Origin of the sequence: Micromonospora noduli (assembly GCF_003264365.1) — a bacterium.
GTDB lineage: Bacteria > Actinomycetota > Actinomycetes > Mycobacteriales > Micromonosporaceae > Micromonospora > Micromonospora noduli.
In genome coordinates this window covers 1-45,071 of sequence record NZ_PYAK01000050.1, presented here as the reverse complement: position 1 = coordinate 45,071, position 45,071 = coordinate 1, and the positions used below count along the sequence as shown (strand labels likewise).

General features: G+C 72.6%; 40 protein-coding genes, 2 pseudogenes and 1 riboswitch. Of the genes and pseudogenes, 15 read left to right on the top strand and 27 right to left on the bottom strand.

The annotated features are described in order from the left end of the window. Nucleotides 1-184: 184 nt before the first annotated feature. Nucleotides 185-3,099: pseudogene (locus GUI43_RS26600) on the top strand (winged helix-turn-helix domain-containing protein). Nucleotides 3,100-3,104: 5 nt separating this feature from the next. On the opposite strand, the gene GUI43_RS26595 reads toward GUI43_RS26600, so the two are convergent. The 3 genes from GUI43_RS26595 to GUI43_RS26585 form a co-directional block, all read right to left on the bottom strand. After that, nucleotides 3,105-3,653 carry a DsbA family protein gene (locus tag GUI43_RS26595; RefSeq protein WP_091409221.1) on the bottom strand — a complete coding sequence of 183 codons (549 nt, stop codon included), beginning with the start codon at nucleotides 3,651-3,653 and terminating at the stop codon, nucleotides 3,105-3,107. Beyond that, on the bottom strand, nucleotides 3,650-4,147 hold the full coding sequence (locus GUI43_RS26590; RefSeq protein WP_112582567.1) for a redoxin domain-containing protein: 498 nt from the start codon (nucleotides 4,145-4,147) through the stop codon (nucleotides 3,650-3,652). Before GUI43_RS26590 ends, GUI43_RS26595 begins: the two co-directional genes overlap by 4 nt. 96 nt (nucleotides 4,148-4,243) lie before the next feature. Further along, nucleotides 4,244-4,930, bottom strand: coding sequence for a BON domain-containing protein (locus GUI43_RS26585; protein WP_112582568.1), 687 nt, complete (start codon nucleotides 4,928-4,930; stop codon nucleotides 4,244-4,246). A 358-nt stretch (nucleotides 4,931-5,288) separates the two neighbouring features. On the opposite strand from GUI43_RS26585, the gene GUI43_RS26580 reads away from it, so the two are divergent. Continuing rightward, the gene (locus tag GUI43_RS26580) at nucleotides 5,289-7,985 is read left to right on the top strand and encodes a cellulose binding domain-containing protein (protein ID WP_112700030.1); all 2,697 of its coding nucleotides are present in this window, start codon (nucleotides 5,289-5,291) and stop codon (nucleotides 7,983-7,985) included. Nucleotides 7,986-8,138: 153 nt separating this feature from the next. On the opposite strand, the gene GUI43_RS26575 is transcribed toward GUI43_RS26580, so the two are convergent. Together GUI43_RS26575 and GUI43_RS34010 are read right to left on the bottom strand one after the other, a co-directional pair. Next, a complete protein-coding gene (locus GUI43_RS26575) occupies nucleotides 8,139-8,537 on the bottom strand; it encodes a hypothetical protein (protein WP_091409235.1) in 399 nt (132 codons plus the stop codon). A 169-nt stretch (nucleotides 8,538-8,706) separates the two neighbouring features. Beyond that, nucleotides 8,707-8,847 (bottom strand): hypothetical protein, encoded by a 141-nt coding sequence (locus GUI43_RS34010; protein WP_167457621.1) that lies wholly within the window; start codon nucleotides 8,845-8,847, stop codon nucleotides 8,707-8,709. A gap of 386 nt (nucleotides 8,848-9,233) precedes the next feature. Between GUI43_RS34010 and GUI43_RS26570 the strand changes: the two genes are divergently transcribed. Then, nucleotides 9,234-9,596, top strand: coding sequence for an STAS domain-containing protein (locus GUI43_RS26570; RefSeq protein WP_030330302.1), 363 nt, complete (start codon nucleotides 9,234-9,236; stop codon nucleotides 9,594-9,596). 18 nt (nucleotides 9,597-9,614) lie between these two features. On the opposite strand, the gene surE is transcribed toward GUI43_RS26570, so the two are convergent. Together surE and GUI43_RS26560 are read right to left on the bottom strand one after the other, a co-directional pair. Next, nucleotides 9,615-10,442 (bottom strand): 5'/3'-nucleotidase SurE, encoded by an 828-nt coding sequence (gene surE, locus GUI43_RS26565; protein WP_112700029.1) that lies wholly within the window; start codon nucleotides 10,440-10,442, stop codon nucleotides 9,615-9,617. Continuing rightward, complete coding sequence (locus GUI43_RS26560; protein ID WP_181518436.1) at nucleotides 10,439-11,416, bottom strand: 1-phosphofructokinase family hexose kinase; 978 nt, start codon at nucleotides 11,414-11,416, stop codon at nucleotides 10,439-10,441. Before GUI43_RS26560 ends, surE begins: the two co-directional genes overlap by 4 nt. A 188-nt stretch (nucleotides 11,417-11,604) precedes the next feature. Between GUI43_RS26560 and GUI43_RS26555 the strand changes: the two genes are divergently transcribed. Beyond that, nucleotides 11,605-12,069, top strand: a complete 465-nt coding sequence (locus tag GUI43_RS26555) for an SRPBCC family protein (protein ID WP_112582573.1) — start codon at nucleotides 11,605-11,607, stop codon at nucleotides 12,067-12,069. Between the two features lie 266 nt (nucleotides 12,070-12,335). Here the strand turns inward: GUI43_RS26555 and GUI43_RS26550 are convergent, their stop codons facing one another. From GUI43_RS26550 to GUI43_RS26530, 5 genes are all read right to left on the bottom strand, one after another. Further along, on the bottom strand, nucleotides 12,336-12,845 hold the full coding sequence (locus tag GUI43_RS26550; RefSeq protein ID WP_112601485.1) for a DUF2269 domain-containing protein: 510 nt from the start codon (nucleotides 12,843-12,845) through the stop codon (nucleotides 12,336-12,338). Between the two features lie 142 nt (nucleotides 12,846-12,987). Then, complete coding sequence (locus tag GUI43_RS26545) at nucleotides 12,988-14,052, bottom strand: coiled-coil domain-containing protein (RefSeq protein WP_373861033.1); 1,065 nt, start codon at nucleotides 14,050-14,052, stop codon at nucleotides 12,988-12,990. Nucleotides 14,053-14,057: 5 nt separating this feature from the next. Continuing rightward, a riboswitch (cyclic di-AMP (ydaO/yuaA leader) is annotated at nucleotides 14,058-14,189 on the bottom strand. 118 nt (nucleotides 14,190-14,307) lie between these two features. Beyond that, entirely contained in the window at nucleotides 14,308-15,225 is a 918-nt protein-coding gene (locus GUI43_RS26540) for a cation diffusion facilitator family transporter (protein WP_112700028.1), read from the bottom strand. A gap of 106 nt (nucleotides 15,226-15,331) precedes the next feature. Next, entirely contained in the window at nucleotides 15,332-17,449 is a 2,118-nt protein-coding gene (locus tag GUI43_RS26535) for a HelD family protein (protein WP_112582576.1), read from the bottom strand. Between the two features lie 107 nt (nucleotides 17,450-17,556). After that, nucleotides 17,557-18,528, bottom strand: coding sequence for an alpha/beta fold hydrolase (locus tag GUI43_RS26530; protein ID WP_112700034.1), 972 nt, complete (start codon nucleotides 18,526-18,528; stop codon nucleotides 17,557-17,559). Between the two features lie 169 nt (nucleotides 18,529-18,697). On the opposite strand from GUI43_RS26530, the gene GUI43_RS26525 reads away from it, so the two are divergent. After that, nucleotides 18,698-19,321: a carbonic anhydrase gene (locus tag GUI43_RS26525; protein ID WP_112700033.1), complete on the top strand. Its 624-nt coding sequence runs from the start codon at nucleotides 18,698-18,700 to the stop codon at nucleotides 19,319-19,321. Nucleotides 19,322-19,395: 74 nt separating this feature from the next. Here GUI43_RS26525 and GUI43_RS26520 read toward each other — a convergent pair whose 3' ends face one another. Beyond that, nucleotides 19,396-19,725 carry a hypothetical protein gene (locus GUI43_RS26520; RefSeq protein WP_030330285.1) on the bottom strand — a complete coding sequence of 110 codons (330 nt, stop codon included), beginning with the start codon at nucleotides 19,723-19,725 and terminating at the stop codon, nucleotides 19,396-19,398. 308 nt (nucleotides 19,726-20,033) lie between these two features. On the opposite strand from GUI43_RS26520, the gene GUI43_RS26515 reads away from it, so the two are divergent. Together GUI43_RS26515 and GUI43_RS26510 are read left to right on the top strand one after the other, a co-directional pair. Next, nucleotides 20,034-20,525 (top strand): DUF3145 domain-containing protein, encoded by a 492-nt coding sequence (locus GUI43_RS26515; RefSeq protein WP_112700027.1) that lies wholly within the window; start codon nucleotides 20,034-20,036, stop codon nucleotides 20,523-20,525. 87 nt (nucleotides 20,526-20,612) lie between these two features. After that, a complete protein-coding gene (locus tag GUI43_RS26510) occupies nucleotides 20,613-22,346 on the top strand; it encodes a glycoside hydrolase family 3 protein (RefSeq protein WP_112700026.1) in 1,734 nt (577 codons plus the stop codon). A gap of 30 nt (nucleotides 22,347-22,376) precedes the next feature. Here the strand turns inward: GUI43_RS26510 and GUI43_RS26505 are convergent, their stop codons facing one another. Continuing rightward, nucleotides 22,377-23,051 (bottom strand): lipoprotein, encoded by a 675-nt coding sequence (locus GUI43_RS26505; RefSeq protein ID WP_112700025.1) that lies wholly within the window; start codon nucleotides 23,049-23,051, stop codon nucleotides 22,377-22,379. A gap of 134 nt (nucleotides 23,052-23,185) precedes the next feature. On the opposite strand from GUI43_RS26505, the gene GUI43_RS26500 reads away from it, so the two are divergent. Further along, nucleotides 23,186-23,404, top strand: coding sequence for a hypothetical protein (locus GUI43_RS26500; protein WP_112582579.1), 219 nt, complete (start codon nucleotides 23,186-23,188; stop codon nucleotides 23,402-23,404). A gap of 49 nt (nucleotides 23,405-23,453) precedes the next feature. Here GUI43_RS26500 and fabF read toward each other — a convergent pair whose 3' ends face one another. The 7 genes and pseudogenes from fabF to GUI43_RS34975 all read right to left on the bottom strand — a co-directional run bounded on the left by fabF (nucleotide 23,454) and on the right by GUI43_RS34975 (nucleotide 30,186). Continuing rightward, nucleotides 23,454-24,680: a beta-ketoacyl-ACP synthase II gene (gene fabF / locus GUI43_RS26495; RefSeq protein WP_112582580.1), complete on the bottom strand. Its 1,227-nt coding sequence runs from the start codon at nucleotides 24,678-24,680 to the stop codon at nucleotides 23,454-23,456. Between the two features lie 2 nt (nucleotides 24,681-24,682). After that, the gene (locus tag GUI43_RS26490) at nucleotides 24,683-24,922 is read right to left on the bottom strand and encodes an acyl carrier protein (RefSeq protein WP_030330276.1); all 240 of its coding nucleotides are present in this window, start codon (nucleotides 24,920-24,922) and stop codon (nucleotides 24,683-24,685) included. An 85-nt stretch (nucleotides 24,923-25,007) separates the two neighbouring features. Beyond that, entirely contained in the window at nucleotides 25,008-25,952 is a 945-nt protein-coding gene (locus tag GUI43_RS26485; RefSeq protein WP_112582581.1) for a beta-ketoacyl-ACP synthase III, read from the bottom strand. A gap of 5 nt (nucleotides 25,953-25,957) precedes the next feature. Continuing rightward, nucleotides 25,958-26,875, bottom strand: a pseudogene (locus GUI43_RS26480) (ACP S-malonyltransferase); the annotation flags it as partial. Nucleotides 26,876-26,953: 78 nt separating this feature from the next. Beyond that, nucleotides 26,954-28,255 carry a PucR family transcriptional regulator gene (locus GUI43_RS26475; RefSeq protein ID WP_283016243.1) on the bottom strand — a complete coding sequence of 434 codons (1,302 nt, stop codon included), beginning with the start codon at nucleotides 28,253-28,255 and terminating at the stop codon, nucleotides 26,954-26,956. 48 nt (nucleotides 28,256-28,303) lie between these two features. Continuing rightward, nucleotides 28,304-29,005, bottom strand: a complete 702-nt coding sequence (locus GUI43_RS26470) for a response regulator (RefSeq protein WP_112700023.1) — start codon at nucleotides 29,003-29,005, stop codon at nucleotides 28,304-28,306. Beyond that, nucleotides 29,002-30,186, bottom strand: a complete 1,185-nt coding sequence (locus GUI43_RS34975; RefSeq protein WP_112582585.1) for a sensor histidine kinase — start codon at nucleotides 30,184-30,186, stop codon at nucleotides 29,002-29,004. Before GUI43_RS34975 ends, GUI43_RS26470 begins: the two co-directional genes overlap by 4 nt. Before the next feature lie 314 nt (nucleotides 30,187-30,500). On the opposite strand from GUI43_RS34975, the gene GUI43_RS26460 reads away from it, so the two are divergent. Then, on the top strand, nucleotides 30,501-30,830 hold the full coding sequence (locus GUI43_RS26460) for a hypothetical protein (protein WP_112582586.1): 330 nt from the start codon (nucleotides 30,501-30,503) through the stop codon (nucleotides 30,828-30,830). 40 nt (nucleotides 30,831-30,870) lie between these two features. On the opposite strand, the gene GUI43_RS26455 is transcribed toward GUI43_RS26460, so the two are convergent. Beyond that, on the bottom strand, nucleotides 30,871-31,521 hold the full coding sequence (locus GUI43_RS26455; RefSeq protein ID WP_112601478.1) for a hypothetical protein: 651 nt from the start codon (nucleotides 31,519-31,521) through the stop codon (nucleotides 30,871-30,873). 252 nt (nucleotides 31,522-31,773) lie between these two features. Between GUI43_RS26455 and GUI43_RS26450 the strand changes: the two genes are divergently transcribed. Beyond that, on the top strand, nucleotides 31,774-32,391 hold the full coding sequence (locus GUI43_RS26450; protein WP_249037854.1) for a copper resistance CopC family protein: 618 nt from the start codon (nucleotides 31,774-31,776) through the stop codon (nucleotides 32,389-32,391). 35 nt (nucleotides 32,392-32,426) lie between these two features. Here the strand turns inward: GUI43_RS26450 and gltX are convergent, their stop codons facing one another. Genes gltX through GUI43_RS26435 form a run of 3 tightly spaced genes read right to left on the bottom strand, consistent with a single transcriptional unit; the run spans nucleotide 32,427 to nucleotide 36,511 of the window. Further along, nucleotides 32,427-33,836: a glutamate--tRNA ligase gene (gene gltX / locus GUI43_RS26445; RefSeq protein WP_112582589.1), complete on the bottom strand. Its 1,410-nt coding sequence runs from the start codon at nucleotides 33,834-33,836 to the stop codon at nucleotides 32,427-32,429. A gap of 51 nt (nucleotides 33,837-33,887) precedes the next feature. Further along, nucleotides 33,888-35,165: an MFS transporter gene (locus GUI43_RS26440; protein ID WP_112582590.1), complete on the bottom strand. Its 1,278-nt coding sequence runs from the start codon at nucleotides 35,163-35,165 to the stop codon at nucleotides 33,888-33,890. Further along, nucleotides 35,162-36,511, bottom strand: a complete 1,350-nt coding sequence (locus GUI43_RS26435) for a GH1 family beta-glucosidase (protein ID WP_112700021.1) — start codon at nucleotides 36,509-36,511, stop codon at nucleotides 35,162-35,164. Before GUI43_RS26435 ends, GUI43_RS26440 begins: the two co-directional genes overlap by 4 nt. Nucleotides 36,512-36,699: 188 nt before the next feature. On the opposite strand from GUI43_RS26435, the gene GUI43_RS26430 reads away from it, so the two are divergent. Next, the gene (locus GUI43_RS26430) at nucleotides 36,700-37,146 is read left to right on the top strand and encodes an SRPBCC family protein (protein WP_112582592.1); all 447 of its coding nucleotides are present in this window, start codon (nucleotides 36,700-36,702) and stop codon (nucleotides 37,144-37,146) included. A gap of 134 nt (nucleotides 37,147-37,280) precedes the next feature. On the opposite strand, the gene aceE is transcribed toward GUI43_RS26430, so the two are convergent. Next, on the bottom strand, nucleotides 37,281-40,019 hold the full coding sequence (aceE, locus tag GUI43_RS26425) for a pyruvate dehydrogenase (acetyl-transferring), homodimeric type (protein ID WP_112700020.1): 2,739 nt from the start codon (nucleotides 40,017-40,019) through the stop codon (nucleotides 37,281-37,283). Between the two features lie 178 nt (nucleotides 40,020-40,197). On the opposite strand from aceE, the gene GUI43_RS26420 reads away from it, so the two are divergent. Together GUI43_RS26420 and GUI43_RS26415 are read left to right on the top strand one after the other, a co-directional pair. Beyond that, nucleotides 40,198-40,668 carry a hypothetical protein gene (locus GUI43_RS26420; protein ID WP_112700019.1) on the top strand — a complete coding sequence of 157 codons (471 nt, stop codon included), beginning with the start codon at nucleotides 40,198-40,200 and terminating at the stop codon, nucleotides 40,666-40,668. Between the two features lie 26 nt (nucleotides 40,669-40,694). Then, nucleotides 40,695-41,099 carry a YjbQ family protein gene (locus GUI43_RS26415; protein ID WP_167457620.1) on the top strand — a complete coding sequence of 135 codons (405 nt, stop codon included), beginning with the start codon at nucleotides 40,695-40,697 and terminating at the stop codon, nucleotides 41,097-41,099. Nucleotides 41,100-41,234: 135 nt separating this feature from the next. On the opposite strand, the gene GUI43_RS26410 is transcribed toward GUI43_RS26415, so the two are convergent. After that, nucleotides 41,235-42,881 carry an alkaline phosphatase D family protein gene (locus tag GUI43_RS26410; protein WP_112700018.1) on the bottom strand — a complete coding sequence of 549 codons (1,647 nt, stop codon included), beginning with the start codon at nucleotides 42,879-42,881 and terminating at the stop codon, nucleotides 41,235-41,237. 274 nt (nucleotides 42,882-43,155) lie between these two features. Here GUI43_RS26410 and GUI43_RS26405 point away from each other — a divergent pair, with 274 nt between their 5' ends. Together GUI43_RS26405 and GUI43_RS26400 are read left to right on the top strand one after the other, a co-directional pair. Then, a complete protein-coding gene (locus GUI43_RS26405; protein WP_211326763.1) occupies nucleotides 43,156-43,560 on the top strand; it encodes a MarR family winged helix-turn-helix transcriptional regulator in 405 nt (134 codons plus the stop codon). 51 nt (nucleotides 43,561-43,611) lie between these two features. Beyond that, on the top strand, nucleotides 43,612-45,071 hold a 1,460-nt coding region (locus GUI43_RS26400; RefSeq protein WP_249037853.1), incomplete at its 3' end, for a thiamine pyrophosphate-dependent enzyme.

Below are 45,071 nucleotides of genomic sequence, written 5' to 3'. Positions count from 1 at the left end.
GCCGTCCGCGCCGGGCCGGGCACCCCGACGGGGTACGCGCAGCAGCCGCGCCACCCCGGCCAGCGCCGCGCCGCCCAGGGCGGGTCCCGCCCGCGCCAGCCGTCCCATGGGTACCACCCGTCCTCCCGGTTCACGTCCCCCGATCGTCGGTCGCCCCCGGGTGAAGCGCGCTCGCCCGGAAGGGGTGAACCGGCCCGTGTCGGGTAACCGCTCGCCGACCGGGGGCGGAGCGCGTGGTGGGGGTGGGGCTGGGTGCCGGAACAGGATCACGTACGCGTCGAATCGGCACCGGGGCCACCGCTGTTGGCGTCCCGGCTGACGCCGGCCGTGCCGCCGGAGCCGGTGGTCGCCCGGCCCCGCCTGCTGCGCCGGCTGGACGAGGGCAGCGCGGGACCGGTCACCCTGGTGGCCGCCCCCGCCGGCTGGGGCAAGACCACACTGCTCGCCTCCTGGATGCGGCTGGGCGGCGCGCCACCCGACGTGGAGCCGGGCGCGATCGTGCCCGACTCGGGCGACCTGTCGGTCTCGTCGGCTGACGACCCGGTGTCGGCGTGGATGTCGGTGGAGTCCGGCGACGACTCCGACCGGCTCTGGGCGTACCTCGCCGCGGCGCTGCGCTCGGCGACCGGGGCGACGGAGGGCGGCCCGGTGCCCGACCGGCCGCCGCGCCCCGACCAGTTGGAGGCGCTGGCCGCCACGCTCGCCGCCGCCGACCGGCCGGTGCTGCTGATCCTGGACGACCTGCACCGGGTCGCCGACCCGGCGGCGTTGACCGGCCTGGAGTTCCTGCTGCGGCATGCCGGGCGGCGGCTCCGCCTGGTGATCGGCGCGCGGGCCGGACTGCACCTGCCACTGCACCGGCTCCGCCTCGCCGGCGAGCTGACCGAGATCGGCCCGGACGAGCTGGCGTTCACCGACGACGAGGTGGCCGACCTGCTCACCGCCCATGGCGCCGCGCTGCCGGCGACCGCCGTGCACCGGCTGCGGGAGCGCACCGGCGGCTGGCCGGCCGCGCTGCGCATCGCCGCCCTGGCGGTACGCGGACAGCCCGACCCGGAGCGCTGGGTGGGGCAGTTCGGCGGAGACCAACCGGAGATCGCCGGCTACCTGCACGAGGAGGTGCTGGCGGCGCTCGACCCGGCCGAGGAGGATCTGCTGCGACGTACCGCCGTCGTCGACACCGTCTGCGCCGACCTGGCCGAGGCGCTGACCGGCCGCGCCGACGCCGGGCAGGTGCTGGCCGACCTGGCCGGGGCCGGTGGTCTGCTGCACCGGCAGGACACCCGGCCGCCCTGGTACCGGTACGAGTCCCTGCTCGCCGACCTGCTCCGCGCCGACCTCGCCCGGTTGCCCGCCGAGGAGCTACGCGAGCTGCACGTTCGCGCCGCCGACTGGTACGCGGGCGACGGCCGGCCCGCCGACGCTCTGCGGCACGCCCTGGCCGCCGGCCGCTGGGACCTGGCCGGTGACCTGTTCGTGGCGCACTGGCCGGAGCTGACCCGCTACGACCGGGACCCGGTGCACGTCCCAGCACCCACGCCGCCGCCAGCGGAGGTGATCCGCGCCGACCCGGAGGTGGCGTTGGCCTGCGCCGCCGAGCGCGCGTACGCCGGTGACCTGCCGGCCGCCACCGGTCACCTGCGGGCCGCCGCCGGGCACGCCGCTGGTCTGCCGGTGCCGCGCCGGGACCGGTTCCTGCGGTTGGTCACCGGGCTGGAGCTGACAGTGGCCCGGCTCGCCGACGACCGCACCGAGGTCCGGGCCGCCGCCGCTCGCCTACTGCGCACCCGCCCGGCGGAAGCCACGCCGACCCGGCTGCCGACCGGGGTGACCAGTTCCGCCCCGACGGCCGGTGGTGGTGGCGCCGCCGACGACCTGGACCTGCGGGCGTTCACCGGCACCGCGTTGGGGCTGGTCGAGTTGGCCGACGCGGCGCTGCCCACCGCCCGGTTCGTCCGGGCCCGGGCGGCGGCTCGGGAAGCCGGTCGGCCGCGTACCGAGCTGGTCGCTGCGAGCCGCGCCGCGCTGCTGCTCGCGGTGCGCGGCGAGCTGCGGGCAGCCGACCAGGCGGCCAGGGACGCGCTCGGCATGCCGCAGTGTCGGGGCTGGTCCTGTCGGCTCGACTGCGGCCACGCGTACCTGGCTCTCGCCGTGGTGGCGCTGCTGCGCGACCAGCCCGAGGAGGCCAGCGCGAATCTCGCCCTCGCCCTCCCGGCGCTCGACGTGACCGGCAGCTGGGCCGGCGACCCCGAGGTGGGTGACGACTGGCTGACCGCCGCCTTCGACGAACCGGTGGCGGTGACGGTGGCCGCCCTGTGCCGGGCGCAGCTGCACCGCGACTCCGGCGACCCGGCGACCGGCCAGCGGCTGCTCGTCCGGGCCCGGGAGGCGCTGGCCGGCCGGCCGTCCGCTGACGAGCTGAACGGTCTGCTGCGGGCCGCCGAGGCGGAACTGCGGGCCACGCGGGGCGACCTGGACTCCGCCCGCGACCTGCTGGCCGACGCCGCCGACGAGGGGGCCGACCCGGTGCTCGCGGTGACATTGGCGAAGGTGCAGCTGCTGGCCGGCGACGCCGCCACCGCCGAGCGGACCCTCCCGGACTGGCAGGCACCGGCCGCCACGGCCTGGCCGCTACCGGTACGCCTGGACGCCGGTCTGCTCGACGCGGTGCTGGCCCAGCGCGCCGGGGACGGGCGTCGGGCGGGTCGGATCCTGGAGCAGACGCTGGACCTGGCCGGCCCGCAGGGCTGCCGCCGGGTCTTCACCCGCGCCGAACCACCCGTGCGGGACCTGCTGGCCGCACACCTGGATGCGGGCACCGCGCACTTCACGCTGGTCAGTGACCTGGTGCGAGGCGCGGAACAGGGTGCCGCCGGGCCGGCCGCCAGGCCGAGGGGCGCGCTCGACGAGCCGCTCACCGAACGGGAGCTGACCATCCTGCGCTACCTGCAGAGCATCCTGTCCAACGTGGAGATCGCCAGCGAGTTGTCCCTCTCGGTCAACACCGTGAAGACCCACGTCCGCAACATCTACCGCAAACTCGACGCGACCCGCCGGCGTGAGGCGGTCCGGCGGGCGCGCGAGTTGCGGCTGATCTGAGCGGGTCAGGCGTTGGCGGCGGCATCCGCGGCCGTCAGCAGGTCGGGCAGGTCGTACCCGCCGTCGTGCCTGATGCCGTTGACGAACAGGGTCGGGGTGCCGTTCACCCCGCTGCGGATGCCCCCCACGAAGTCCCGGCGCACCCGGTCCGCGTGCGCGCGGTTCTCCACCTCGGCGTTCAACTCGTCCGGCGGCAACCCGACCTGCTCGACGCCGAGCGAGAGGTGCACCGGGTCGAGCTGGTCCTGATGCTCGTAGAGCCAGTCGTGCATCTCCCAGAACCGGCCCCGAACCCCGGCGGCCTCGGCCGTCTCGGCGGCCCGTTCGGCGTACGGGTGCACGTTGGCGATCGGGAAGTAGCGGTAGACCAGCCGTACGGTGTCGGCCCGCTGCCGCAGCAACTCGTGCAGGTTCGGGTACGCGGCACCGCAGAACTGGCACTGGAAGTCGCCGTACTCGACGATGGTCACCGCCGCGTCGGCCGGCCCCCGGATGTGGTCGTCGGTGGTCACCGGGTCGCGAAGTCGGGCGGTGACCTGCAGTGGCGTGCTCATCCGGCCATCACCTTCCGATCGGCGGCGAGTTGGTCCAACGCGTCGAAGATGCCGTCGGCGCCGGGGTTGACGTCGGGCGGCGACAGATAGCTCCAGGTCACCTTCCCCGCCGGGTCCAGCACCACCAGCGCGCGGGCGGCCTCACCGTTCGCCATGTACGCGCCGTAGCTGCGGGCCACCTCGCCCTTGGGCTCGAAGTCGGCCAGCAGGGGGAACTCGATGCCCCGGCTCTCCGCGAACGCCCGGTGTGACCAGATGCTGTCCACCGACACGCCCAGCACCACCGCCTGGTACTGGGCGAAGACGGGAGCCGCCGACTGGTAGAGCGACATCTGGTCACCGCAGACCGGGCTCCAGTCGGCGGGGTAGAAGGCGAGCACGACCGGCCGGCCACGGAACTGCTCGGGCCCCACCAGAGCCCCGTCCGGGGTGGCCGGCAGGGTGAAGCCGGGCGCGGTGCGCCCCGGTTGGATCAGCCCGTTCGGATCACTCATGCCACCAGCCTGCTCCCGGGGTGGGTGAGGCCGGCTCACCCACCCCGGGTGGTTCCGCGCCCGTTCAGCGCCCGCTGGGCGGGCGCCCGCGCCCGCTCAGCGCAGCACCGGGGCGACCGCGATGTGGTTCTGCACCTCCCGGATGCCCGGCGCGGACCAGGCCACCTGCTCAACCTCGGCCCGTTCGGGCATCGAGTGCACCAACCCGGCGAGTATCGCGGTGTCGCCGTGCACCCGGACGCTGATCCGTTCGGCCTCGGTCGCTCCGGCCCGGGCGAGGGCGTCGACGATCTGGTCGGCCAGGTTGCGGCCGTCCGGCGCGGTGGCCGGGCGGACGGTGATGCCGTTGCTCACCCCGCGTACGCCGGTCAGCCGGGCCACCGCGCGTTCGGCGGCTCGGCGCTGGTACTCCCACTCGACGTCGCCGTGCAGCGTCACCCAGCCGGCCGAGACGGTGACCTGGAGCTTCTCGATGGGCACGAACGCGTCCCACTCCAGCCCGTGGCTGGCCGCCGCGGCCAGGTCGCTGTCGGCGCGCTCGGTGTCGTTGGTGAGCTGCACGGCCACGTCGTTGGCGACCGCCCGGACCGAGGCGACCCGGTGGGCGGCCCGCTCGGCGGCCCACTTCTTGGCGTAGCTGTCCACGCGGCCGGTCAGGGTGACGACGCCCTCGGCGACGGTCACGCCGATCTCGTGCGGCTGTACCCGCGGCTCCCAGGTCAGCTCGTCGAGCACGGCGGACTGGATGTCCTGGTCGGTGCGGTTGATCTCCGCGATGGCCATCTGTCCCTCCTCCGCTGTTGCGATGGCGGACCGGGTGCTGGCCGCGGCCGGAGGTCCGCCGTGCTGCGATCCTGCCGCCGCCCCGGGTGAGCCGCCCTCGCCCGGACCGGGTGACGGCGCGGCCCGACCTGGGCGGCACGGATGGGAAGTGGGGACGAACATCGATGATGGGAGCGCTTCCAAAGCGAGCCGCTTTCGGTTACGGTAATCGCGTTCCTCGATCGCGGGAGCCGTCGCGTCGGGTGGTGGAGCCAGGGCAGCTCTGCCCGTCCCCGTCGTCGTGCTCGTCCCCCGGGCCACGGCGTCACCCAGGCGATCGACCCCGTCCCCCGGGGCTCCATCCCGAGAGGAACCGCAGATGCGGAGAAGTCTCGCCGGCACGGTCGTGTCCGTGTTGGCCGCCGCCACAGCCGTCGTGGTGGTCCCGTTCACCGCCGCTGGGTCGGCCCCCACCCCGGCCGCAGCGGAGGCGTACACCTGGCGGAACGTCCCGGTGGGCGGTGGCGGCTTCGTACCCGGCATCGTCTTCAACCCCACCGAGAAGAACCTCATCTACGCGCGCACCGACATCGGCGGGGCGTACCGCTGGGAACAGGCCAGCCAGTCCTGGACGCCGCTGCTCGACTGGGTCGGCGCCGACCGGTGGGGCTACAACGGCGTGGTCAGCATCGCCACCGACCCGGTGCAGACCAACCGGGTGTACGCCGCGGTCGGCATGTACACAAACGGCTGGGACCCGAACAACGGCGCGATCCTGCGCTCGGCCGACAAGGGCGCCACCTGGCAGGCCACCGAGCTGCCGTTCAAGAACGGCGGCAACATGCCGGGCCGGGGCATGGGGGAGCGGCTCGCCGTCGACCCCAACCGGAACAGCATCGTGTACTACGGCGCCGAGGGTGGCAACGGGCTGTGGCGCAGCACCGACCACGGCGTGACCTGGGCCCGCGTCGCCGCCTTCCCCAACGTCGGCAACTACCGGGCGGACCCCAGCGACCCGAACGGCTACAACGGGCAGAACCAGGGCCTGACCTGGGTCAGTTTCGACAAGAACACCGGCACCGCCGGCTCCACCACGCAGACCATCTACGTCGGCGTGGCCGACAAGGAGAACCCGGTCTACCGCAGCACCGACGGCGGCGTCACCTGGGCGCGCATCCCCGGTCAGCCAACCGGCTACCTGGCCCACAAGGGGGTCGTCGACCCGGTCGGTGGTCACCTCTACATCGCCACCAGCGACACCGGCGGCCCGTACGACGGCGGCAAGGGCGACGTCTGGAAGTTCACCCGGTCGACCGGGGCCTGGACGCGGATCAGCCCGGTGCCCTCCACCAGCGCCGACGCCTACTTCGGCTACAGCGGGCTGACCATCGATCGGCTTCGCCCGAACACCCTGCTGGTGGCCACCCAGGTCTCCTGGTGGCCGGACGCCATCTTCTTCCGCAGCACCGACGGCGGGGCGAGCTGGACGCGGATCTGGGAGTTCAGCAACTACCCGGAGAGGTCCCGCCGCTACACGATGGACATCAGCTCGGTGCCCTGGTTGACCTTCGGCCTCAACCCGGCGCCTCCGGAGGACGCGCCCAAGCTCGGCTGGATGAACGAGTCGGTGGAGATCGACCCGCACGACTCCAACCGCATGATGTACGGCACCGGCGCCACCATCTACGGCACCACCGACCTGACCAAGTGGGACACCGGCGGTCAGTTCACCCTCCGGCCCATGGTCCGGGGGCTGGAGGAGACCGCCGTCCTCGACCTGATCAGCCCGCCCAGCGGTGCACCCCTGATCAGCGCGCTCGGCGACGTCGGCGGCTTCCGACACACCGACCTGGACGCGATTCCGTCGATGCTGTTCACCCAGCCGGTGTTCACGTCCACCACCAGCCTGGACCACGCTGAGAGCAAGCCCGCGGTGCTGGTGCGCGCCGGCAACTTCACCGACGCCGACCGACCCAATGACAGTCACGTCGCCTTCTCCACCGACGGCGGCGCCACCTGGTTCCAGGGCACTGAACCGTCCGGGGTCAACCTCGGCGGCACGGTGGCCGCCGCCGCCGACGGCAGCCGCTTCGTCTGGGCGCCCGGTGACGCGGGCCAACGCGTCGTCCACTCGGTCGGTTTCGGCAACTCCTGGGCAGCGTCAACCGGCATTCCGGCGAACGCCACTGTCGAGTCCGACCGGGTCGACCCCACCCGGTTCTACGGCTTCAGCGGCGGGCGTTTCTACCTGAGCACCGACGGCGGGGCCAGCTTCACCCCGACCGCGGCGACCGGGCTGCCCACCGCCGACGTGCGGTTCAAGGCCCTGCCGGGCCGGGCCGGCGAACTGTGGCTGGCGGGGCCGGGTGGTCTGTGGCGCTCCACCGACGCGGGCGCCAGCTTCACCAGGCTGGACGGCGTCAGCGCCTCCGGCAACGTCGGGTTCGGCAAGGCGGCACCCGGGCGGACCAACCCCGCCGTGTTCCTCTACGGCACTGTGAACGGTCAACCGGGCGTGCACCGCTCCGACGACACCGGCGCGACATGGGTACGCGTCAACGACGACCGCCACCAGTACGGCAATCCGACCGAGGCGCTGACCGGCGATCCGCGCGTCTACGGTCGGGTCTACCTCGGCACCAACGGTCGCGGCATCCTGGTCGCCGACCGCACGGGAGGCGAGCCCCCGACCACACCACCGCCGACCACGCCACCGCCGACGACGCCACCGCCGACGACGCCGCCCCCGACCACTCCGCCGCCGCCGTCCGCCGGCTGCACGGCGACGTACCGGGTGACCGGCTCCTGGTCCGGCGGTTTCCAGGCCGAGCTGCTGGTCCGCAACGCCGGAAGCGCCCCCATCGCCGGCTGGACGCTGGGCTGGACCTTCGCCGACGGCCAGCGGATCGACCAGCTCTGGGGCGGTACCCACACCCAGACCGGAGCCGCCGTGTCGGTCCGGGACACGGGCTGGAACGGCACGCTCGCCGCCGGGGCCAGCACCACGGCCGGTTTCCTCGGCTCGTGGACCGGTCGCAACACGTCCCCGGCCGCCATCACCTGCACGAGTCGATGAGCCGGTGATCCGGGTCGGGACCCCGGATCACCACCAGACACCGGTCCGCCGGGCCGCCTGAGGGGTCCGGCACCCGGCGGACCGGGTCCACCCCAGCACCACCACGGGCCCCGCTCGACCTGAGTCGATCGGGGCCCGTGATGGTGCTGTCGTTCAGATGGCGGGGGAGTTGGGGCGGTCGACGTCGACGAACTCCACGTCGTCGACGGCACGGTCGTCCCGGCTGCCGGCGGCCCGCGCGGCGGAGCCGACGGCCCAGCCGACAGCCGCGCCGACGAGCGCGGCGCCGATCAGGAGCGTCCAGGGCAGTGCCGGCTGGCGCCCGGCGAGCGCGTCGAAGGCCAGCGAGGCTCGGCGTCGCGCCTCCTCGGCCGCGGATCCCACCAGGTCACCCGCCCCGTCGGCGAGGTCGCTGCTGTTCTGGCGGGCCGAACGGGCGGTGTCCCGCACACTGTCTCCGGCATAGCTGACGGCCGAGAGCAGGTGCTCCCAGGCCTGGTCCGCGATCCGCTCCGGCTTGCTGCGGCGGTCCAGCAGGTTGGTTCCGAACATCGTGGTTACCTCCTCGGGTGCCGAAGCCGCCGGCCACTTCGGACTTCGGCGTCTTTCCAGCGCGTCACGGTGTCGCCTACCCCGCAGTGCCCCGCGTCAGCCGGACGCAAACCCCGACCTCCGCGGAGCACCGGTAGCTCGGCGCGCCGGAACCCGGCGCGCCACCGACTCAGCGCACCGCTGACACGGCGACCCCGCGGGCGAAGTCGTCGTCATCGTCGTCATCGTCGCCCCCGCCACCGAAACCGCAGGCCAAGACGAGGGCGAGCAGAACACCGACGCCGGCCAGCCCGGCAAGTCGCTTGATCATCGAAGATCCTCTCCGTCGCGGTGGTGTCCCGGCCGATGCTAGGGCGCATCGGCAACCGGGGACGCGGATCGCGCCGGCCGGCGACGGGCGACACGCCGACGGCACACGGGGCAGGCGTACGTCATGGGCCGGTTGTCGGGCGCGCCGGGTCCGGACCGCTACCCTGGTTCGGCGGCGCGTCGGTCACGACCGATCGTCGATGGTCAGATAACGAAAAGTCTTGAGTAATCAGATACTGAAAAGTGCGGATATGGGTGGTTTTGTGGGCCCGGATCCGCGAATTGCTCATCCCGAGGGGTGGCGACCGAGGCCGTCGGAGGAATACTCTCGGTCGCGGCCCGCGTACTGATGAGGCGCCCGGGGGACGGGCGGGTGGAGGTGCTCGCGTGAGCCTGTCGATCGTGAAGTCGGTTCTGTCCGGTGGTGTCGTGGAAATCGCCCCAAGGGGTGAGATCGACGTCGACACAGCGTACGAGGTGCGTGAAGCGATCGCAGAGGTGCTGGCCAAGGGCCGCCCCCTGCGCATCGAACTCAACATGAGGTTGGTCACCTTCATCGACTCGGTCGGCATCAGCGCCATGGTCGCCGGCTTCCAGACAGCCGAGGTCAGCGACGTCAAGCTGGTGGTCACCGAGCCGAGCCGGTTCGTGCACCGGCAGCTCTGGGTGACCGGCCTGCTCGGCCTCTTCGGCGCCCCGGAGCCCTACTTCGCCGGTGCCGCCACCCCCGAGGTGCTGCCCGGCGCCTGAGCGCGCCGGGCGTCCCCGTCAGGGCTGTTCGTCCAGGCCGGTCAGGTCGATGTCGGTCGCCTCGGTGACCGCTCGGATGGCCGTCACCGACGCGTACCCGGCGGCCAGCAACGCCACGTCCGTGCCCGGCTGTGCGGCCTGCCCCGGCTCCTCCAGCGAGGTACGGACGAACCCGTGGCCGGATTCGGCCACCGTCATCTGCACCTGGCCGAAGCTGGCCAGGGTGCCGCGCCGCACCCCGCGCAACTGCCCGTGCGGCAGGTCCGGGGTGTTCACGTTGAGCACGCTCTCCATGGGCGCGGAGGTCAAGCGGGGGAGCAGGTCCAGGGCGACCCGCGCGGCGGTGCCCCAGTGCCGCTCGGCGTCGCGTACCCGGGCGGCGGCGTCCACGGCGGCGCCACCGCTCGCGGCCGTCGCCTCGCCAGCGGAGAGCACGTCGAGGGAGACCGCCATCGCCCGGCAGCCGTTGGTGGCGGCGGTGAACGCGGCGCCCACGGTCCCGGAGTGCAGCACCGCCCGGCCGGCGTTGGCGCCCCGGTTGACGCCGGAGAGCACCACCGACGGCGGTGGGCCGAACGCCCCGTGCAGGGCGATCAGCGTGATGAAGCCCGGGGACCCGGCGACCCCGTACGCCGGCACACCCGCCAGGTCCGGCAGCGGGTGGTCGTTCACGACGACCCGCCCGTCGCGCTCCATGGCGCTCATCGCGGCGCTGGTGCCGCTCGCCTCCTCCATCGGTGCGGCCACCACGACGTCCAGGCCCCGCTGCCGGGCAGCCCAGGCCAGCGCCTGGATGCCCGGCGCGGCGATCCCGTCGTCGTTGGTGATCAACACCCGCACTGTCATCGCTCGACCACCCGGCCGGCCAACTCGTCCGGGGTGGTCCGCTCCTGTTGCCGGCTGTCCGCCGGCACCAGCCGGACCCGGTCCACCAGGCCGGTAATCGAGTCCAGCCGCCCGGTGCCCAGGCCGTGCCGGGTCACGTTCAGCGCGCCAGCGGCGGCGCCGGTGCGGATGGCGGTCCGAATGTCCCCGCCCCTGGCCACGACGGCCGCCACGCCGGCCGTCATCGAGTCGCCCGCGCCGCGCGGGTCGGCGGCCTCCAGCCGGGGCATCTCGACCTGGAACAGCTCCCCGTCGATGAGCGCCAACGCCGGCTGGTCGGCGCGGCTCACCACCACCGTCTCGGCGCCGCCCGCGTGCAGCTCGTACATGGCCCGGGTCAGCTCCTCGGTGTCGTCGCTGCGGGCGCGGCCGTCGCGGATCAACTCCTCGTGACTCACCTTGAGGAAGAACACCCCGCTCTCCAGCACCGAACCGAGGTGATCGCCGGAGAGGTCGACCACCACCCGTCCGCCGTTCGCGCCGAGGTCGGCGGCGAAGCGTCGGTACAGGTCGGCCGGTACGAGCCACGGTTCGTTCGGCCCACTGAGGATGCTCACCGAGGCCCGCAGGCCCTCGCCGAGGGCGAGGTTGTACAGCTCGTCGATCTCGTGCCGGCTCAGCGGCTGCCCGGGCACGTCGGCGATCTCCTGCCGGGAGCCCTCGCGGCGATCGTGCACGTACCCGCCGCTGCCGGAGTCACGGACCACCACCTTGAGGTCCACGCCCTCGCTGACCAGCAGCGGCTCCAGCACCTGGCCGATCTCACCGCCGAGGGCGGCGCAGAGCACCACGTCGACTCCGAGGGAGATCACCATCCGGGCCTGCCAGACGCCCTGCCCACCAGGGTGCAGGTGCAGCTCGGGGTGGTCGTTGGGCTGGTCCACCGTCACCGTCAGCTGTGGAGTGGGCGCGAAGACCATCACGTGCCCACTCATCGCTCGTCGCCGTTCATGCTGGCCGCCCTCCGGCACCTTCGGAAGATTTTGTACTAACCGACCTTAATGGCGCAGGTGGTGACAGGTCGTCGCATCGGCCCGGTCCGCAGCGGCGCTGAGGGCCCGGGGCGTTGCCAGCCAGACATCGGTACGGGACGATCGGGCGACCAACGACGGCGGGAGACGGTGTGCTCAGCAGCGATACCTTCAGCTACACCGTCCAGGCCCGGTGCTCACCCGCCGAGGCGGCAGCGTTGCTCAGCGACCTGACCCGGCAGGGCGAGCTGCATCCGCTGATCGTCCGGGTTCGTCGGGTGCCGCCCCGGCCCGGCGCCCAGGCCAGCTACACGATCAACGACCGGTTGGCGGCCGGTCCGCTGCGCTTCCGGACCACCTACCACGCGGACGTGCTGATCAGCGAGGCCGACGAGATCGTCATGGTTGCCCGCCAGTGGCCGGCCACCACCGTGCGAAACCACACCCGACTGCGCGCCGAGCCGGACGGCCTGGTCCGCATCGACGTCGAGATCACCCTGACCGCGCCGAGGCCCCTGTTCCGGTACGCGTTCCGCCAGGCCCAGGCCGCTCACCTCGCCCTCGCCACCCGGCTGGGCGCCGCCCTCGACCGCACCGGCAACCCCCCACCCACCTGACCCGCGCCCGCGCCGCCCGCTGTCGCTCCGCGCCGCCCAGCGCCGTGTTCGGCGCTGGCGCTGCACCATCGTGCTCAGGGCCTGGGTGTCACTGTCGTTTCAGCAGGCAGAGGTCGCCGTGGCGACATCCGTCGGGCGGTGCTACTCCGGTGAGCGACATACCTCAGAGGTATAAATATGACTCCTTGGTATAACGCCTACCAGCGAGACTCCCCCGAGCAGCAAGGCGAGGTCGCTGCGGCGCCCGCGTGCAGCGGCCGCGGCGCCTAGACCGTGGTTCCGGCGCGATCACGGCTCGTGCGGGCGGATCGGGTGGCGGGACGCCGGCCCCACGGCTTGTAGGTGGACAGCACCGTCGCGATGATCATCAGGCTGGTCGACACCGCCGGCGCGATGACCAGGTCGGCGCGATCCCGGGCGGGCAGGGCGGCGCCGACCGCTCCGGCGTGACGCAGGTTCGGGGTGAGCAGGAACAGCACCAGCCCGACCATCACCGTGGTGAGCACGAGCTTGACCAGCACCCAGCGGTGGCGCAGCAGACCCCACGGGGTGAGTAGCGAGCTGGCGACTCCGATCAGCCAGACCAGGACGCTCAGCGGCGCGAACAGCAGCGTGCCGACCAGGGCCGTGACCGGATAGACCACCGCCGGGTCGGCACCTCGCTGCACGGCGATGCCGAGGGTGAGCAGCACCAGGTCGGCGCCGAGCCAGCCGAGCGAGGTGACGAGGTGCAGGGTGAGCAGCGCCTTGCGGGTGGTGGGTCGGATCCGAGGCATACCGCGATGCTGCCCGCCGACCGCGGCCGGGTCGTCCGACGAGCGACGACATCAGGGGTACGCCCGGCGACGTAGCCCGACCCCGGACGCACGTGATGCCTGTGAGTCATCACGACGACTCACAGGCATCACGACGCGTGGGTCAGTAGACCGACAGGTGTACGTGGTTGGTGTGGTCGGTCGACGGGGTGCCGTGCGCCCCGCTGTACGACTTCCACCCGCTGCTGGGCAGCCAGATCTGCCTGTACCAGATCACGTAGAGCACGGCGAGCCGGTCCGCGTTGCGGATGAAGTACGCGGCCAGGTTGTTGCCGTACGTCTTGTCGCCGCCGGTGGCGTCCCCGCCGAAGCCGCCCTTCTGCGCCGCGAAGTCGCAGGCCCGGCCCTTCGGGTGTTCACCGGAGCCGCTGGGGCGGTGGCACGAGACGTACCGGGTGAATCCCGCGGCCTTGGCCTGGTTGAGCGCGTGCAGGGTGCGTGGGGTGATGCAGCCGCTGGCCGGGGTGGGGTCGTTGACGCTGCACGACTCGGAGGGCCAGGAGCCGTCGGAGTTGCGCGGCGCGGCCGTCGCGTTGGCGCTGGAGGTGCCCCGGTTGGAGCCGGTGTCGGCGGTGGTCTGCGGTTTGGGTGCGGTGGCCACGGTCAGGGCCCGTTCGGCCTGCTCCTTGCGCTTGGCCATCACCGCGACCTGCTTGCGCTGTTCGTTGATCTCGCCGTCCAGGCCGACGCGGGTGCGGTTGGCCTTGTCCTTGCTGTTCAGCAGGTCGCGCAGCACCCGGTCCTCGTTGGCGGCCACCGCGTCCAGCGCGGCCGCCCGGTCCATGAAACCTTCCGGGGTGTTGCTGTTGAGCAGCGCCGACATCGCGCCGAGCCGACCGGTGCGGTAGGCCACTTCGGCGATCTCGCCGACCTTGCCGTTGCGCTGCTCGATCTCGACCTCGATGGTCTTCAGCTGGGTGGCGAGCTGCTTCTGCCGTTGCACGGAGGTGTCCAGGGCGCGCTTCGCGTCCAGGTAGCCCTTGCTGGCCGCCTCGAGTTGGGCCCGCAACGCCGGGGTGCCGCCCTCCTCGTCGGAGTCGGGTGCGGCGGCCCGCAGGCCGGTCGGGGGAGCGGCCGAGGCGGTGCCGGCCGGAAGCGCGACGCCGAGGGCGAACATCGCGACGATCAGGGCCGCCAGGCGGGCGGCGGGTGGTCGTGCTGGTGCCACTGCGCATGTCCTTCCGTCAGCCGCCGACCGGGTTAGCTGACGGGTTCGGGACGGAAGATCCCTACCGCTGACGCGGATACACCCCAGGAACATGGTTCCCCGGTTCGCCCAGTTGGGCGATTAGGCGGCGACCGCCACCGGCGCCGGGAGGGCGCCGCCTGGTGGAGGCCGGGACCGAGCCTACCGGTGCCGGTGGGACCCCTGCAGCCATTGTGACGGACGGTGCGTGCGTCACCACGGAAAATTACGGCTCCGTCACCATTCGATGGAGCCACAGGCTCCAGAAGCGGCGCCGGGCTCGATCTGCAACGTCGCGTGCTCGATGCGGAAGTCGTCATGCAGGGCCGTACGCGCCGCGGTGAGCACCGCGCCGACCTCCGCGCCGGGTGCCATGGTCAGGTGAGCGGAGGCGACCTCCATGCCCGAGGTGAGCGTCCAGACGTGCAGGTCGTGCACCTCGACGACACCGGGGACGGCGGCGAGCCGGTCGTGCACGGCCGTCACCTGGAGGTGCTCCGGGGCGGCCTGCACCAGGATGCGGATGGCGGCGCGGGCCAGCCGCCAGGTGCGCGGCAGGATGAACACGCCGATGGCGACCGCGACCAGGGGGTCGGCCCACCACCAGTCGGTGACGGTGATGAGCAGTGCCGCGCCGATGACGCCGAGCGAGCCGAGCAGGTCACCGAGCACCTCCAGGTAGGCACCCTGGAGGTTGATGCTCTCCCGGGCCCCGGCGCGCAGCAGCGCGAAGGCGGCGATGTTCGCGAGCAGGCCGAGCACGGCCACCGCGAGCATCGGGCCGGCGATGACCTGGTGCGGGTCGCCGAAACGGCGGATCGCCTCGATCACTACGTAGATCGCGACGCCGGAGAGCAGGACGGCGTTGGCCAGCGCGGCGAGCACCTCGAGCCGGTAGAGCCCGAAGGTGCGCTGCGGGTCGCCGGTGGCCCGCCGGGTCGCCGTGATGGCAGCGAGCGCCATCCCGATGCCGAGCACGTCGGTGAACATGTGCCCGGCGTCGGAGAGCAGGGCGAGCGAGCCGGTGTGCAGGGCGGCCACCGCCTCGACCGCCATCAGGGTGGCGAGCAACCCGAAAGCCGCCCAGAGTCGACCTCGGTGCTGGTGTGCGGCATTGGCGACGGACCCATGGTGGTGGTCATGACCTGCGCCCACGAGAACCACCTTCCGCCGCTGGTCGGGACCCGGTCAAATGTATGTTCACATCGCTATGTGTGCAAGTGTACGGGCAGGGCCTTCCGCTGGCGGCAGTCCGCGCACGTCAGCCGGTCGGGTCGATGGTGGTGAGCCGCTGGGTGGCTCGGGAGAGCGCCACGTACAGGGTGCGCACCCCCGCGCCCGGATCCGCCCGGATCTCGCTCGGGGCGACCAGCACCACCCCGTCGTACTCCATGCCCTTGGCCTCCAGGCTGGTCACCACCTGCAACCTCGGCGCGCCGAGCGCGCCCAGCCACCCGGCGACCTCGTCCCGGCGGGGGACCGGCGTGATCACCCCGACCGTGCCCTCCACCTCGGCCAGCAGGCCGGCGGCGGCCTCCACGGTCGCGGTCTCCAACCCCGTCGCGGGCACCACCAGCTCCACCGGCTCGACCCCGGTGGAGCGCACGGCGGTCGGCAGCGGCAGGTCCGGGTAGAGCCGACGGATCTCCGCCGCCGCCACCGCGAAGATCTCCGCCGAGTTGCGGTAGTTCGTGGTGAGCGTGAAGTCGTGTCGCTTGCGCCGGCCCAGCGCCTGGTCGCGGGCTCGGGTCAGCTCCTCCGGATCGCCGGTCCACGCGGTCTGCGCGGGGTCGCCCACCACGGTCCAGGAGGCCAGCCGGCCGCGTCGACCGATCATCCGCCACTGCATCGGCGAGACGTCCTGCGCCTCGTCCACCACCACGTGCGCGTACTCCCGGTAGTCCTCCGGACGCTCCCGGGCCGCCGCGCGGGCGGCCCGCTGCCGTTCACCGAGGGTGCTCAGCTCACGGACGCCGCCAGCGAGCTGGAACGGATCGCGTCGCGCGCGAGCCGGCTGCGCGGGCTTACCGAGCAGCGCGTCCAACTCGTCCAGCAACGCCACGTCGGCGATGGTCAGCCCAGCCGAGTCCAGGTTCCGGTAAGCGGCGTTGAGCAGCCGGATCTCCGCCGAGGAGAGGATCCCCCCGGCGTACCGGCGCAGCCGGTCCGGCTGCGCCAGCCAGCCGAGCACGTGCCGGGGGTGCAGCCGAGGCCACCACGCCTTGAGGAACTCCCGGAACTCCGACCGCTCGGCGATCTCCGCCTCGAAGGCCGGTTGCTCCGGCAGTCGACCGCTGCTCAGCTCACGGGCCTGCGCCCAGAGCGCGGCGAACACCCCGTCGAAACCGGCCCGGCGCACCTCGTTGCGTCGTGCGCCGCGTTGCAGCGCGCGGTCCCGGATCCGGTCCAGCGCGGCCCGGTCCAGCCGCAGCAGCGTGCCGCGGTAGAGCAGCCGCAGCTCACCCGGGCCGCCCGGCACCGCGTCGCGGGCCGCCCGCTCCAGCACCCGGCGCATCCGCAGCGAGCCCTTCACCGCCGCCACCTCGGGCGGGTCAGGGCGGGTGGCGGTCATCCCCGGGAAGAGGGTGCCCAGCGAGTGCAGGGTCGCGGTGTCCTCGCCGAGCGACGGCAGCACGGAGCCGATGTACTCGACGAAGACCGACGACGGGCCCACCACAAGGATGCCGCCGCCGGCGTAGCGGCTGCGGTCGGAGTACAGCAGGAACGCGGCCCGGTGCAGGGCGACAGCGGTCTTGCCGGTGCCGGGGCCGCCCGCGACGATCGTCACCCCGGAGCCGGGTGAGCGGATCGCCTCGTCCTGCTCCCGCTGGATGGTCGCCACGATGTCACGCATGCCCCGACCGGTGGCCTTGGACAGGGTGGCCAGCAACGCGCCGTCACCGACGACAGTCATCCCCTCCGGGGCGGCCGTCGGGTCCAGCAGGTCGTCCTCGATCCGGGTGACCCGCTCGGCGCGGGACTGGATGGTGCGGCGCCGTACCACGTCCAGCGGCTGCGCCGGGGTGGCCTGGTAGAAGGCGGCGGCGGCCGGCGCGCGCCAGTCGACGACAAGCGTGACGGCGTTCTCGTCGCGGATCCCCAGTCGCCCGACGTGCAGCACCTGACGGTCGCGCAGGTCCAGGCGGCCGAAGACCAGCCCCTCGTGCTCGGCGTCCAGGGTGTGCCGCCGCTGCGCCGCGTGGAAGACCATCGCGTCGCGCTCGACCAGGGCGCCGTGCGTGCCCACCCGGGCCATCCGGTAGCCGTCACGCTCGGCGCGGACGGCCGACTGCCGCAGCTCGGCCAGTCGGGCGTACACCCGGTCGAGGTGTCGTTGCTCGACGGCGATCTCCTGCTCCAGGCCGGTCTGGTCGGTCAACGCACGCTCCTTCAGAGGTCGCCGGCAGGCGGCGGGAACCGCGCGGGCCAACCGAGAAGAGTACGGCCCTGGGCCCGACCCGCCGCGCCCGAGGTGCGCGAACGTGCTCAGGCACCCGCCTCGGCGGGGGCCGTGCCACGGTGAGCCGGCGGCGATGCGCCACGGTGGGCCGGCGGCGATTCGGCGAGCACCCGTCGCAGCACGCCGGTGAGCGCGGCGTTGACCTCGTCCGGACGTTCCATCATCAGCATGTGCCCGGCACCCGGGCAGACGGTCAGCTCGGTGGCCGGCAGGGCCGCCGCGATCGACTCGGCGCACGGCGGTGGGGTCAGCCGGTCCCGGTCGCCGACCAGGGCGGCGGCCGGCAGGTGGGCCAACGCGGCGAGGGTGTCCAGTCGGTGCTGGGTGCCGATGGAGGCGCGGAACCCGCCGATCGAACGCAGCGAGGCCCGAGCCACCGCGGAGGTCACCAGGCGGATGTCGGCCGGCTCGCAGCGGTCACCGAAGAGCATCCACCGGATGCTCGGTCGCAGCGCGTTCAGCAGTGCCCGGGGCGCGCGCCACGAGCCACACCGGGCCAGCACGCCGGCGCCGGTCGTCTCGGCCAGCCGGATCAACCGGGCGATCCGCGGCGAGAGCCCGTAGACGGTGTGCGTGTGCCCCTCGGCGGTGGTCGAGACGAAGACCAGGCCGGCGGTACGGGCGGCGAAGTGCGCGGGGTGGCGGTGGGCGTACTCCATGATCGTCATGCCGCCCATCGAGTGCCCGACCAGCACCACCGGGCCGGTCGGCGCGACCGCGTCGATCACCGCGGCCAGGTCGTCACCCAACTGGGCCACTGTCGCAGTTGGCAGCGCCATGCAGCTGGACCGGCCGTGCCCCCGCGCGTCGTAGGCGACCACCCGCACCGCACCGCCGAACGGCGGTGCCGTGAGCGCGTCGACCTGCCGGTGCCAGGCACGTCCGTCCAGCGTCCAGCCGTGCAGCAGGATGGCGGTGACCTGGGCGTCCGTCGGACCCGTCGCCTCGACGTTGAGCCGTACACCGTCCGGCAGACCGACCTCGAACCGCTCCGGCATCGCCACCTCCCCAGGGCCGCCCAGTACCACCAGCACCGGGATACCCGGCGGTAACACCGGCTACCCGCCATGACACCACGCCAATCGCCCCGTGGCGAACATTCCCGACCTCGCCCGTGCCGGACGGCGGCGGGCCAAGCTGAACGGCATGGTGTCGTCGGGAGCGCCCATGGGTGCGACGTCCGGGCAGGGGCGGCAGGCTGGCGGTACGCCCCGCGCCGCGCTGGCCGACCTGCTCGCCGGCAATCGGCGGTTCGTCAGCGGCCAGCCGGTGCACGGACACGACGTCACGGCCGCCGCCGCGGCCTCCGGCGACCAGCAGCCGTACGCCGTGGTGCTGGGCTGCATCGACTCCCGGGTGCCGTTGGAGGCGATCTTCGACCAGACCTTCGGCGCGATCTGCGTGATCCGTACCGGGGGGCACGTGCTCGATCGCGCGGTCCGCGGCTCGATCGAGTACGTGGTCGGCCAACTCGGCGTACCGCTGGTGATGGTCCTCGGCCACGAGCGGTGCGGCGCGGTGCAGGCCACGGTGGAGGCGCTGCGCACCGGGCAGCGTCCGGGTGGGTCGCTGGCGCACCTGGTGAACGAGATCGCCCCGGCGGTGACCGAGGCGGGGCTCGACGATCCGGCGGTGCAGCCGCTGGCGATCCGCCGGCACGTCCGGCGCACGGTGCGCACCCTGCGCCAGGACGATCTGCTGGCCGCGCCGGTGGCTGCCGGCCGGGTGGCCGTGGTCGGCGGCCTCTACGACCTGGCCAGCGGCGAGGTCGCCCTGCTCGATCCAGGCTGACCCGGCCCGGGACATGCGAAACCGCCCGCCGGGAACTGCCGGCGGGCGGTTTCGTTGGTGCGGTGGGGGAGGGCTCAGCCCTCGAAGACGCCGGCCGCGACCAGGCGCTTCTCGGTGGCCTCCCAGCCGTCACCCGGGTGGGTGGCAGCCAGGTTGTTGATCTCCGCCCGGATCTTGGCGGCGTGGCCGGCGGCGGCCAGAACGCGGATCTCCTCGACGAAGGCGTCGGAGTCCGTGCGCAGGTGCGCGGTCTTGCCGTTGGTCAGGTTCCGCACGTAGGCGTGCTTGCCGCCGTTGAGCGGGATGAGGTACTTGAACTCGCCCAGCACGCTGAGGGCGCCACCCTGGCCAGCCTGGCCGGCCCGGACGGACGCGCGCGCGGTCTTAGAGGTGTTGCTCGCCACGGAGGTACTCCTTGCAAGACGTACGGGAGGACTGGACGTCCGGGGGCTGTGTGCGGGTCGTACGTGACTCGACCCGCGAAGGTGTAACGCGGCATAAGCCGCCGGTGGAACTGTACAGGACCACGACATCATGCTGGTCGTCGCGGTGTCCTGAGAGGCAACGGCGACCACCCGTCCGGCTATTCCACCCGGCGTTTTTTCCGATTCCCTGGCGCACCATGCGTCACAGGAGTCATCATGTGTTGCAGCAGCCACCTGGGTGGACGAGGTCGTAGGGGAAGACGCACCTCGCTCTCCGGGAGGTCACCGTGCCAACGCGTGGCGTCGTATACGTCCATTCGACCCCGCTCGCCGTGTGCTCACACGTCGAGTGGGCGATCGCGCGCGTCCTAGCCGCGCCGGTCAACCTGCAGTGGACGGCTCAGCCCGTCGACCCCGGCGCACGCCGGGCCGAGTGCGGGTGGACCGGTCGTCCGGGGACGGGCGCCGAGCTGGCTGCTGCCCTACGGCAGTGGCCCATGATCCGTTTCGAGGTCACCGAGGAGCCGAGTCCCGGCGCCGACGGTGAGCGCTTCATGTACGTGCCAGCTCGTGGCCTGTTCCGGGCGACGGTCGGTGTGGCCGGCGACATCCAGCTCGGCGAGGACCGCCTTCGGGCGCTGATGGTGGCCTCCCGGGCCCCCGAGGCGCTGGCGCACGCCCTCGACAAGGCGCTCGGCACGGCGTGGGACGCTGACCTGGAGCCCTACCGGTACGCCGGCGACGGCGCCCCGGTGACCTTGCTCACTCGGGTCGGCTGACCCGGCGGACGGGCCGCTGGCCGTACGCCGTGGCGCCGGTGACGACCGGTAAGGTCAAGTTGCCCCGATAAGGGAGAAGCTGGTGGGATGGGCGGCGTGTCGAATCGCCCGTGGCGCGCCAGTGTCGCTGTCGCCGCCCTGACCGCCCTGCTCGTCTCCGGCTGCTCAGGTGACCCGGAGCGCCCCACGCCGACGCCCAGCCCCGTCGGCACGTCCGCGGGCCCGAGCGTCCCGGCCGCGCCGCCGGCCAGCGACCCCGCCAGCCGCGCCGCCGCGCTGGTGGCGACGCTGTCCGACGAGGACCTGGTCGGCCAGGTGCTGATGCCGTACGCCTACGGCGACTCGGCGACGAAGGTCTCCGCCGGCTCGGCGGCCGGTAACCAGGCCCTCGCCGGGGTGGACACCCCCGCCGACATGATCGCCAAGTACCGACTGGGTGGCCTGATCCTGGTCGGCTTCAGCGCCGACGACCCGACCAAGGGCAACCAGGAGACCACTAACGTCGACAACCCCAAGCAGGTGCACGAGCTCACCACCGGGCTGCGTACCGCCGCCGGTCGGCTCACCGCCGGTTCGGCACCGCTGCTCATCGGCACCGACCAGGAGTACGGCGTCGTCACCCGCGTGACCGACGGGGTCACAGTGCTGCCCAGCGCCCTCGCGGCCGGCGCGGCCGGTGACCCGAAGCTCACCGAGGCCGCCTGGCGGGCCGCCGGCGCCGAGTTGGCCGCGATGGGCATCAACATCGACTTCGCCCCGGTGGCCGACGTGCTGGCCACCCGCAGCGCCGTGATCGGCTCCCGGTCGTACGGCGCCGACCCGAAGCAGGCCGCCGCGCAGGTGGGCGGCGCGGTCCGTGGCCTCCAGGCGGTCGGGGTCGCGGCCACCCTGAAGCACTTCCCCGGGCACGGCCACAGCGCCGACGACTCGCACCAGGACCTTCCGGTGCTCACCCAGTCCGCCGCGGCGTTGCAGAGCGGCGCGTGGCCGCCGTTCACCGCCGGGATGGACGCGGGCGCGATGGCCGTGATGTCCGGTCACCTGGACGCGCGCGCGATCGACCCGGGGACCCCGGCGACCTTCTCCCACAAGCTGCTCACCGACGTGCTGCGCGGCCAACTCGGCTTCAAGGGCGTGGTGATCACCGACGGGATGAACATGCCGCCCGCGATGCGCTGGGCTCCCGGCGAGGCGGCGGTCCGGGCGCTCAACGCCGGTAACGACCTCATCCTGATGACCCCGAACGTCGGTCAGGCGTACGACGGGCTGCTCGCCGCGCTGCGCGGCGGATCGCTGCCCCGGACCCGGCTGGTCGAGGCGGTCACCCGGGTGCTGACCATGAAGTTCCAGCTCGCGGAGCTGCCGGCGGCGCAGATGTCCACGCTGAACACCCCGGCACACCGGGCGGCGGCCGACGCGCTGGCCGCCGCCGCCGTCACCGTGCTGCGCGGCGCCTGCGGCAAAGCGGTACGCGGGCCGGTCACCGTCACCTCGTCCGGCGGTCGGGACGGCACCCGGGCCACGCTCACCGCCGCGCTGACCGCCGCCGGGGTGCAGGTCAAGCCCAGCGGCGGCACGATCGTGCACCTGGTGGGCTACGGTGACGGCGCCAAGGACCTGAGCCCCGGCGCGGCGGTCACTGTCGCCATGGACACCCCGTACGTGCTGGCCGACGCGAAGTCACCGACGCTGCTGGCGACGTACTCCTCCAGCCGGGCGTCGATGACCGCCCTGGCCGCCGTGCTCGCCGGCAAGGCCCGGCCGGGCGGCCGGTCCCCGGTGGCCGTTCCCGGACTGCCCGCGACGACCTGCGGTACCTGACCGTCCGGCACGGCCAGGTCAGCGCCCACCTCACTCGCCCTTCGCGAGCCCTCGCACCGCGAGTCGGTACGCCGGCAGCACGTCGGTCCGTTCGGTGATCAGCCCCTCGTTGACAGCGAAGACCAGCGTCTGCCCCGCCGACTGGACGGCCAGCGCCCAGTTCCGCGACTGTTCCTCCTCCTCGACCAGCGGGTTGGTGGCGAGCCAGGTCATCTCGGTGGCGTCGAAGCCGCCAGCCCGGAGGTCACGGAACTGTTGCCCGGCGACCGTCTCGCCGGCCCCGGCGGCGAAACCCTCCAGCGCGGCGCGCGGCGTGGCCGTCGGCGAGTCCGCCGCCCAGATCCGCAGGAATCCGCCGCCGGCCGAGCGGCCGTCCACCTCGCAGCGCACGGTCGTGCCGCCGCGCTTGGTGAGCGCCTCGCCGACCAGCGCGGCCAGCTCGCCCTCGGGAGGCTCGATCGCCTTCGCCGTCCACCCGTCGGCCAGCGGAAACGTCACCGGTACCGGGCAGGGGGAACCAGTGCCGCCGGTGGTGCCGCCGGGCGACGCCGGGGTCGTCTCGTCGTACCAGGGCTCACCAGTGGCCTGTGGGGCCGGGGGGCCGGCGGCGGGCCCGGCGGGAGCGGCGGCGTCGTCGCCACAGCCGGACAGCAGGCCGAGGGTGAGCGCCGCCGCCGACACGGCGACGCGGGTACGAGTGTCCATGGTGGTGATCCCCGTCAGTCGATCTTCAGTCGGCCCATCTAAGCCGTGCGGTCTCTCGACGTCAATCGGGATCGTGTGCCCGCGCGAGCGAAATCCGGTCGCCTCACCCCCGATCGGTCTGACAGCCTCACCCCATGGGAGCGGCAGCAGGATTCCGGCACGTGCAACGGGCGGACGGCACTGTGGTGATCACCCACCACGGCCGGGTCGCCGGCACGCTGCGCGGCGCTCGGGCCGCGGAGTTCCTCGCCGAGGTCGACGACGACCCGCAGTTGGTGATGGCCCGCTGGACGGGCAACTACCGCCACGGCAACGAGCGCACCGCGAAACAGCACCCCCGCAACCGAGGCTGAACGACGAAAGGGCCCCTCCTCTCGACGAGGAGGGGCCCTTCGCGGGATCTCAGGGGCGGGCGAAGACGAGCGCCACGTTGTGGCCGCCGAAGCCGAACGCGTTGTTCAACGCGGCCGGGATCTCCATGTGGCGGGCCTTGTGCGCGGCGACATCCAGGGTGAGGCCTGGCTCGGGGTCGTCGAGGTTGATCGTCGGAGGGACGACACTGTCGCGGATCGCCAGGATGGTGGCGATCGACTCCAGCGCACCGGCCGCACCGAGCAGGTGACCGGTCATCGACTTCGTCGCGGACAGCACCGGGTGGTCGCCGAGCGCCTTGTGCAGCCCGCCGATCTCCAGCATGTCCCCGACCGGGGTCGAGGTGGCGTGCGCGTTGACGTGCACGATGTCCCGCTTGGCCACGTCCGCGTCGGCGATCGCCTTGGCGATGGCCCGGATGGCGCCCTCGCCCTCGGCGTGCGGCTGCACGATGTCGTACGCGTCGGAGGTGATGCCGGCGCCGGCGAGGCGCGCGTACACCCGGGCGCCCCGGGCCGCGGCGTGCTCGGCCCGCTCCAGCACCACGATGCCGGCGCCCTCGCCGAGGACGAAGCCGTCCCGGCCCCGGTCCCACGGGCGGGAGGCCCGCTCCGGGTCGTCGTTGCGGGTCGACATGGCCCGCATCGAGCTGAAGCCGGCGATCGGCAGCGGGTGGATGACCGCCTCGGTACCGCCGGCCACCACCACGTCGGCCCGGCCGGAGCGGATGATGTCCAGACCGAGGGCGATCGCCTCGGCGCCGGTGGCGCAGGCGCTGGCCACCGAGTGCACGCCGGCCTTGGCGCCCAGCTCCAGCCCGACCCAGGCGGCCGGACCGTTCGGCATCAGCATCGGGATGGTGTGCGGGGATACCCGCCGTGGCCCGGAGGCCTCCAGGATGTCGTCCTGGGCGAGCAGGGTGGTGGCACCGCCGATGCCGGAGCCGACGCTGACGGCCAACCGCTCCCCGTCGAGGTCGGAGCCGGCGAGGCCGGCGTCCGCCCAGGCCTGCTGCGCCGCGATGATCGCGATCGCCTCGGAACGGTCCAGGCGGCGCAGGCGGACCCGGTCCAGCACCTCGGACGGCTCCACTGCCAACTGGGCGGCGATCCGGACCGGCAGTTGCGCGGCCCACTCCTGGGTGAGGGCACTCACCCCGGAGCGGCCGGCGAGCATTGCGTCCCAGGTCGACGCGACGTCCCCGCCAAGCGGGGTCGTCGCGCCGAGCCCGGTGACGACGACGTCAGGACGACTCATGATCAGGACTGCGCCGCGATGTAGCTGACAGCGTCGCCGACGGTCTTGAGGTTCTGCACCTCGTTGTCCGGGATCTTGACGCCGAACTTCTCCTCGGCCGCGACCACGACCTCAACCATGGAGAGCGAGTCGACGTCGAGGTCGTCGGTGAAGGACTTCCCCTCGGCCACGTCGTCCGGGTTCACCCCGGCAACCTCTTCGAGGATCTCGGCGAGGCCGGTGGTGATCTCGTCACGGGTCATTGCGGTTGGTTCCTTTCATCGGGGTTCTCCGGCGGCCGGCGTCGCCGACCGCCACTCCTGGACGCGTACGCGCCCGAGGGGGTCATCAGGGGCAGCGGACGACCTGACCGGCGTAGGTCAGGCCACCGCCGAAGCCGAACAGCAGCACCGGTGCGCCCGAGGGCACCTCCCGGCGCTCGACCAGCTTGGACAGGGCCAGCGGCACGCTCGCCGCGGAGGTGTTGCCGGACTCGACGATGTCCTTCGCGATGATCGCGTTGGGGATGTTGAGCCGCTTGGCGATGCCGTCGATGATCCGGGCGTTGGCCTGGTGCGGCACGAACGCGGCCAGCTCCGACGGGTCGACCCCGGCCCGCTCGCAGGCCTGTAGCGCGAGCGGCGCGATCGCGGTGGTGGCCCAGCGGAACACCGACTGCCCCTCCTGCTGGATGTACGGGCGCCAACCCTCGATGCGGACCGCGTCGCTCTTGTCCGGCACCGAACCCCAGACGACCGGGCCGATGCCGGTCGGCTCGTCGTCGGCGGTGGCGGAGACCACAGCGGCACCGGCACCGTCCGCGAAGATGATGCAGGTGGAGCGGTCGGTCCAGTCGGTGAAGTCGGACAGCTTCTCCGCGCCGATGACGATCGCGTTGCGCGACGCCCCGGCCCGGATGGCGTGGTCGACGGTGCCCAGCGCGTACGCGAAGCCCGAGCAGGCGGTGTTGAGGTCGAACGCGCCCGGCGCGGTGATGCCCAGCTTGGCGGCGACCCGGCAGGCCACGTTGGGACTGCGGTCGATGGAGGAGCAGGTGGCGACCACGACCAGGTCGATGTCGGCGGCGGTCAGGCCCGAGTTGGCCAGCGCCTTGCCGGCAGCCGCGGCGGCCATGTCGGCGACCGTCTCACTGTCGGCGATCCGCCGGCTGACGATGCCGACCCGGTCGCGGATCCACTCGTCGTTGGTGTCGACGAGCTGGGCGATGTCGTCGTTGGTCACCACCCGGGAGGGCTGGTAGTGCCCCATCGAGACGATGCGACTGCCAGTCATGAACGACCTCCGATACGGGCGATCAGGTCCCGTGCGGCCGGCAGGTCGTCCGGGGTGTTGAGGGTGACGATCTCCGGGGCGCCGTCGCCCTTGAGTTCCCGCTTGACCAGGCCGGCGAGGGTGCCGGCCGGGGGCAGTTCGATCACGCCGGTGACCCCGAGGTCGGCCAGCGTGCGCATGCACAGGTCCCAGCGCACCGGCGCGGTGACCTGACGGACGAGACGCTGCACCATGGCCGCGCCGTCGTCGACAGCGGTGCCGTCGAGGTTCGACAGCAGGGTCCGGACCGGGTCGGCGGGGCTGATCCCGGCGGCCTCCGCGGCGAGCGCGGTCTCGGCCGGAGCCATGTACGGGGTGTGGAACGCACCGGCCACCTGGAGTCGGATGATCCGGGTCCGGGTGGGCGGCGCGGCGGCGAGCTTGTCCAGCCCGTCCAGGGCACCCGCGGCGACGATCTGCCCGGCGCCGTTGCGGTTGGCCGGGTAGAGCCCGTTCGCCTCGATCGCGGCGATCACCTCGTCGGGGTCGCCACCGAGCACCGCGGCCATTCCGGTCGGCTCCAGCGCGCACGCGGCGGCCATCTCCCGGCCGCGGACGCCGGCCAGGGTGATCGCGGCGTCGGCCGACAGCACACCCGCGAGGGCGGCGGCACCCAACTCGCCCACGCTGTGGCCGGCGGTGAGCGCGACGTCGTCCAGCGGCAGGTGCTCGGCCGCGAGCAACGCCGCGGCAACCAGCAACGGCTGGGTGCGGGCGGTGTCCTTGATCTCGTCGGCGTCGGCGGCGGTGCCCAGGTGCAGCAGGTCGACCCCGGCCAACGCCGACCAGTCGCGCAGTCGCGCCTCAGTGCCGGGCAGGTCGAGCCAGGGGGTCAGGAAGCCGGGTTTCTGAGAACCCTGGCCGGGACTAAGTACGGCGAGCACGTCTATGACTCTCCCGGATAAAGGCGGGTAACGCGGTGCCGCCTTCGACCAAACCACACTAGGACCTTTAGAGGTTTCCTACAAAGATCGGCGGGGATCATCCTCGGTTTGGGCGGATTTCCGGGCAGCCGGGGTCATTGTCTGAGTCGGGACCGGCGAGGCCAGCGGGGCGACCGGATCCAACCGACCCACTGTCAGCGCGACCTGAAGGGCGAACGCGTCGCGCGGCGACAGTGGCGAGAACCCGGTCACCTCGGCGATCCGGCGCAACCGGTAGCGCACCGTGTTCGGGTGCACGAACAGTGCCCGGGCCGCGCTCTCCAGCGTGCCACCTGCGGCCAGGAAGGCGTCCAGGGTCGCCAGCAGTTCTCCACCGGCGCGCACCAGCGTCGCGTACACATCGTGACGCAGCCGCCGACGGGCCTCCGCGTCGCCGGCGAGGGCCCGCTCCGGCAGCAGGTCCGCGGCCGGCACCGGCCGCGGCGCGCTCGGCCAGGCCGGTGCGGCGCGAAAGCCGGACAGCGCGGCCCGCGCCGACTCGGTCGCCTCGTCGAGGCTCGGTACGGCGGGACCGACCACCACCGGGCCGTCCCCGAACGCGCTCAGCAGCTTCGCGGTGGCGGTCAGCGGGTCAGGTGCGCCGCCCAGCACGATCACCAGCCGGTCGCCGTGGACGCCGCCGATCACCTCCACACCGATCCGCCGGGCCTGGCGGTAGACCACGTGCAGCACCGCGGAGACCTCGCCGCCGGGCGACCGACCGACAGCCACCGCCACCGGCGGTGCGTCCGCCCAGCCGAGCGCGGCGGCCCGACTGGCCAGGACGTCCGGCGAGTCACCGCGCAACAGCGCGTCGACAAGCAGCGCCTGCAACCGGGCGTCCCAGGCGCCGCGCGACTCGGCGGCCCGCGCGTACACCCGGGCGGCGGAGAACGCGATCTCCCGGGAGAAACGCAGCACCGCCTCGCGTAGCTGCTGCTCCTCGCCCTCGGCGGCCAGGTGCGACACCTGCTCCTCGACCACGTCGATCGTCACCTTGATCAACGCCACGGTCTGCTGAAGGGTGATCGACCGGGCCAGGGCCTGCGGGGCGGCGGCGAAGACCTCGTCCGAGACCTCCTGGGTGCTGTCCGCCGTGCCGCCGCCCTCGCGCAACCACTGCACCAGCGACCTCGCGCCCGCCTGGGCCACCAGCATCACCCAGGAACGCTGGTCGGCCGGCAGCGCCCGGAACCAGGGCAGCGTCTCGTCCATCCGGGCCACGCTGGAGGTGGCCAACGCCCCCGCCGATCGTTCGATCCGGCGCAGCGTGGCCGACAGCTCCCCACCGCCCGGCGTGCTCACCGCCCTAGCCTGACACGTCGTGAGCAGGCCAACCACGCCGGCACCGGTCCGCCGACCGCTGCCGGCGCGCCCAGCCGGCCCGTCTCACGGCTGCGGGGGAGCGGGCAGGCCCACCTCCTGGGCCAGGATCGCGGCCTGCACCCGGCTGCGCAGGTCCAGCTTCGCCAGGATCCGGCTCACATGGGTCTTGGTGGTGCTCTCCGCCAGCACCAGTCGATCGGCGATCTGCTGGTTGGACAGGCCCAAACCGAGGCAGGCCAGCACGTCACGCTCACGCGGCGTGAGGGTGCCCAGCGCCGCCCGGGCGTCCGCCGACGCACCCGGCGCGGTGGCCGCGAACGCGGTGATCAACCGGCGGGTCACAGCGGGCGCGATGAACCCGTCGCCCCGCGCCACCGTCCGCACCGCGCTGACCAGGCCGTCGGCGTCGGTGTCCTTGAGCAGGAACCCGGCCGCGCCGGCCCGCAACGCCCCGAAGACGTACTCGTCCAGGTCGAAGGTGGTGAGCACCAGCACGTCGGCGAGCCCGTCGCTGACGATCGCCCGGGTCGCGGAGATCCCGTCCCGGTGCGGCATCCGCACATCCAGCACCGCAACGTCGGGGCGCAGCTCCCGGCACAGGCGCACCGCGGCGTCGCCGTCGGCCGCCTCGCCGACCACCTCGATGCCCGCTGAGCTGTTCAGGATCAGGGCCAGTCCGGCCCGTACCGCCGGCTGGTCGTCGGCGAGCAACACCCGTACCGTCGCCGGGCCCGCGTCGTCCGGCGGCCGCGCCGGCCCGGTCACCCGACCTCCCCGGTGGGCAGGGCCGCCCGCACCTGCCAGCGGCCGTCGTGCGGCCCCGCGGTGAACCGGCCGGCCAGCAGCGTGGCCCGCTCCCGCATACCGATCAGCCCGGCCCCGGCGCCCGGCAGCCCGGCCCCGCCCCGGCGCACCGGGTTCTCCACCGTCAACACCACCTCGGCCGGCCGGTACGCGATCGTCAGCTCCGCCTCACCCGTACCGTGCTTGAGCGCGTTCGTCAGCGACTCCTGCACGATCCGGTACGCGGCGAGGTCCACCCCCACCGGCAACGCGCCCGGCGTGCCATCGGTCCGGACCCGCACCGCGAGGCCGGCCGCCCGGGCCCGGTCGACCAGTCCGTCCGCCTCGGCCAGCCGCGCGGTGACCACCTCCGGCGTGGCCGGGTCGGCGTTGGTCCCGGGCTCGCGCAGCACCTCGATCATCTGACGCATCTCGGCGAGGCCCTGCACGCTGCTCTCCCGGATCACCCGCAACGCCGACTCCACCTGACCGCTGTCCAACCCGGGCACGGAGAGGACGGCGGTGGCGTGGATGGCCACCGCGCTGAGGTGGTTCGCGACCACGTCGTGCAGTTCCCGGGCCATCCTGGCCCGTTCGGCGCTGACCGCCTGCCGACGGTCCAACTCGACCAGCCGGGCGGTCTGCTCGGCCCGCGCCCGCTCGGCGGCAGCCTGGTCGCGGTACTGCCGCACACTGATGCCGGTCAGGACCGGCAGCAGCCCGGCGAGCACCACCAGCACCCCGAGCGCCGCCCCGCGCCACTGGCCGTACGCGAGCACGCCGACGACCACCCCGACCAGGCTCAGCGCCACCGTGATCCGCAGCAACCACCGCCACAGCCGGGGCGGGCCGTACACGCAGGCGTCGTAGAGCACCTGCGTGTAGACCAGGACCGTGCCCAGCGAACTGCCCAGCGCCGTGTCGACCACCAGCGCTCCGGTCCCCACGGCCAGGCTGGCGCGTGGAGCGACCCGCCGCAGGCCGACGGCGACGCAGACCGCCACCAGCGGCGGCAGAAACAACGCCGACGGCACGTTCCCGTCCGGACGGACCTGCGGTTGCCACCCCAGGGCGTGCAGCACCAGACCACCGGCCAGCGACGCACCGGCCAGCACGAGGTCGCGGCCGAGGGTGCCGGAGTCGAGCCACGGTGGCGCACGCATGCCCCGATCCCACCACAGTCGTCGCCCGCCGAACTCCCACCGGGGGAGGACCTCGACCGCACCGCCATGCGCCGAAAGGGGTACGCGGGCCCTTACCGACCGCCAGTACGGTCCTCGGCCGTGACGCGTTGGGCGAACGGCACGAAAAGAAGCTGTGAACTGCGTAACCGGCCCCCGCGCTCAGCGTCGTCTCCGAGGACCGGCCGGTCCGGACCCCGGGTACGCTGCGCGCGGCCCGTCAGTCCCGGCCAGTACGGTGACAGGGCACCTCGGGGAGAGCACCCGAGGGTGAGGCGAGCGTGAGGAGACCGGGGATGGCGCACGGGGAGGCCGAGCACGGCTGCGCCCAGGGCGAGCCCTGCCGGCCGGGGCACCACGACCCGCAGGCGGCTGGCAAGCACCGCCGGCCGGTCGGCGGCGCACCATCGCACCCGGTGGAGCCACTGCACGGGCGCGTCGATGACGAGCCGGTGCTGCCGCGTCAGCGCTCCGCCGAGCCCGCCGGGCTCGCCGAGCCCGACTCGGACGTTCCCGCTGGTTGCCTCAGCGAACTTCCCGGCTGGGCCGGGGCGCACCGGCACGGCGCGGTCCGACCGCGGCCGCGGGCCACCCGCCGGGAGCGCCCACCGCGCCGCTGGTGCTGAGCACCGCCGACGCACCCGCCGCCTGAGCGAGTGCATCGGGTCAGCGCGTGCGCCGGCGGATCAGCAGGGCGATCCCGGCGAGGCCGACCGTGATGGTCAGCATCACGCCGACGTTGAGCAGCAGCAGGTGTTGCAGGTCGCCGATCGCCTCGTCGAGGTCCTTCGCGGGGTCGAGAGTGTCCTCCGGGAGCACGCGCTCGCCGCCGCCCGCGCCGCCACTGACCGTGTCGAACTGCCGCTCCAACGGCACACCGGCGGTGCGCAGGGTCTCGGACATGCTGAGCCGACCCAGGAACCAGCCGGCGCTGGACTTGCGGCCGTCCGGCTGCTTCGCCGGCCGGTAGACGCGGGGGCCACCGACAGCCTTGGGATACAGGTCGTAGGTCTGCTTCGGCGTCTCGCCGGCGAGCACCACGACAGTGTATTTCGGACCGAGGTTGGCTGCCTTCGGACCGGTCGGCATGCCGGTGCGAGCGAGGAAGTTGACCTGGTCGATGACCGCGCCCACGAGGGCGGGCTCCTTGTCCGCGTGCAACCGCAGCGGCTCGGACAGCCCCGTGCCGGTGATGTCCACTCCGGCGGGTGCCGGCTTCGGCGCCGCCGAGGCCGAGCCGGCGGTGCCAAGCGACAGCAGTGCCACCGCCAGCGTGCCCGCCAACACGGCGACCAAACGCCTCATGTGTCGGACCATCCCGCCTCCTCGCCCCGTTCGATGGATGGCTTCGTCGTGACGTCTGGACCGATCTGCCGGTGCGGCATCGACCGGATGGTCGCGTCCACTCCTACAGACTCCGCAGAACGTCGATGAGTTGCAGCTTTCGGAACAGTAATTGGAACTATCTGCGATCTCTGCTCGACTAATGAGGAGCCGTTTGATCAGCGGGCGGATCGTACCCTTACGGAGGGGTTCATGGGGGGCAGGGTTACACGTACGGTGCGGGTCATGCCAGTGGTGCTCGGCGTGGCGTTCGGTGTGTCGTTTCTGGTGCCGGCGACTCCGGCCGCCGCCCACAACCAACTGACCGGCAGCAACCCGCGCGACGGCGCCCGCGTGGCGACGGCACCCGCCCGCGTCGAGCTGCGGTTCCTCGCCAAGCCGTCGCCGACTACGACGAAGATCACAATAACCGGACCGGACAATGTGGTCGCTGGCGGGACTCCCGCCTTCGACGGCAGTCGGGTGCGGGTGCCGTTCAAGCCGGCCGCCGCCGGGCTCTACATCGTCGGCTACCAGCTCGCGTCGTCCGACGGGCACCCGGTGAAGGGCGAGGTGCGGTTCACCCTCACCACCGGCACCGCGGCCGACCCGTCCGCCTCGCCGTCGGGCGCCGTTAGCACCAACCCGGCCGGCGCGCCCTCGGCTGACGCGTCGGCCGTCGGCGTACCCTCCGCCGGGCCCGCCTCGGCGACCCCCGGCAGCTCGACGGCCTCCACCGTGCCGGCGGCGTCGGAGCGGTCCGACTCCGGCGGCCGCTGGTGGATCTGGGCGCTCGGCGGCCTGTTGCTGCTCGCCGCACTCGGAGCCGGCCTCGTGTTCCGCCGCCGACGCGGAGCGCAGTGATCAGCGGAGCGCACTGATCAAACTGTTGTGCTTCGTCAGACCAGGCGCAGGCGGGCGGCGCGCATCCGGGTCAGGGTGCGCTCGCGACCGAGCACCTCCAGCGACTCGAACAGCGGCAGACCAACGGTGCGGCCGGTGACCGCGACCCGCACCGGCGCCTGCGTCTTGCCGAGCTTGAGGCCCCGCTCGGCGCCGACCGCCTCCAGCGTCGACTTCAACGACTCGGCGTCCCAGGACTCCAGCGCCTCGAACGCGGCGACGGCGTCGTCCAGCAGCTCGGCGGAACCGTCCTTCATCGTCTTGGTCCAGGCGGCCTCGTCGATCAGCGGCGAGGCCAGGAAGAGGAAGTCGACGTTCGGCACGATCTCGCTGAGCACCGCGATCCGCGTCTGGGCCAGCGGAGCCACGGCGGCGAACGCGTCGGCGTCGAACTCCTCCGGCTGCCACGGCGGCGGCGCGATGGTCCCGGTGCCGGTCAGCCACGGCTGGCAGGCGTCGATGAACTCGGCCACCGGCAGCGCGCGAATGTACTCGCCGTTGAAGGCGCGCAGCTTCTTCTCGTCGAAGAAAGCCGAGGACAGGTTGACCTCGTCCAGCCGGAACTCGTCCTCGATGACCGACCAGGGAACGATCTCCCGGTCGCCGGAGGGGGCCCAGCCGAGCAGCATGAGGTAGTTGCGCATCGCGCCGGCGAGGTAACCCTCGTCGCGGTACGCCTCCAGGGCGACCTTGTCCCTGCGCTTGGAGAGCTTCTGCCGCTTCTCGTTGACCACCACCGGCACGTGCGCCCAGATCGGCGGCTTGACCCCGAGGGCTTCCCAGAGCAGTTGCTGCTTGGGGGTGTTGGGCAGGTGCTCCTCGGCCCGGATCACGTGGGTGATCCCCATGGTCATGTCGTCGACGACGTTGGCCAGCAGGAAGACCGGCGAGCCGTCGCCCCGGGCGATGACGAAGTCCTCGATGAGCTTGTTCTCGAAGGTGGGCTCACCACGGATCAGGTCGACCACCACTGTCGCGCCCTCGTCGGGCGTACGGAACCGCAGGGCGTTCCCCGGGCCGGGGCCGAGGCCACGGTCGCGGTGGTAGCCGTCGTAGCCCTGGTACTGCGAGCCGGTGCGGGCCTGCACGTCCTCACGGGTGCAGTCGCAGTAGTAGGCGCGGCCCGACTCGTACAGGCGCGCGGCGGCGGCCCGGTGCTCGCCGGCGTTCGCCGACTGGAAGTACGGGCCCTCGTAGCTGCCCCGGGAGATGCCGATCCAGTCCAGCGCGGAGAGGATGCCCTCGGTCCACTCGGGCTTGTTGCGCGCCGCGTCGGTGTCCTCGATGCGCAGCACGAACACGCCGCCCTGCTGCTTGGCGTAGATCCAGTTCTGCAGCGCCGAGCGGGCACCGCCGACGTGGAACATACCGGTCGGGGAAGGGGCGAAGCGCACACGTACTGTCACGTCCCCCAGCCTACGGCGGTACGCGACTGCTTTCCGCCACCGCCCCCTGGCTCACGGCACCGAGCGGATCTTGACGACCAGCGCGCTGCCGAGCAGGGTGACCACGGCGGTGACCGCGTAGAGCGTGGGATAGCCGCCCAGGTACACCACGAGCGGGGCGGAGAGCGCCGGACCGAGCACCTGCGGCGCCGAGTTGGCGATGTTGATGACGCCAAGGTCCTTGGCGCGGTCGGTGGCCCGGGGCAGCACCTGGGTGATCAACGCGGCGTCCACCGAGAGGTAGACGCCGTAGCCGGCGCCGAGCAGCAGCGCGGCGACGATCGCCATCGGCCAGACCGGCGCGACAGCGAGCAGCAGCGCCGCCACCGCCATGATCAACCCGGAGACGATCACGTAGATCTTGCGGCGGCCGGAACGGTCGGACAGCCGGCCGGCGACCACAGCGGTCAGCATCATTCCGAGCGTGTAGAGCAGGATCAGCACCAGCAGCCCGCCCTCGGGGTCGGGGTGGCGCACCCCGTCGCTGAGGAAGTACAGCAGGTAGAGGGTGCCCAGGGCGTTGCCCAACTGGACCAGGAACCGGGTGATCCAGGCCCAGGCGAAATCCGGATGTCGGCGAGGGCTGATCCACATCGAGGCCAGCAGCGCCCGCGTCCGGATCGCCGGCCGATGGGTACGCGGCAGCGGTTCGTCGGGGGTGAGCAGCGCGAACGGCAGCGACAGCAGCAGGATGGCCACGGCGATGGCCAGGTAGCCGGCGGCGTTGCCGGTGACCACGGCGGTGACCAGCACCGCGCCGAGCACCAACCCGAGTGCCTGCGGGATGCCCACCCACCCGGAGACCCCGCCGCGCTGGCGCACCGGGACCCGGTCCGGGATGGCGGCGGTGAGGCTGGCCAGCATCGCGTTGAAGCAGACCTGCGCGGCGACCCAGCCGAGGGCGACGCCGAGGATGGTCCGTTGCTGGGCCAGCAGCACCAGGGCCGCCGCGCCGAGCACGGCCCCGCCCGCCGTCCAGACGTGCCGACGACCGAACTCGCGGCCGGCGATCCGCAGGCAGGTCCGGTCGGAGAACGCGCCCGCCAGGGGGTTGGCCAGCACCGCGGCCAGCGCACCGAGGCCGGTGACCACGGCCAGCATGTTCTCCTTGTCGCCGGGCGCGATCTGCTCGATCTGCTGTGGCAGCAGCACCTGGATGGGAGTGAAGAACGCCATCCACACGCCGAGGTTGGCCGCGAAGATCAGACCGATCCAGCCGCGCCGCACCGGCACCGTCGGCTCGGCGAGCGCCGCCGGCAGCGACGCCGGCGTCGGGTCGAGGGTGGTCACCGCGCCGACCCGGGCCGGCTGGCCGCGATCACGTCCCGCAACCAGGTGTACGACGACTTCGGCGTACGGGTCTGGGTGGCGTAGTCGACGTGCACCAGACCGAAGCGCTTGGTGAACCCCTCGGCCCACTCCCAGTTGTCCAGCAGCGACCAGACGAAGTACCCGCGGACGTCCACCCCGTCGTCGATGGCGGCTCGGACCGCCCGCAGGTGCCCGTCGAGGTACGCGATCCGCTCCGGGTCGGCCACCTGCCCGTCGGCGTCGGGTGCGTCGTCGTACGCGCAGCCGCTCTCGGTGATCTCGATGGGCGGCAGCCCGTCGCCGTAGGTGTCGCGCAGCCAGCAGAGCAGTTCGCGTAGCCCGTCGGGGGCCACCGGCCAGTCGAAGGCGGTACGCGGGTAGCCGTCCAGCGGCACGAGGTCGAACGGCAGGGGTGAACCCTCCTCGGCCGCCCGTACGCCGGTGGGGTTGTAGTAGTTCACCCCGAGCACGTCGATCGGCGTGGCGATCGTGTCGAGGTCGCCGGGGTGGATGACGCTCGGGTCGAAGCCGGGCAGCTCCGGGTAGCCACGGCCGAGCAGTGGGTCGGTGAAGAGCCGGTTGTGCAGCGCCTCGTACGCCGCCCCGGCGGCCCGGTCGGCGTCGCGGTCGCCGAGCACCCGCACCGGCGAGTAGTTGTTGGCGATCGCCACCGGGCTGGCGGTGTGGGTCCGCAGCGCGGCGACCGCGAGCCCGTGCCCGAGCAGTTGGTGGTGGGCGACCGGGAAGGCGTCGAACAGCAGCATCCGGCCGGGGGCGTGCACACCCATGCCGTAGCCGAGGCTCATGTGGATGAACGGCTCGTTGAGGGTGATCCAGAGCCGGATCCGGTCGCCGAGGCGGGCGGCGGTCTTCTCGGCGTACTCGGCGAACCGGGCGGCGGTGTCGCGGTGCAGCCAGCCGCCGGCGTCTTCGAGGGGTTGCGGCAGGTCCCAGTGGTAGAGGGTGGCCACCGGGTCGACGCCGGCGGCCAGCAACTCGTCCACCAGGCGGTCGTAGAAGTCCAGGCCGGCCGGGTTGGCCGGGCCGGCGCCGGTGGGCTGGATGCGGGGCCAGGCGATGGAGAACCGGTACGCGGAGACGCCCAGGCCGGCCAGCAGCGCCACGTCCTCGGTGTGCCGGTGGTAGTGGTCGCAGGCCACCTCCCCGCTGCTGCCGTCGCTGATCCGCCCGGGGGAGCGCGCAAAGGTGTCCCAGATGGACGGAGCCCGGCCGTCGGCAGTGGTGGCGCCCTCGATCTGGTGGGCCGATGTGGAGACGCCCCAGCGGAAGCCGGTGGGGAACTGGGGCATCGGTGCGGTTGACATGCGCCCTCCCGGTCAACGTGAAACGTGCTCGGGACTTTAGGGCGCTCTCGATGAATGCGCCATAGGCCGGCCTGGCGCAATGCGCAATGGTTGATCGGCGTGTCTTTTTCCGAACCCGTCCAGGTAAGTCCGATTTAGCGCATAGAGTGCCGATATCGTGGGATGTCCTCACCGGAGGAAAGACGGAAATGATCCTCGTGGAACGCAGTGCGCACGTGGCGGCGCCAATTGAAGTGGTCTGGGATGTCGTGCAGCGGGCCGAGCAGTTGCCGGCCTGGCTCGCCGGGGTCCGCGCGGCCGAAGTGCTCTCGGGAGAGGGCTTCGGGCGGCGACAACTGGTCCAGGCAGGGCGCGGCTCGGCGCATGAGGCCGAGGTGATCGCCTACCAGGAGCCGACGCTGATCGGCTGGCGGGAGCGGGCCAAGGGTGCCGGTGCTCGTGCGGAGGCGCGCACCGAAATCTACGTCCAGCTCACCGGAGACGAGGAGGAGGGCGGAACCATCGTGCGCCTCATCGTGGTCCGCTGGCCGGCCGGCCCGGTCAAGGCGGCCCTGCTGCGCCTCGGACTGCGTCGGGTCGGCGCCGACCTGGAGGACTCGCTGGCCCGGCTCACCGACCTGGCCGCCGTCGGCTGACGAGCGCCCATCCTCCCGGCGTCACCCGCGACGGCGGTGGTCCGGATCCCCGCCAGGGCCCCCGGACCACCGCCGCTCCGTACACCGAAAAGGGCCCGGCGCGGATGCGCCGGGCCCTCCTCAGTGGTGCTGGATCAGCTGTCGCCGCCGGTCTCGCCGACCGGGGCGGCGTTGACGTCGTCGATCGCGTACTTCTTGGCGGCCTCGGCCGGCACCGTGGTCGCCACCGCGCCGCTGCGGGCGAGCTGCCGCAGCGTGGCCACCACGATCGACTCCGCGTCGACGTGGAAGTGCCGGCGCAGCGCGTGCCGGGTGTCCGACATGCCGAAACCGTCGGTGCCGAGCGACGTGTAGTCGCCGGGTACCCAGCGGGCGATCAGATCCGGTACCGCGCGCATGAAGTCGCTGACCGCGATCTTCGGCCCGTCCGACTCGGCCAGCTTCTGCTGGATGTACGGAACCTTCGCCTCAGCACCCGGGTTGAGCAGGTTGTACTCCTCGGTCTCCACCGCGTCGCGGCGCAGCTCGGTCCAGGAGGTCACCGACCAGACGTCGGCACCCACCCCCCAGTCCTGGGCGAGGAGCTGCTGGGCCTTGAGCGCCCACTGCATCCCGGTGCCCGAGGCGAGCAGGTTGGCCTTCGGGCCGTCGACCTGCGGTGCCGGCGAGTAGCGGTAGATGCCCTTGAGCAGGCCCTCCACGTCCACGTCGGCCGGCTCGGCCGGCTGGAGAGTCGGCTCGTTGTAGACCGTCAGGTAGTAGAAGACGTTCTCCTGAGCGTCCCCGTACATCCGGTGCAGACCCTGCTCCAGGATGTGCGCGATCTCGTACGCGAACGCCGGGTCGTACGCCACCACGGCCGGGTTGGTAGCGGCGATCAGCAGCGAGTGCCCGTCCTCGTGCTGAAGGCCCTCACCGTTGAGCGTGGTCCGACCCGCGGTGGCGCCGAGCAGGAAGCCCCGGGCCATCTGGTCGGCCGCGGCCCACAGCCCGTCGGCGGTCCGCTGGAACCCGAACATCGAGTAGAAGATGTACATCGGGATCATCGGCTCGTCGTGCGTGGCGTACGCCGAGCCGGCTGCGGTGAACGAGGCCACCGAACCGGCCTCGTTGATCCCCTCGTGCAGGATCTGCCCGGTCGTCGACTCCTTGTACGACAGGAACAGCTCCCGGTCGACCGAGGTGTAGCGCTGGCCGTGCGGCGAGTAGATCTTCGCGGTCGGGAAGATCGAGTCGAGACCGAAGGTGCGGGCCTCGTCCGGGATGATCGGCACCCAACGCTTGCCGAACTCCTTGTCCTTCATCACGTCCTTGAGCAGACGGACGAAGGCCTGCGTGGTGGCCACCTTCTGCTTGCCGGAGCCGCGCTTGATGTCGGCGAACCGCTCCGGCCCGGGGATGGCCAGCCGCTTCGTGCTGGTCCGCCGGGACGGCAGGTACCCGCCGAGCTGCTCGCGCCGCTCCTTGAGGTACGCCAGTTCCTCGGACTTCTCGCCCGGGTGGAAGTACGGCGGCAGGTAGGGGTTGTCCTCCAGCGCCGAGTCCGGGATGTCCAGGTAGAGCCGGTCGCGGAAGGTCTTCAGGTCCTCCAGCGTCAGCTTCTTCATCTGGTGGGTCGCGTTGCGGCCCTCGAAGTGCGAGCCGAGGGTCCAGCCCTTGATCGTCTTCGCCAGGATGACGGTGGGCTGACCGGTGTGCTCGGTGGCCGCCTTGTAGGCCGCGTAGAGCTTGCGGTAGTCGTGCCCACCCCGCTTGAGGTTCCAGATCTCGTCGTCGCTGAGCGGCTCGACCATCTTGCGGGTCCGTGTGTCACGGCCGAAGAAGTGCTCCCGCACGTACGCGCCGGACTCCGCCTTGTAGGTCTGGTAGTCGCCGTCGGTCGTGGTGTTCATCAGGTTGACCAACGCGCCGTCGGTGTCCGCGGCGAGCAGCGGGTCCCACTCACGACCCCAGACGACCTTGATCACGTTCCAGCCGGCACCCCGGAAGAACGCCTCCAGCTCCTGCATGACCTTGCCGTTGCCCCGGACCGGGCCGTCCAGCCGCTGCAGGTTGCAGTTGATCACGAAGGTGAGGTTGTCCAGCTCCTCGCGGGCGGCGACGCCGATGGCGCCGAGCGTCTCCGGCTCGTCCATCTCGCCGTCGCCGAGGAACGCCCAGACGTGCTGCTGGGAGGTGTCCTTGATGCCGCGGTGCTGCAGGTACCGGTTGAACCGGGCCTGGTAGATCGCGTTCAGACCGCCGAGGCCCATCGAGACGGTGGGGAACTCCCAGAAGTCCGGCATCAGCCGAGGGTGCGGGTACGAGGGCAGCCCACCACCGGGGTGCGACAGCTCCTGGCGGAACCCGTCGAGCTGGTGCTCGCTGAGCCGCCCCTCCAGGAACGCCCGCGCGTACATGCCGGGGGAGGCGTGGCCCTGGTAGAAGATCTGGTCGCCACCGCCCGGGTGGTTCTTGCCCCGGAAGAAGTGGTTGAAGCCCACCTCGTAGAGCGACGCCGAGCTGGCGAAGGTGGAGATGTGCCCGCCGACGCCGATCTCCGGGCGCTGCGCCCGGTGCACCAGCATGGCGGCGTTCCACCGGACGTACGCCCGGATCCTCCGCTCGACGTGCTCGTCACCCGGGAACCAGGGCTCGCGCTCCGACGGGATGGTGTTGATGTAATCGGTGGTGGTCAGGGGCGGAACCCCGACCTGGCGCTCACGGGCCCGCTCCAGCAGGCGCAGCATGACGTAGCGGGCGCGTTTGGCGCCGCGTTCGTCGATGACACCGTCAAGCGACTCGACCCATTCGCTGGTCTCTTCAGGGTCGATGTCCGGAAGCTGGCTCGGTAGGCCGTCGCTGATCACCGGGCGCTTGCGTTCCGTAGCCACAGGCGTTCCCTCGGTTGTGTGTGGGATAGGTCTCTAGCGCCATCCTGCCCCCTGGTGGCACCCCTCGTCACGTCTAGGTCCCCCCGACGCGATGCTGAACACAGGTACTCGCCGGTAACTTAGCGCGACGGCCGGGTGAAAGCTGAGCGGTTTGACCGCCACTCCTACCGTTACCGCCATGAACGGACGCCGTGTCGCGGTCGCCGCGACCATGATCGTTGTCGGGGTGGTTGGCCTGGTCATCGGCGCCGTCGCCCTCGCCTCCGGCAACCTGCCGATGGTCGGACTGGTGGCCCTGGGCGCCCTGGTGGCAGTGCTCGGCGGGGGCCTGCTGCGCGACGCGATCCGCGCGGCCCGTCTGAGCGGCCGGGATGGCCGTCGCCGTCGTCCGGACGCGGACGGCGGCGGGTACGGGTTCTACCCGATGCCCGCCGGGGACGCGGGAAGCGGGCACGTCGGCCGCCAGCGGGACGGCGACCACGACAGCTCCGACAGCACGGAGCCGGCCGGCGGCAGCGGCGACTCCGGGGGAGGCTGGTCCGGCTGGGGCTGGTCCAGCGGTGACTCCGGTGGCGGCTGGTCCGGCGGTGACTCCGGTGGCGGCTGGTCCGGTGGCGGCGACTCTGGCGGCGGTGGCGGCAGCTCCTGACCGCACGCTGCGGCAGAATGCGACGTATGCGCAGCGACGTGATCACCGTCCAGACCGGGTCCCGGCCGACCGTCCGGGACATCACCGCGGAGGCCCAGCAGTTCGTCTCGGGCGAGGGCGACGGCCTGCTGCACGTCTTCGTGCCGCACGCCACCGCCGGCCTGGCGATCATCGAGACCGGTTCGGGCTCCGACGACGACCTGCTCAGCGCCGTGGACGACCTGCTCCCCACCGAGGACCGCTGGCGGCACCGACACGGCTCGCCCGGCCACGGCCGCGACCACGTGCTGCCGGCGTTCATCCCGCCGTACGCCACGCTGCCGGTGCTCGGTGGCCGGCTGGCGCTCGGCACCTGGCAGTCGATCTGCCTCGTCGACACCAACGGCGACAACCCGACCCGCCAGGTCCGCTTCTCCTTCCTCCCCGCCTGACCGCGCCTGCCCGGCTGTCGTCCCGGAACGCCGGCCCGCCTCAAGATCTGCACAACCTCCCCGGAACTGCTGTCTCAGCGCGTGGCGAGGCAACAAGTTCCCTGACGTTGCGCGGATCTTGAGGCGTCGGGCTGGTTACGGGCGGACGGTCTCCTGCTGGACGGTCTGCTGGCCGGGGTCCGCGGATGGCGCGGCAGTGCGGGCCGCTGACGGGACTGGGTTGTCCGCCGTCTGGTGCAGGCCGGGCACCCGGTCCTCGATCACGAACGAGGCCCGGGTGTACGCGGGCGCGCCCGGCCGGCTGACGTACGGCAGCACGTCGAAGTCGGCGGTGAGCTGTCCCGGGGTGATCGTGGTGCGCACGTACCCCCGCAGGTTGTTCTGGAAGCGCAGGTGCGGGTTGAACGCGAACCACGGGTGCGAGCCGGACGCCGAGTCCGCGCCGTCACCGGTCGAGGTGATCGAGGAGCAGACCAGTTCGGTGCCGACGCTGCGCGAGGTCGGGTCGGCGTAGTCCAGCTTGAGATCGCTGGCCCAGTGCGCGTGCACGTCTCCGGTCAGCACCACCGGGTTGCGTACCCCGGCGGCCAACCAACCCCGGGTGATGCGGTCCCGAGAGGCGACGTAGCCGTCCCAGGAGTCCATGCTGGTGACGGTGAGCGGGCCGGAGTTGTTGTCCCGTTGAGCGAAGAAGACCTGCTGGCCCAGGATGTCCCACTGGGCGTCAGAGCGGCGGAAGCCGTCCAGCAGCCACGCCTCCTGCTCGGCCCCGGTGATCGACCGGGCCGGGTCGGATGCCGCCGCGCAGTCCCGGTAGCCGTCGCCGCAGGCCTGGTCGTCGCGGTACTGCCGGGTGTCGAGCATGTGGAACGTGGCCAGCCGCCCCCAGCGCACCCGTCGGTAGAGCTGCATGTCGATGCCGCGGGGAATCGAGGTGCGCCGCAGCGGCATGTTCTCGTAGTACGCCTGGAACGCCGCCGCCCGCCGCGCGGGGAACTCCGGGTCCGGCGCCTCGGGCACCTCGTCGGCCCAGTTGTTCTCCACCTCGTGGTCGTCGAACACCACAGCCCACGGCGCCACCGCGTGCGCGGCCTGCAGGTCGGCGTCGGTCTTGTACTGAGCGTGCCGCTGCCGATAGTTGGCCAGCGTCCGGGTCTCCGGGCCCTCGTGGTCACGCGGGTTGCCACCGGGGACGTTGTACGTGTCCGGGGCGTACTCGTACTGGTAGTCGCCCAGGTGCAGGATGAGCTCCGGCTCGGTCTCGGCCAGCCGCCGGTAGGCGGTGAAGTAGCCGTGCTCGTACTGGGAACAGGAGGCGAAGCCCATTGCCAGGGCGGCTGGCATGGTCCACGGTGCCGGGGCGGTGCGGGTGCGTCCGGTCGGCGAGACGTGGCGCTCGGCCCGGAACCGGTAGAAGTACTCGCGTCCGGCCAGTAAACCGGCCAACTCCACGTGCACGCTGTGCGCCGAGCGGGTGCGGGCGACCGCGACCCCGCGGCGCACCACATGCCGGAACCGCTCGTCGGCGGCCAACTCCCAGTGCACCGGCACGTCGCGGTCCGGCATGCCGCCAAGGCCGTCCTCGGCCAGTGGCTGTGGGGCCAGGCGGGTCCACAACACGAACCCGTCGTGGTCGGGGTCGCCGGAGGCCACACCGAGGGTGAAGGGGTAGGCCAGCGGCCGGCCCGGTGCCGCGCCGGCCGTCGCCGGCAGCCCGGTGACCGCGCCCGCGGCGCCGATCGCGGCGCCGGACAGCAGGATGGTACGTCGGGACAGTGACACGAATCCTCCCCAGAGTCCGATCTTCGTGACTCCGGGAGCCTCGCGAGCCCCGATGGCCGACAGATGACACTGAGTGGCCCTGCTTGTCGCCAGCAGTCGAACACCGATGACCGCTGTCGATCGGTGCTGACCGCCGTCCGACGGGTGTGATCCGGCCGGGCCCTGACCGACGACGCCCGTCTCTGCGTACCATGTGGCCGTGACGCAGGAGGTGGTTCCCGCGGCAGGTGAACGGGTGGATCGGGACGGTCTCGCCGTCGATGTGGTGCGGCGGATGGCGCACGTCACGGCCGCGCTGCGACACCGGCAGGGTTCTGCGTTCGCCGAGTTGGGGCTCACCCCGGCGGCGGCCCGGGCGCTGCGGGAGTTGGACCCGGACCACCCGCTGCCGGCCCGGGATCTCGCCGGTCAGTTGGGTTGTGACCGGTCGAACGTGACGGTGCTGGTCGACAAGCTGGAGCACGCCGGGCTGGTCGAGCGCCGCACCGACCCGACGGACCGGCGGCAGAAGACGCTGGTGGTGACCGGGGAGGGCCGTGTCGTGCGGGCGCGGGTGATCGAGGTGATGTCCGACTCCCGACTCCTGTCCGGGCTGAGCGACGAGGAGCTGAGCACCCTTCGTGACCTGGTCTGGAAGGTGTCCGACGGCGGCTGTCCGGAGTCCTTCGGGCCGGAGTGAGCGCACCCCCGCCGGCCGTGTCCCACTGGGCGAGCAGGGCTTCCGTCGGTAATGCTGTCCGACGTGACCACCCCGCAAGATCTCGACGACCGGTTCCGGGAGACGCTGGCGGCGCTGCCTGCCGCCGAGCGGCGGCGTGACCCCGCCGACCCGGTCACCGATGACGCCCCGCTGACCGGCGCGCAGGTGCTGGACCTCTTCGACGCGCAGGTGACCAGCCGGCAGCTCGACCTGGCCGGCCGCTGGTTGCGCAGCTTCGGGGAGGGCTTCTACACCATCGGCTCGGCCGGGCACGAGGGCAACGCCGCTGTCGCCGCCGCGCTGCGTCCCACCGATCCGGCGCTGCTGCACTACCGCTCGGGCGCCTTCTACTGTCTGCGTGCCGCCCAGGTCGCGGCCGACCCGACGCTGGCCACCGACTCCGTGCCGTCCGCCGTCCGGGCACGGACCGCCGACCCCGATCAGGACGCCGACCGAGCGCGGTCCGCCGACAGTGAGTTGACCGTCGACGGCGCAGCGACACGTGACCCGGAGACGACCTCCGATCCGCAGCTGTCCGAATCGGAGCCGGCCGGGACCGAGCCGACCGCGGCGACCGGGGCCGCGAACGCGTTCGCGGCGTACGCCGACGCGGCCCGGGACGTGCTGCGCGGGATGGCCGCGTCCAGCCTTGAACCGATCGCGGGGGGCCGGCACAAGGTGTTCGGCCGGGCCGACCTGGCCATCGTGCCGACCACCTCCACCATCGCCTCGCACCTGCCCCGCGCGGTCGGAATGGGACTGGCCGTGGAGCGGCTGCGCCGGCTGGACAGCGCCGGACGGCGTACCGGGGCCGGGGTGCGGGTCGGCAGCGGCGCGGGCGCCACGCACGCCCCCTGGCCGCCGGACGCGATAGTGGTCTGCTCCTTCGGCGACGCCTCGGTCAACCACGCCAGCGCCACAGCCGCCTTCAACACCGCCGGGTGGTACGACCACGCCGGGCTGCGGATTCCGGTGCTCTTCGTCTGCGAGGACAACGGGCTGGGCATCAGCGTCCGCTCGCCGGAGGGCTGGGTCGAGGCGACCCTGCGTGCCAAGCCGGGCATCCGCTACTTCAGCGCGGACGGAGCCGACCCGGTGCGGGCGTACGAGGTGGCGGCGGAGGCCGCGGCCTGGGTACGCCGCAACCGGCGGCCGGCCGTGCTGCACCTGCGCACCGTACGGCTGATGGGGCACGCCGGGGCGGACGCGGAGTCGGCGTACCGGAGTCCGGCCGAGCTGGCCGAGGACCTGGACCGGGACCCGGTGGCCGCCACCGCGCGGCTGCTGGTCGACGCCGGGGTGGCGACCGGCGAGGAGCTGCTGGCCCGGTACGACGAGACCGGCTGGCAGGTACGCCGGCTGGCCGAGGAGGTGCTGGGCGAGCCGAAGCTGGCCTCCGCGGCCGACGTGGTGTCGGCGTTGGCCCCACGCCGTCCGGTGCGGGTGGCGCGGGCGGTGGCCGACGCCGCGGCGCGGGCCAGCGGGCCGGG

Excerpts from the sequence above, each read along its gene's own strand:
- GUI43_RS26580 (WP_112700030.1), top strand. The coding sequence starts at position 5,289 with ATGCGGAGAAGTCTCGCCGGCACGGTCGTGTCCGTGTTGGCCGCCGCC.
- GUI43_RS26595 (WP_091409221.1), bottom strand. The coding sequence starts at position 3,653 with ATGAGCACGCCACTGCAGGTCACCGCCCGACTTCGCGACCCGGTGACC.
- GUI43_RS26525 (WP_112700033.1), top strand. The coding sequence starts at position 18,698 with ATGGGTGCGACGTCCGGGCAGGGGCGGCAGGCTGGCGGTACGCCCCGC.
- GUI43_RS26415 (WP_167457620.1), top strand. The coding sequence starts at position 40,695 with ATGCGCAGCGACGTGATCACCGTCCAGACCGGGTCCCGGCCGACCGTC.
- GUI43_RS26550 (WP_112601485.1), bottom strand. The coding sequence starts at position 12,845 with ATGCCTCGGATCCGACCCACCACCCGCAAGGCGCTGCTCACCCTGCAC.
- GUI43_RS26560 (WP_181518436.1), bottom strand. The coding sequence starts at position 11,416 with ATGAGTGGGCACGTGATGGTCTTCGCGCCCACTCCACAGCTGACGGTG.
- GUI43_RS26460 (WP_112582586.1), top strand. The coding sequence starts at position 30,501 with ATGGCGCACGGGGAGGCCGAGCACGGCTGCGCCCAGGGCGAGCCCTGC.
- GUI43_RS26530 (WP_112700034.1), bottom strand. The coding sequence starts at position 18,528 with ATGCCGGAGCGGTTCGAGGTCGGTCTGCCGGACGGTGTACGGCTCAAC.
- GUI43_RS34975 (WP_112582585.1), bottom strand. The coding sequence starts at position 30,186 with ATGCGTGCGCCACCGTGGCTCGACTCCGGCACCCTCGGCCGCGACCTC.
- fabF (WP_112582580.1), bottom strand. The coding sequence starts at position 24,680 with ATGAGTCGTCCTGACGTCGTCGTCACCGGGCTCGGCGCGACGACCCCG.
- GUI43_RS26455 (WP_112601478.1), bottom strand. The coding sequence starts at position 31,521 with ATGGTCCGACACATGAGGCGTTTGGTCGCCGTGTTGGCGGGCACGCTG.
- GUI43_RS26420 (WP_112700019.1), top strand. The coding sequence starts at position 40,198 with ATGAACGGACGCCGTGTCGCGGTCGCCGCGACCATGATCGTTGTCGGG.
- surE (WP_112700029.1), bottom strand. The coding sequence starts at position 10,442 with ATGACAGTGCGGGTGTTGATCACCAACGACGACGGGATCGCCGCGCCG.
- GUI43_RS26405 (WP_211326763.1), top strand. The coding sequence starts at position 43,156 with ATGGCGCACGTCACGGCCGCGCTGCGACACCGGCAGGGTTCTGCGTTC.
- GUI43_RS26505 (WP_112700025.1), bottom strand. The coding sequence starts at position 23,051 with ATGGACACTCGTACCCGCGTCGCCGTGTCGGCGGCGGCGCTCACCCTC.
- GUI43_RS26585 (WP_112582568.1), bottom strand. The coding sequence starts at position 4,930 with ATGGCCATCGCGGAGATCAACCGCACCGACCAGGACATCCAGTCCGCC.
- GUI43_RS26485 (WP_112582581.1), bottom strand. The coding sequence starts at position 25,952 with ATGACTGGCAGTCGCATCGTCTCGATGGGGCACTACCAGCCCTCCCGG.
- GUI43_RS26575 (WP_091409235.1), bottom strand. The coding sequence starts at position 8,537 with ATGTTCGGAACCAACCTGCTGGACCGCCGCAGCAAGCCGGAGCGGATC.
- GUI43_RS26435 (WP_112700021.1), bottom strand. The coding sequence starts at position 36,511 with ATGTCAACCGCACCGATGCCCCAGTTCCCCACCGGCTTCCGCTGGGGC.
- GUI43_RS26590 (WP_112582567.1), bottom strand. The coding sequence starts at position 4,147 with ATGAGTGATCCGAACGGGCTGATCCAACCGGGGCGCACCGCGCCCGGC.
- GUI43_RS34010 (WP_167457621.1), bottom strand. The coding sequence starts at position 8,847 with ATGATCAAGCGACTTGCCGGGCTGGCCGGCGTCGGTGTTCTGCTCGCC.
- GUI43_RS26450 (WP_249037854.1), top strand. The coding sequence starts at position 31,774 with ATGCCAGTGGTGCTCGGCGTGGCGTTCGGTGTGTCGTTTCTGGTGCCG.
- GUI43_RS26490 (WP_030330276.1), bottom strand. The coding sequence starts at position 24,922 with ATGACCCGTGACGAGATCACCACCGGCCTCGCCGAGATCCTCGAAGAG.
- GUI43_RS26500 (WP_112582579.1), top strand. The coding sequence starts at position 23,186 with ATGGGAGCGGCAGCAGGATTCCGGCACGTGCAACGGGCGGACGGCACT.
- GUI43_RS26430 (WP_112582592.1), top strand. The coding sequence starts at position 36,700 with ATGATCCTCGTGGAACGCAGTGCGCACGTGGCGGCGCCAATTGAAGTG.
- GUI43_RS26510 (WP_112700026.1), top strand. The coding sequence starts at position 20,613 with ATGGGCGGCGTGTCGAATCGCCCGTGGCGCGCCAGTGTCGCTGTCGCC.